This window comes from Vibrio sp. 10N.286.49.C3, assembly GCF_041469545.1.
In the GTDB taxonomy this organism is placed as follows: Bacteria; Pseudomonadota; Gammaproteobacteria; order Enterobacterales; family Vibrionaceae; genus Vibrio; species Vibrio tasmaniensis_A.
Map to the genome: position 1 here is coordinate 1 of NZ_JBFRKT010000016.1, position 57,671 is coordinate 57,671.

The 57,671-nt window shown below is 44.6% G+C and carries 39 protein-coding genes and 2 tRNA genes (1 of these 41 running past the window's edge); 15 read left to right on the forward strand and 26 right to left on the reverse strand.

Going from position 1 to position 57,671, the window contains the following annotated elements; translation table 11 throughout:
• Window positions 1-208: 208 nt before the first annotated feature.
• Both AB4180_RS08270 and AB4180_RS08275 read right to left on the reverse strand, forming a co-directional pair.
• Window positions 209-1,456: a RidA family protein gene (locus AB4180_RS08270; RefSeq protein WP_102249753.1), complete on the reverse strand. Its 1,248-nt coding sequence runs from the start codon at window positions 1,454-1,456 to the stop codon at window positions 209-211.
• A 649-nt stretch (window positions 1,457-2,105) separates the two neighbouring features.
• Window positions 2,106-2,990 (reverse strand): AraC family transcriptional regulator, encoded by an 885-nt coding sequence (locus AB4180_RS08275; RefSeq protein ID WP_102249754.1) that lies wholly within the window; start codon window positions 2,988-2,990, stop codon window positions 2,106-2,108.
• A 193-nt stretch (window positions 2,991-3,183) separates the two neighbouring features.
• On the opposite strand from AB4180_RS08275, the gene AB4180_RS08280 reads away from it, so the two are divergent.
• The 6 genes from AB4180_RS08280 (at window position 3,184) to AB4180_RS08305 (ending at window position 9,130) form a co-directional block, all read left to right on the forward strand.
• Complete coding sequence (locus AB4180_RS08280; RefSeq protein ID WP_012600471.1) at window positions 3,184-4,332, forward strand: iron-containing alcohol dehydrogenase; 1,149 nt, start codon at window positions 3,184-3,186, stop codon at window positions 4,330-4,332.
• A gap of 235 nt (window positions 4,333-4,567) precedes the next feature.
• Window positions 4,568-5,314: an amino acid ABC transporter ATP-binding protein gene (locus AB4180_RS08285; protein ID WP_102249755.1), complete on the forward strand. Its 747-nt coding sequence runs from the start codon at window positions 4,568-4,570 to the stop codon at window positions 5,312-5,314.
• A complete protein-coding gene (locus AB4180_RS08290) occupies window positions 5,314-6,111 on the forward strand; it encodes an amino acid ABC transporter permease (protein WP_009845515.1) in 798 nt (265 codons plus the stop codon). Before AB4180_RS08285 ends, AB4180_RS08290 begins: the two co-directional genes overlap by 1 nt.
• Before the next feature lie 12 nt (window positions 6,112-6,123).
• On the forward strand, window positions 6,124-6,933 hold the full coding sequence (locus AB4180_RS08295) for a transporter substrate-binding domain-containing protein (protein ID WP_012600468.1): 810 nt from the start codon (window positions 6,124-6,126) through the stop codon (window positions 6,931-6,933).
• Between the two features lie 133 nt (window positions 6,934-7,066).
• Window positions 7,067-7,993: an amino acid ABC transporter permease gene (locus AB4180_RS08300; protein ID WP_017102887.1), complete on the forward strand. Its 927-nt coding sequence runs from the start codon at window positions 7,067-7,069 to the stop codon at window positions 7,991-7,993.
• 192 nt (window positions 7,994-8,185) lie between these two features.
• Window positions 8,186-9,130 (forward strand): ADP-ribosylglycohydrolase family protein, encoded by a 945-nt coding sequence (locus AB4180_RS08305; RefSeq protein WP_102249756.1) that lies wholly within the window; start codon window positions 8,186-8,188, stop codon window positions 9,128-9,130.
• A 180-nt stretch (window positions 9,131-9,310) separates the two neighbouring features.
• Here the strand turns inward: AB4180_RS08305 and AB4180_RS08310 are convergent, their stop codons facing one another.
• A complete protein-coding gene (locus tag AB4180_RS08310; RefSeq protein ID WP_102249757.1) occupies window positions 9,311-11,317 on the reverse strand; it encodes a TonB-dependent siderophore receptor in 2,007 nt (668 codons plus the stop codon).
• A gap of 20 nt (window positions 11,318-11,337) precedes the next feature.
• Here AB4180_RS08310 and AB4180_RS08315 point away from each other — a divergent pair, with 20 nt between their 5' ends.
• The gene (locus AB4180_RS08315) at window positions 11,338-12,447 is read left to right on the forward strand and encodes an AraC family transcriptional regulator (protein ID WP_102249758.1); all 1,110 of its coding nucleotides are present in this window, start codon (window positions 11,338-11,340) and stop codon (window positions 12,445-12,447) included.
• A gap of 47 nt (window positions 12,448-12,494) precedes the next feature.
• Here AB4180_RS08315 and AB4180_RS08320 read toward each other — a convergent pair whose 3' ends face one another.
• The 5 genes from AB4180_RS08320 to AB4180_RS08340 all read right to left on the reverse strand — a co-directional run bounded on the left by AB4180_RS08320 (window position 12,495) and on the right by AB4180_RS08340 (window position 15,866).
• A complete protein-coding gene (locus AB4180_RS08320; RefSeq protein WP_102249759.1) occupies window positions 12,495-12,965 on the reverse strand; it encodes a GNAT family N-acetyltransferase in 471 nt (156 codons plus the stop codon).
• Between the two features lie 120 nt (window positions 12,966-13,085).
• A complete protein-coding gene (locus tag AB4180_RS08325; protein ID WP_102249760.1) occupies window positions 13,086-13,580 on the reverse strand; it encodes a GNAT family N-acetyltransferase in 495 nt (164 codons plus the stop codon).
• A gap of 47 nt (window positions 13,581-13,627) precedes the next feature.
• On the reverse strand, window positions 13,628-14,050 hold the full coding sequence (locus AB4180_RS08330) for an N-acetyltransferase (RefSeq protein ID WP_102249761.1): 423 nt from the start codon (window positions 14,048-14,050) through the stop codon (window positions 13,628-13,630).
• 134 nt (window positions 14,051-14,184) lie between these two features.
• Window positions 14,185-14,523, reverse strand: coding sequence for a zinc ribbon domain-containing protein YjdM (locus AB4180_RS08335; protein WP_004731484.1), 339 nt, complete (start codon window positions 14,521-14,523; stop codon window positions 14,185-14,187).
• A gap of 179 nt (window positions 14,524-14,702) precedes the next feature.
• The gene (locus AB4180_RS08340; RefSeq protein ID WP_009845522.1) at window positions 14,703-15,866 is read right to left on the reverse strand and encodes a threonine/serine exporter family protein; all 1,164 of its coding nucleotides are present in this window, start codon (window positions 15,864-15,866) and stop codon (window positions 14,703-14,705) included.
• A 524-nt stretch (window positions 15,867-16,390) separates the two neighbouring features.
• Between AB4180_RS08340 and AB4180_RS08345 the strand changes: the two genes are divergently transcribed.
• The 3 genes from AB4180_RS08345 to AB4180_RS08355 all read left to right on the forward strand — a co-directional run bounded on the left by AB4180_RS08345 (window position 16,391) and on the right by AB4180_RS08355 (window position 17,152).
• Window positions 16,391-16,465 (forward strand) — tRNA-Gly (locus AB4180_RS08345).
• A gap of 38 nt (window positions 16,466-16,503) precedes the next feature.
• Window positions 16,504-16,578: transfer RNA gene (locus AB4180_RS08350), tRNA-Gly, on the forward strand.
• Between the two features lie 340 nt (window positions 16,579-16,918).
• Window positions 16,919-17,152, forward strand: coding sequence for a hypothetical protein (locus AB4180_RS08355; protein ID WP_241909267.1), 234 nt, complete (start codon window positions 16,919-16,921; stop codon window positions 17,150-17,152).
• Window positions 17,153-17,260: 108 nt separating this feature from the next.
• Here AB4180_RS08355 and AB4180_RS08360 read toward each other — a convergent pair whose 3' ends face one another.
• From AB4180_RS08360 to AB4180_RS08380, 5 genes are all read right to left on the reverse strand, one after another.
• Window positions 17,261-17,836, reverse strand: a complete 576-nt coding sequence (locus AB4180_RS08360) for a cupredoxin family protein (protein ID WP_102249762.1) — start codon at window positions 17,834-17,836, stop codon at window positions 17,261-17,263.
• Between the two features lie 106 nt (window positions 17,837-17,942).
• Entirely contained in the window at window positions 17,943-21,086 is a 3,144-nt protein-coding gene (locus tag AB4180_RS08365; RefSeq protein WP_102249763.1) for an efflux RND transporter permease subunit, read from the reverse strand.
• Window positions 21,083-22,813: an efflux RND transporter periplasmic adaptor subunit gene (locus tag AB4180_RS08370; protein ID WP_102249764.1), complete on the reverse strand. Its 1,731-nt coding sequence runs from the start codon at window positions 22,811-22,813 to the stop codon at window positions 21,083-21,085. Before AB4180_RS08370 ends, AB4180_RS08365 begins: the two co-directional genes overlap by 4 nt.
• Window positions 22,814-22,824: 11 nt before the next feature.
• Complete coding sequence (locus tag AB4180_RS08375) at window positions 22,825-24,267, reverse strand: TolC family protein (RefSeq protein WP_102249765.1); 1,443 nt, start codon at window positions 24,265-24,267, stop codon at window positions 22,825-22,827.
• Between the two features lie 99 nt (window positions 24,268-24,366).
• Window positions 24,367-24,831 (reverse strand): hypothetical protein, encoded by a 465-nt coding sequence (locus AB4180_RS08380; RefSeq protein ID WP_102249766.1) that lies wholly within the window; start codon window positions 24,829-24,831, stop codon window positions 24,367-24,369.
• A gap of 233 nt (window positions 24,832-25,064) precedes the next feature.
• Between AB4180_RS08380 and AB4180_RS08385 the strand changes: the two genes are divergently transcribed.
• Complete coding sequence (locus tag AB4180_RS08385; protein ID WP_102249767.1) at window positions 25,065-35,321, forward strand: VCBS domain-containing protein; 10,257 nt, start codon at window positions 25,065-25,067, stop codon at window positions 35,319-35,321.
• A 96-nt stretch (window positions 35,322-35,417) separates the two neighbouring features.
• Here the strand turns inward: AB4180_RS08385 and AB4180_RS08390 are convergent, their stop codons facing one another.
• The 12 genes from AB4180_RS08390 to AB4180_RS08445 all read right to left on the reverse strand — a co-directional run bounded on the left by AB4180_RS08390 (window position 35,418) and on the right by AB4180_RS08445 (window position 52,611).
• The gene (locus AB4180_RS08390) at window positions 35,418-36,731 is read right to left on the reverse strand and encodes an HlyD family type I secretion periplasmic adaptor subunit (RefSeq protein ID WP_102249768.1); all 1,314 of its coding nucleotides are present in this window, start codon (window positions 36,729-36,731) and stop codon (window positions 35,418-35,420) included.
• Complete coding sequence (locus AB4180_RS08395) at window positions 36,724-38,958, reverse strand: ABC transporter transmembrane domain-containing protein (RefSeq protein WP_102249769.1); 2,235 nt, start codon at window positions 38,956-38,958, stop codon at window positions 36,724-36,726. The genes AB4180_RS08390 and AB4180_RS08395 overlap by 8 nt, the downstream gene beginning before the upstream one ends.
• Window positions 38,955-40,601, reverse strand: a complete 1,647-nt coding sequence (locus AB4180_RS08400) for an ABC transporter ATP-binding protein (RefSeq protein ID WP_102249770.1) — start codon at window positions 40,599-40,601, stop codon at window positions 38,955-38,957. The genes AB4180_RS08395 and AB4180_RS08400 overlap by 4 nt, the downstream gene beginning before the upstream one ends.
• 178 nt (window positions 40,602-40,779) lie before the next feature.
• The gene (locus tag AB4180_RS08405) at window positions 40,780-41,415 is read right to left on the reverse strand and encodes a CatB-related O-acetyltransferase (RefSeq protein WP_009845532.1); all 636 of its coding nucleotides are present in this window, start codon (window positions 41,413-41,415) and stop codon (window positions 40,780-40,782) included.
• 420 nt (window positions 41,416-41,835) lie between these two features.
• Complete coding sequence (locus AB4180_RS08410; protein ID WP_102249771.1) at window positions 41,836-42,948, reverse strand: NADH:flavin oxidoreductase; 1,113 nt, start codon at window positions 42,946-42,948, stop codon at window positions 41,836-41,838.
• 333 nt (window positions 42,949-43,281) lie between these two features.
• Window positions 43,282-43,971 carry a hypothetical protein gene (locus AB4180_RS08415; protein ID WP_102249772.1) on the reverse strand — a complete coding sequence of 230 codons (690 nt, stop codon included), beginning with the start codon at window positions 43,969-43,971 and terminating at the stop codon, window positions 43,282-43,284.
• A complete protein-coding gene (locus AB4180_RS08420) occupies window positions 43,971-45,146 on the reverse strand; it encodes an OmpP1/FadL family transporter (RefSeq protein ID WP_102249773.1) in 1,176 nt (391 codons plus the stop codon). Before AB4180_RS08420 ends, AB4180_RS08415 begins: the two co-directional genes overlap by 1 nt.
• A 93-nt stretch (window positions 45,147-45,239) precedes the next feature.
• Complete coding sequence (locus AB4180_RS08425) at window positions 45,240-46,052, reverse strand: crotonase/enoyl-CoA hydratase family protein (RefSeq protein ID WP_102249774.1); 813 nt, start codon at window positions 46,050-46,052, stop codon at window positions 45,240-45,242.
• A gap of 221 nt (window positions 46,053-46,273) precedes the next feature.
• The gene (gene fhuB / locus AB4180_RS08430; protein ID WP_102249775.1) at window positions 46,274-48,268 is read right to left on the reverse strand and encodes a Fe(3+)-hydroxamate ABC transporter permease FhuB; all 1,995 of its coding nucleotides are present in this window, start codon (window positions 48,266-48,268) and stop codon (window positions 46,274-46,276) included.
• A 2-nt stretch (window positions 48,269-48,270) separates the two neighbouring features.
• Window positions 48,271-49,221 (reverse strand): iron-siderophore ABC transporter substrate-binding protein, encoded by a 951-nt coding sequence (locus AB4180_RS08435; RefSeq protein WP_102249776.1) that lies wholly within the window; start codon window positions 49,219-49,221, stop codon window positions 48,271-48,273.
• Between the two features lie 90 nt (window positions 49,222-49,311).
• A complete protein-coding gene (locus tag AB4180_RS08440) occupies window positions 49,312-51,441 on the reverse strand; it encodes a TonB-dependent siderophore receptor (RefSeq protein WP_102249777.1) in 2,130 nt (709 codons plus the stop codon).
• 261 nt (window positions 51,442-51,702) lie between these two features.
• Window positions 51,703-52,611 (reverse strand): AraC family transcriptional regulator, encoded by a 909-nt coding sequence (locus AB4180_RS08445; protein WP_102249778.1) that lies wholly within the window; start codon window positions 52,609-52,611, stop codon window positions 51,703-51,705.
• Between the two features lie 219 nt (window positions 52,612-52,830).
• Between AB4180_RS08445 and AB4180_RS08450 the strand changes: the two genes are divergently transcribed.
• Both AB4180_RS08450 and AB4180_RS08455 read left to right on the forward strand, forming a co-directional pair.
• Window positions 52,831-53,589 (forward strand): siderophore ferric iron reductase, encoded by a 759-nt coding sequence (locus AB4180_RS08450; protein WP_102249779.1) that lies wholly within the window; start codon window positions 52,831-52,833, stop codon window positions 53,587-53,589.
• A 94-nt stretch (window positions 53,590-53,683) separates the two neighbouring features.
• Window positions 53,684-54,469: an ABC transporter ATP-binding protein gene (locus AB4180_RS08455; RefSeq protein WP_102249780.1), complete on the forward strand. Its 786-nt coding sequence runs from the start codon at window positions 53,684-53,686 to the stop codon at window positions 54,467-54,469.
• A gap of 161 nt (window positions 54,470-54,630) precedes the next feature.
• On the opposite strand, the gene AB4180_RS08460 is transcribed toward AB4180_RS08455, so the two are convergent.
• Window positions 54,631-55,824 carry a multidrug effflux MFS transporter gene (locus AB4180_RS08460; RefSeq protein WP_102249781.1) on the reverse strand — a complete coding sequence of 398 codons (1,194 nt, stop codon included), beginning with the start codon at window positions 55,822-55,824 and terminating at the stop codon, window positions 54,631-54,633.
• A 297-nt stretch (window positions 55,825-56,121) separates the two neighbouring features.
• Between AB4180_RS08460 and AB4180_RS08465 the strand changes: the two genes are divergently transcribed.
• A complete protein-coding gene (locus AB4180_RS08465) occupies window positions 56,122-57,207 on the forward strand; it encodes a PQQ-dependent sugar dehydrogenase (protein ID WP_102249782.1) in 1,086 nt (361 codons plus the stop codon).
• Window positions 57,208-57,661: 454 nt separating this feature from the next.
• Window positions 57,662-57,671 carry the 5' end (the start) of a cold-shock protein gene (locus tag AB4180_RS08470; RefSeq protein ID WP_004731543.1) on the forward strand. Its footprint extends 200 nt past the window's final position, so only the first 10 of its 210 coding nucleotides appear in the window; its start codon is at window positions 57,662-57,664; its stop codon lies off the right edge, out of view.

The window sequence follows — 57,671 nt, forward strand, 5'->3', positions numbered from 1 at the left end:
TAATTACGCAACAAAGCCTATCTACTCGACAAGCAGTAGTTCGAATCACCAGTATTGATCATTTCTTCGGGCTCAGGCTAGCTAAACGTTTGACTAACTATTTCTAACGGTATGAGAGTGTTCGGCACAAGCCGACAATTTCAAGAAGGAGCAGATCAGATCATCACCGACAATCTGACCGCTTAGTTTGAAGTGGGTTTAATTATGTTTAAGCAATAACATCTTGTGGTGGTGTACCTTCGCAGTTGGAAACGACTGCATCAATTTGAATTAGAGCATTCATAGGAATCTCTGAAACCCCAACCACCGTTCTTGCCGGTAATTCAGCATTAAAGAATGTTGTGTAGACCTCGTTCACTGTATCAATGTCTGAAACATTTTTAAGCTGAATATTAATTTTCACAGTATCGTCCATACAATGATCAACACTTTCAATGATCGCCTTAATATTTTGTAAACATTGTTCCGCTTGCTCTTTTACACCACCAGCAACCATTTCATTTGTTTTCGGGTCTAAAGGTAATTGGCCTGAAATATGATTGTAGTGAGAGAAAGCAACGGTGTGCGAATAAGCCATGAAAGGGGCATCGACAGTATTATTAGCTTCAATAACCAACAAGCGAGTGTCTTCTGGTAATTGCGGCGGTGTACCGTCGCCATGTGAAACGGATGTATCAATTTGAATTAAAGCGCCCATTGGTAGTTCAGCAGCATTAACAACCGTTCGCGCTGGTACATAACTTTGGAAGAACTTAGCGCAAACTTCATTTACCTTTTCTGCATCTTCAACATTTTTAAGGTAGATAGTGGTTTTAACCACATCATTCATGACATGACCGATACTCTCTAGAATCGTTTTAATGTTTGCTAAACATTGTGTCGTTTGCTCTGTGATACCACCTGAAACCAACTCACCTGTATTTACATCGATAGGCAATTGAGCTGAAAGGTTGTTGTAGTGAGAAAAAGCCGCTGTCTGCGTCGATACAGCACTTTGAGGCGCATTATCTGTATTTCTTGAGACTTTAACTAGTGCGCAAGGTGCTTGTGGTTTAGTACCTTCGCCGTTTGAAATAAGAGCATCCATTTGAACTAAAGCGTCACTGTTCGGTAGCGCAGCTACACCCACGACTGTACGTGTCGGCAGGCTGTTGTTGAAGAAGCTTGCGTAAACCTCATCAATAGCATCGATATCAGAAATATTCTTAACGAAAATATTGATCTTTACGACATCATCCATAACATGGTCAATGCTTTCAACAATAGATTTAATATTACTCAAGCATTGTGCTGCTTGGTCTTTAATATCTCCAATAACTATTTCACCTGTTTTAGGGTCAACAGGCAGTTGAGCAGAAAAGTTATTATAATGAGAAAAAGCGACCGTTTGTGTAGATACAGAATTAATTGGTGCATTTTCAGTATTTCTTGAAATTTTAATGATATCGCTACTCATCGGAATTATCCTTTTAATAATATAGGAATACGTATTTATATTTAACAATCGTATTGGAAAGAATGATTAAAGTAGCGCCATGTTAAGTGAATTATTTTAGGGTAAACGTGATATACATCAGACTCTCAGTTGACTATAAATCAGCAAGTTACAGGATAATTAGTCATCAAGCGACTAATTATCCGTCACATTAGGCTTTATCAACTGCTAAATTCTCTTTAATTTTAAGTCTATTCAATAATCCTGAATACTCTCTCAGGTAATTGAAAGGATAATTACCAAAATTTAGATGATATTTGATAGGTTGTTCACACTAAAACTCCGTTACTAGCTAGGTTAGTAACTTTATCCCTTATACCCGTGCATAAACTATTAGGCTATTTAATTAATTATTTTCGAGAGCTTATTTTATATAAGTACGTTAATAATATATTCGAGAATCAAATACCTACAATCTGACAATGCCTATGATTAGATACATTTACTCATATAATTCAACAAATATGAGACTCAGGGGGATGACATGAGAAGTATGGTGTTCAGCCAAGACATGGGACTTTCAGGAATCACGATGGCATCAACGAAGAGCAATCGACACCATAGCTTTTGGCACCATAGCTCTCAACACATAGTTTCGTTGAAAGAAGAGCTAAACCGCTCTTGGAGTGGTATTGAAGTGGCGCTTAAATTCGCGACTGAATTGGGATGGGCTCGAGTAGCCGACTCGGCGAGCAGCATCGCTGATGCGAAGGCCTTCTAGCTGAATCAGTTCTTTGGCTTTGTTGAGTCTTACCTTCTTCAAATATTGAAGAGGAGATTCAAAGGTGACATTACGGAATGCATTGTGGAAGGCAGACACGCTCATGTTGGCTTCGTCGGCAAGCGATTGAACAGTGATGGTTTGGTCGTACTCTTCATGCACTTTAGACAGCGCTTTAGCGACACGTGCGTAATGGCCGTCATGATGAGCTAAATCAAACAGCACACGCCCTTCTGAACCGGTTAGGGCGCGGTAGACAATTTCGCTGACCATGGCATCGCCCAATATATTGGCTTCAATGTCACAATGTAGAGTTTTGACCAATCGAGTAAAGCTCTCCAGCATTTGCTCTTCCATTGGCGTCGATTCTAAGCCGCTCGAATTCTGCTTGTGCTTGTTGCAGTAGCTCTCTAGAAAGCCTTGGTCTTCCAGCTTTTTGACTAAGCTGTGCAAGCGCTGAGAATCGATGCATATCGACAAACCAAGCAATGGTTCGCCATTTACAGGTAAGGCTTCACACTCCAATGGCATTGGCACGCCTACCACAAGATAATCACCAGCAGCGTAAGTAACGGGTCTATCGCCAATATAGATGTTCTTTTTGCCCTGCCCGAGCATGATAATACCCGACTGGTAAGTGAATGGCTGACGTTGATTCCCGCCACTGCTTCTATACAACCACACACCGCCAATTTCAGTTTCTCTGATCCCTTCGAGATCATCCCAACCTTTGTGTTCTACATAAGACTGTAACAACTGCGCGAGTGTTTTCATAAGTGGCGACTTCCCATTCCAAGTGCTAAGAGTAAGTAAGCTAAAGCAGAGAAAGAATATCAATTTTGTAGAAATAGGCAATTTATTTGGAGAATCAGCTCTTCATCACCCTAGATTACTGTACTAATATGCAAATATAGAAATTGAGCAATCAAATAAAATAACAAATTGAGCTTTACACAAGGAATCTCTAATGCAATTCACTTATGTTAACCCTACAGTTATCCACTTCGGCCAAGGCCAAATCAACGCTATCAGCCAAGCGGTTGATACTTCGAAGAAAGTACTAGTCATCTACGGTGGCGGTTCAATCAAAAGCAACGGTGTTTACGACCAAGTTGTCGCTTCTCTAAAGGATCACGCTTGGATTGAGTTCGCTGGTGTTGAAGCTAACCCAACCAAAGAGACGCTAGATAAAGCCGTCGCTCTTGTTAAAGAAGAAAACGTAGAGTTCATTATCGCTGTTGGCGGTGGTTCAGTAATCGACGGTTCTAAATACGTTGCTGCGGCAGCTAAATACGACGGCGACGGTTGGGATATCCTAGCGGGCAAACACCAAGTTACTGAAGCAACCCCTATTGGTGCTGTACTGACACTCCCTGCGACAGGTTCTGAATCTAACATGGGTGCTGTAATCACTCGTAAAGAGACTCAAGAGAAACTGGCGTTCATGAACCCTGCAGTACAACCTAAGTTCGCGGTGATGGACCCAGACGTAATGAAGTCTCTGCCAGAGCGCCAACTGATCAACGGTCTAGTTGATGCGTGGGTTCACGTATGTGAGCAATACATCACAATGCCAACAGACGCGATGGTTCAAGACGGTTACGCAGAAACACTGCTTAAGAACCTACTTGTACTGGGTAAGCAATACGACGAGCGTGACAACGACGCATGGCGTGCAAACCTAATGTGGACTGCAAACCAAGCGCTTAACGGCCTGATTGGTACTGGCGTTCCTCAAGATTGGGCAACACATATGATTGGCCACGAATTCACAGCACTATGGCACGTAGACCACGCACGTTCTCTTGCGATTGTTCAACCTTCACTACTTCGTAATCAAATCGAAGCGAAGCGTGGCAAGCTAGAGCAAATGGGTCGCAACGTATTTGGCCTAGAAGCGGGTGCTGATTTAGCCGAGCGCACTATTGCTGCAATCGAAGCCTTCTACCACAGCCTAGACGTTGCAACTATGTTCGACGGTTACGAAGCAACGAAAGCGGCAGCAATCGACAACGTTGTTGCTCAACTTGAATCACACGGTTACCTAGAGCTTGGCGAGAACAAAGCAATCACGCCTCAGAAAACACGCGAGATTCTAGAGTCTGCAATTCAATAGCAGTCAAAATTAGAGCAATGAAAACAAGGTTCTAAAGAAAATCACTATAATCTAAGAATTTATTCCGTGAAACTGAACCAAATTCTTTGCCCTTGCGTATATCCTCAAGCAGCGTCCAAATCAGGCGCTGCTTTTTAATTTGCCCTACAAGATGCTATTAAATTCTCATAAGTCCTTAATTTTATGTGCAATCATATTTCTATATTGTTAAGGTAAACCTGTCTCTTTATTAGGTATGAACAACGATTTGAACAATCTCAAGGAAATGGTTAAGTTTAAGTCACTTAACAAGTGGTATGGTGATTTTCATGCCCTAAAGGATGTCGATTTAAAGATTGAACAAGGGGAAATAGTGGTGATTTGCGGGCCATCAGGTTCGGGGAAATCAACTTTAATCCGTTGTATCAATCAGCTAGAACCGTTCGAAAGTGGCGAGCTTTCCGTACTAGAACAAGTACTACCGAGTAAGTTCAACACACCTGGCCAAGTCGGAATGGTGTTTCAGCACTTTCATTTATTCCCCCACCTTACTGTGCTTGAGAACCTAACTCTGTCTCCGATTCGTACGCTTAAAAAAAGCAAACAAGAAGCCGAGAAGATTGCAATGCACTATCTCGAACGCGTACACATTGCAGAACAAGCCAACAAATACCCTGTACAACTTTCTGGTGGCCAACAACAACGAGTGGCTATCGCACGTTCACTGTGCATGAAGCCTGAATTACTGCTTTTTGATGAACCAACTTCAGCGCTTGATCCGGAGATGATCAACGAAGTGCTCGACGTGATGGTTGAACTGGCGAGCGAAGGTATCACCATGGTGTGTGTGACCCACGAAATGGGCTTTGCGAAACAAGTGGCCGACCGCGTTATCTTCATGGATGAAGGACAAATTGTGGAATCGAATACGCCACAAGCGCTCTTTGAAAACCCTCAACATGAACGTACTCAAGCGTTCCTAAATCAGATCCTGACTTATTGATGTTGATTCGAATTATTAAACCCGCCCTATCTGCTTTGGTACAGATTGTTGTACTGGTGGCTGCTGTTGTTTGGATTCTCGACTCTGGCGCACAAACCATGGGATACAGCTGGCAATGGGAGCGTGTGCCGGACTATATTGCTTTCTATGAAGATGGTGAATGGTGGCCTGCAGAATTAGTTGAAGGGCTACTGGTTACCATCAATATCTCTCTGATTTCTTTGGTTGCTACGCTGATCATTGGTTTAACGACGGCGCTATTGAGGAACTCAAATTCTGTGGTTGGACGCACCTTAGCCACCAGCTATGTTGAGTTGATTCGTAACACGCCGTTATTAGTACAAATTTATTTGCTCTATTTTGTATTTGGCCCCGTGTTAGGGCTGGATCGCTTTAGCACTGCCGTTTTAGCCTTGGCACTTTTCCAAGGCGCTTACACCGCCGAGATATTTCGTGCCGGTTTAAATGGTATTGCGAGAGGACAATTTGAAGCAGCTCAATCCTTGGGCTTATCAAAGACCTATACTTACTGGGATGTGATTCTTCCTCAGGTGGTGCAACGTACCTTGCCACCTTTGACTAATGAAGTGATCTCTCTTATTAAAAACTCTTCAATTGTGAGTGTCATGGCTATTTTTGACCTGACGACTGAAGCCAGAAACATTGTTTCTGAAACCGCGATGCCATTCGAGATTTGGTTCTCTGTGGCGATCATTTATCTTGCTCTTACACTTTCACTTTCTGCCGTTGCTGCTTGGCTTGAGCATAAGCTCGGGGCTAACTGGCGAACACAATAAGGATTTATCAGCATGAAGCTATTTAAAACCGCGATTACAGCCCTACTTGCGCTTGCCGTAAGTTTGCCTGCACTTGCTTCTGAAACGCCTAACCTCGATAAAATCAACGAACGTGGCTCACTGCGCGTTGGGATGTCGACATTTGTTCCTTGGGCGATGCGTAACAAACAAGGCGATCTCGTTGGCTTTGAAATCGACGTGGCGAAACGCCTTGCCGAAGATTCTGGTTGGAAAGTCGAATTTGTACCTACGGCATGGGACGGTATTATCCCTTCTCTATTATCGAAAAAATTTGATGTAATCATCGGCGGTATGTCTATCACTGAAGCGCGAGCTAAAAGCGTATTGTTCACTGAACCTTACTCGCACTCTGGCGTTCAACTGGCGGCTAACAAAGAGCTAGCGGAAGGTTTTACTCAGATCTCTGATTTTGATTCTCGCCGCGTAAAAATTGCAGCACGTCGTGGAGCATTCACGGTTCAAGTCGCTCGTGAAACCTTCCCTAAAGCGAAAGTTCTACAGTTCGATGACGATGCTCAAGCATTCCAAGAAGTTTTAAACGGCAACGCGCACGCGGTTATCGCGTCTAGCCCGAAACCAGAACACGAAACGATCAAAAATGCAGACACGCTATTTATTCCATTTGAAGAGCGTCTATCAAAAGGTAACGAAGCATTTGCAGTTCGCCTAGGTGAAACTGACAAGGCAGAATTCTTCAACGAATGGATCAAAGCACGTACTGAAGACGGTTGGTTGAAAGAGCGTTACGAGTACTGGTTCTCTACTCTAGATTGGCAGGACCAGATTGCTCAAGGTCAGTAATCTGAACTTTTGCTAGTGAATCGAGGCAGTGCGTTGTCTGCACTGCCTCGATTCGGCAACTTGATTCGCTTTAATGATGATCTAAAACTCAACAAAACAGCCTACTAATTATTATTGTTTAAACAGGAATGACGTGAGTAGTACTAGCGCATTAACAACACCTAAGCCCAACGTTTATATGAAGCCTTGGTATCAACGCCTTAACCTTTTGGATGGCGTGTTACTCGCTGTCATTTGTGTGTTTGCAGGCTGGCTTTATTATCGTTCTGCTGTTGGTATCAACTACCAGTGGCGCTGGGAAGATGCGTTTACCCTAATTTTCATTCCACCTTCTCAAGGCAGTATTCCCTACTTCTTCCAAGGCTTGATCGCTACACTGCGCTTGAGTGTCTGGAGTATGGTGTTAGCACTCTCTTTTGGCACATTGTTAGGTGTAGCAAGACACTCAAAGATCGCTTTCTTCAAAACACCGGCACTGATTTTTATCCAGTTGGTTCGAAATATTCCGCCACTGGTGTTTGTCTTCATATTCTATTTCTTTGTTTCTAACCAACTGATTCCATTACTTGGTTTAGAAAGTATCTTACGTGAACACAATGGCGAGATTAACGCTGTTCAAGCCTTTCTGTTTGGTCCTGCTAACCTTTGGGAAAACTTAGCGTCTGGTGTTATCTGTATTGGTTTGCTCTCTTCGGCTTACATTGCGGAAGTGATTCGAGCGGGTTTAGAAGGTATTCCTAAAGGCCAATGGGAAGCGGCCGATTCGCTTGGCTTGTCTGCATTGTCTAAGTATCGATTTGTGGTTGGCCCACAAGTATTAACTGCCATCACCCCACCATTGGCAGGCCAAGCAATCTCCTTGGTTAAAGACACGTCGATTGTGTCTCTGATTTCGATCCAAGAGATGACGTTTGTTGGTACTGAGATGGCAAACTCATCGGGGTTGATCTTCGAGATCTGGCTGATTGTAGGCTTCGTATATTTTGCTTTATGCTTTGCGCTTTCGCGTCTGTTCAAAGTGATTGAACAACGTTCTAGTGCTTACCTTAACCATCAGTAACGTCATTAATTAATAGTACCGACTCGCCCGACCATTCCTTTCCCTTATCAAGTTCACCTGATTGGTTTAAGCTATTGACCAATCGGGATTTATCCCTTCATATTTCTTCTTAGAAACACAGCGAAATACTCGTCTAATCACTATACTTGAAGTATCGAACTACGTTGATTCTTCTCAAGGACATCACTCAGCATGGACAATCATAAAGAAAGAGCTTTTTACGCCGTTGTCGGCGCATTGGTTGGAGACGCCGCTTCCATGGGGTTGCACTGGCTGTATGACCAAGAGAGGATCATACACGTGGCTGGTTTCGAGCCAGAATTTCGCTCACCGAATCAGTTCGATTATCAAGACAAAGGCTACTTTGCGCACCAAGGAAAAACGTCCGGTGAGCACTCGCAATACGGTGCTCAGTTATTGGCGATGGTCGATAGTTTAGTCGACAACCAAAAATACGATGAAGCGAGCTATATTCAACATTTCCGCAAATGGTTTGATTTCGGTGGTAGTTGGCAAGGCTACATTGATAAAGCGACGCGCATGAGCTTGCTGAACATCCATCAATTAGAACTAGAGGGCGCCCCGATTACTGCCTGTGGCGCAGACGATACGCAGCTCCCCGCAGTTTCAAAGATCATTCCATTAGTAGCCTGTACTTATACCTCTCACACCTTACCAGCGATGGTAGAGAGCGCGGTACGAGTGACCAACAACAACGACAAAGCCGTGGAATGGGCGCAAGCCATCACCCTGTTGATTCAAGCAGCGATTCAAGGCAACTCACCATTACAGTCCGTAGAAATGGTGCGACAAACTTGCAGCAGATTTATACATGATCAAATCGATGAAGCATTGGCTGAACCTGAGCTTTCAATAACAGATGCCGCGAAGAAGTTTGGATTGCATTGTGAACTGAGTGCCGCATTTCCCTTGCTGATTCGCATCATTGCGGGTGCTCAGAGCTATAAACAAGGTATTCGAGACAATATCTTATGTGGCGGTGACAGCTGCGGGCGTGCGATTGTGATTGGCGCGGTATTAGCGGCGTGTTTCTACGATGAAGATGACGGAATTCCAACCGAATGGCTAAAACAAGTCGAACTCAATGGCGGTGTATTGTCTTTGCCTATTGAGTGATTCAAACAATAATAAATAAAACTAAAGCGCCTCTCGACTTCTTGCTCAAGAGCTCGAGAGGCGCTTTTCTTTTCACTAGAATGACTTAAACGGATAACTTCAATTTCGAGCAATACCCCTTCCGGATCCCTACGACCGTGAGTTTATCGCTCCAACCAAACCTATGAGTTTAAACCTTTCCTAGAACTGATACGCGGCAGAAAGCTTGTAGTTACGGCCAGGTTCATAGTCATCCAAGGTAAAGCCTCTTGCCGTACCTGAACGAGAAGCGTGTGAGGTGTATTGCTCATCAAACACGTTATCGATACCAAAGGTGACAGACAATCCATCAAGATTCGATGGCACCCACTGAGCAAACAGGTTATGAACGTCATAGCCTTCTTTGATCGGCTGACCATCGAATACGTTGTCTTCGTCTTTAACAAACATCGAATTCCAACCAAAGATAGTCTCAAGCGCTTCAGACTGATAATCGAGTGTCAGCGTAATGCTGTCACCCATATCAATACTTCGACCATTGCCACCTGCGACTGCACCGCCTGTATCTTTATTTTTAGTCTCTGAAAGCGCATAGGACAGCTTACTGTTAAACATCTCGTAGCCATAAGATAGGCTCGCCTCGAAGCCCTTTATCTCAACGTCACCTAGGTTATAAATCAAATAACTCTTACTTGCACGTTGATACTTTTCGGCAATATAGTCATCAATATTAGTTTGGAATACTGTCAGGTTGGCACCAATAAAGTGATTATCCAAGCGCTTATCGAAACGGACACCACCTTGCGTGTTCTGCCCTGTCTCAGCCTTCAGATCGTTAGCCAAATAAGCGACATCTTGGTAAGCAATAAAGCTCTCCATCAACTCCGGGCCTTTGAACAACGAACGTGTACTCGCGAACAGCGTCCAATCTTGAGTAACATCCCATTGAGTGGCCAACGACCAAGTTACATCGTCAAAATCTTCGCTACCAACTTCTGCTTTACGTTGGTAATCATCAAAACGAAGCCCTGCCGTGACCGAGAATGCTTGAGTAAAGTAGAACTGATCTTCAACAAAAAGGGCTGTAGAGATTGCTGACTCGTCCATAAACTTGCTGCTGCCGTAATAGCTGCTCGATGACTTGTCCATATAGTCAAAGCCATAAGTCGCGATGTTATCAAACGACATCAGGCGATAATCGGATTGGAACTTTGCGTTGAGACCAAAGTTTTGGTTTTTAGCCGTGTTTTTGGATAAGCGATTAGCAGGCCAACGTGGTGCCATAACACTTTCATCTCGCTGAATCTCAGTTTCCGTGTTGTATAGAGTCACGTTACCTTGATGACTTTCACCACGCAGCTCATAGCTGGCCGTGATGGTGTCACGGTTGTAATCGGTGGGAATGAGGATGTTTTTAGACAAACCCACGTTCGTACCACCCGACATATCAGGGCGTGGACTGTAATCACCGTTATCACGGTACATATCATAAGAGAGTTCAAAACGGTGTAAGTCACTTGGCTCAAAACCAATCTTACCTAGAATATTGTATACATCCCCTTCTGAGCCAAAGGTTTCAGTACCATCACCATCTTCAAAATTGTCACGGCTCATGTAATGACTGTAAAGCATGGCATCGACGTTATCTGACAACAAACCATACACAGTAAGTGAACCTTGCTGGCTTGCATTCGTGGCATACCCGCCATAAACACGAGCGCCAAAAGTCTCGTCGTAGCGAAGTAGATCTTTGGCATCTTTGGTTTCAAACAGCACTGAACCGCCTAACCCATTTTGCGTCACCGAGTTGTTACCTACTTGGATATCCGCTGATTTCAATATGTCAGGGTTAAGAGTCAAATTACCAATATGATGGAACATGTTGGCGTGCTGAGAAGCGCCATCTAATCGAATGTCTAAGTCAGTTTCGCTTAGGCCGCGAATCGTAATTCGCTGGTTGATCGAGTGCGTTCCCCCAACATCAACACCGGGGATTTCGCGCAGCAAATCTGACATATGGTCAGCTTGCTTCAGTGACATGTCATCTGCAATGATCGATTCAGTGTTGCTTGAGACTTTCGTTCCCCAAACCACAACTTCATCGAAGTGCGATGTACTTTCTTCGGCAATAACAGAGCTACTAAACGTGCTGGCAATTGCGATATAGAGGGCTGAAAGCTTAATTGTTGATCTGACTGGGCTTTCCATAGATTCAATCCCAGATGTAAATGATAATAATTATCAATCATGATAGAGTTGTAACCTATAAATGCACAGATGATTTGCTTATGCAAAAACGCACAGCTGTTATGAGGAACGGTCAAATGAGTGAAGTAACGTCTAAACGAGCTAAAATTGGCAAAGTCACTCTGACTAAAAAGTTGGAGCAAACAGAAAAGCAGATTATTGTCACACAAGGTCAAACTACACAGACATCACTGGCTGAGGGGAAATTTCTTTCTTATCAATATAATGAACTAATATTTATCCACGGCGGCCGCTGTATTGAGCTCGTCGATACTAAGATAATCTCTACCGCTCACGCTTCAGTTCTGATCACCATTCTTTTGGAAGGTAAGCTGTCATTTGGTTACGATGATCTCGAATTTGATCTCGATGCCACTCATCAACCTCAAGGTGTGGTGGTCAACCTCACTAAACCCGCCAATTTCCGTCGAGTGATGACAGCAAGCAATAAACTCAATAAGATTAACATCTTAGTCAAACCAAAATGGTTCAAATCTCGAGTAACCGAAGAGTGTAAATGCCGAAACTTCATCAATACACATAATGCCAACTTCCAATTAGAAGTGACGGAAGAAATCTGGAAGCTGACACAAGAATTGACGACTTGCTCTTCACCCAATAACTTCCATCAGAAGTTGCATATAGAATCCTTAACTCAACAGATCCTTGAGAATTCGATGCATCAACTACCACAAACTTGCTGTCTGGCTTACCAAACTAAACCAAAAATAATAAAACCAGCGACACGTGTAACTAACATTGAACATCAAAGTTATGACGAACGAATTGAGGCTGTAATCTGCTTTATTGAAATTCATCTCGACCAAGAGCTGAGCCTAAAAATGCTTGCTGAGCATTTTTCGATGAGTGTATCTAATATTCAAAGGCGTTTTAAGCAGTCATACAACATGACAATCAACGGTTACATCCGTTTGAGACGATTAGAGATCGCACGCCAGCATTTAGAACGAGGGTTGGTTTCAATCACCGAGGCCGCCTATGAAGCGGGTTATCAGCACCCTTCTAATTTCACCAATGCTTTTAAGAAAACCTTCGGTGTGCCGCCACAAGACATAGCGATTAAGACTTAGTTACATTGATATAAAACTATTTGTTCTATAACTTTAAAAGGCTATATCTAACATCTGCTATGTTGGCCAGGTGACCGCCACATATAAACAAACTGGTCATTCTGCGAAGTAATTTCAAATCCAAACCTCAGATACAAATCTCCAACTCGATTACCTTGTAAATAGCATAGTTCGACGGGTTTATTGAGGCTGTCAGCCTTAGTTAAGCAATCAGCCTTAGTTAAGAAGTCTTTCAGTACTTGGCTACCAATTCCCTTTCCATGATACTCAGGCAGCAAGAAGAATCGGCAAAAATAGAAGTGATCGCCCTTGTCTTGCAACAACACACAACCAATCGCTTTACCTTGATATTCAATGATTTCAGGCCGTTCTTCTGCCCACTCTTCGGCGTGTATATCTCGCTGAATCTGCTCATCCCAGCCAAAAACTGCTTTGATTGGCTCAAATTCAGCCGCCTTTTTTAGCTCGAACAGAAATTCATAATCTGATGACTGAGCGGGTCTTGTCGAATACTTCAAAATATCTCCAACAATAATCAATGAACTATAGCCAATAAATAAAAAACGACAGCGGCTTCATTTCCAAAAAGCTCGCTCACGACAAGCAAGTGAGAATTGGAAGGTGCCATGTTTCAGTGTTCATTTAGGGTTTAGTTGATAGCGTAGAACTTCGTGCTTATCTTGCTCTGAGTAAAAGGTATTTAAGAACTGCCCACCACACTTCTCAATTACTTTTTGCGAAGCAATATTGCCCCTCTCACACGTAATAATAGCGCTTTCGGACAATACGTGCCGTTGAACCCAAGACAACATATGACTTGCGATACCCCGCCCTCTTGCTTGTGACAGGGTCTCATAACCGATATGTCCTATGACATCGTGAATGTACGGACTGGTACCATGACGAACTCTTATCACTCCAATAATACGTCCAGACTCTAAACAAAAATAAGTAGAAGCCGGCATCCAACCTTCTGGCAAGTCATCTCCTTTTGAATAAGCAATTCGCCTTTTCAAATACGCATCACTGCCATCGGAAATGCCCGTATAAATATCTAGCCCATCCTCAGCGCATGCATTCACATAGTGATGAAAGACACTTGAGTGCGAAATATCAGCTTTGACCATGTCCATATAGTTGCGATTCCTAGTTACTGCTCTTTCGGGTTTAGCTATCAGACCTAAGCTAAGTACATAGTGTATTCTTGATGTCCTGTATGTTCATCAACTTGTTCACTCACAATAGAAAAGCCTTGGGACAAGTAGAACTGAATCGTCGCTTGGTTTTCTTTATATACATTTAAAGACAAGTTCGGATATTCAAGCTTCGCGTGTTGGATAAGTTGCTTACCAATACCACTGCCTTGATGTTCTGAACTGACAAAGATCGCCGCTAAGATCCCTTCATAAAGCGAATAAAAGCCACGAACCTCACCGTCTACTTGATACACGTAAGTTGTTGATGCTGGTATGTATATGTCGCGCATATTACCTACCTGCGACTCCCAGAACTCAGGAGCCACAAAATCATGCGCCTTGACCGAGGCGGTTAACCAAATATCTAAAACGGTTTCCATATCGGTTGGACGGTATTCTCTGATCATCTTAATTCTCTGAAATTATTGCGGTTTAATATGCGAATCAGTATGCCGAGAAGCCACGTAAACTTATTGAAGATTTACGACAATGTCTCAGTCAGAATTATTGAACGGCAATGATAGATCAGTACCATTGGCCGCTACTGCTTCTTAACGTACTTCGCTGTAACGAGCATTTCACCACCACCATCAAGCTTGCAATCTAACTGGTGATCTTTGCCTTCATTGATTCTTCTGATTACCGCTTTAGTGCCGATTTTCAGTACAGAAGAACTGCCTTTAATTTTTAGATCTTTAATGAAGGTAACTTTATCACCACTCTCCAATACAACGCCATTCACGTCCTTTACACGCGCAGCTTCTCTTTCTAAACGCTCTTCTTCAGGGTTCCATTCGTAGGCACACTCAGGGCAGATTAGGTTGTTTTGGTCTGGGTAGACATATTCAGATTGGCATTGCGGACAAGGAGGTAAAGACATACGTTAATACTTCATTTAAATAAAATTTGCGTCCATTTTAATGACTCTTGTTAGGCTTAGCGAGCACAAATCGAACCAATTTTCAGTAGCGTAATTTAACTTAGAAAAGAGCAGTACCTAAAACGAACAAACACAACCGTTAAGCTGTGTTTGTTTAAGGGCTTGGGAGGCGGAACGGATTAACGTTCGACTTTTGGTGAGTAAATCGAGTAAGCGGTGATTTGCCCTGCCACAATTGCAGAGAACATGAACAACGCCGACAAACCGATACTCGGGATAGGCAAAATCGATTGTTCAAACACCGACTGGCTAGCACTCACTAATACTCGGCTACCCGGAACCAAGATGATGATCCCTTGCACGATATAAATAGAGCCCGTGAGTTCCATCTTCTTGGCAATCCAAGTCCCGTACAAAGTAATAAGAACCGTCGTAACCCAAGTACCGACAACCCAGCCACTATCAAAACCAAGATAGAATGGCCCCCACATACCCAGAACTGCCACTGGCAAGCCAAGTAAGATGTCTTTAGGACGCGCATTGAACATCACACCAATCGACACCGAGATCAACACCAAACCAGATATGTGCATCCATGTCGGAACCGCATTCGTATAGTCAATGGAGACCGCTTGTCCCCATATCGCTTCACCAATGTTGAGCCCCATAATAATCCCGACAAACAGCTTTATCAGGGTTAATGCGCTCTGCCCTAACAAACTGGTACCAGAGACGAGATCATTAAACGCCAAACATTCTAGTGCGTTGGCTATGGATAACCCGGGGACAAACAAGACAATCGAAGCGATACATAACGCCCACACCGGGATCGGCAACCCTGTGCTTGCCAAAAATGCCACGAAGATACCCGTTAATAGTGCCGAGATGAATTCAACCGCAATAGCGCGACGTGAATGAAGAACTTGCTGACATACCCAAACCATCAAACCCAGTAATGCAGAAAAGCCAACCGCTTCTAACGTACTGCCAATTAGCATCAGATACGCTGGCGGAATACCCATATTGGCCAGTGCCGTCACAAGTTTAGAGTAACCGACAGGCTCTGGCACAGGCTCACTGCTCGGTTGGTTAATACGAATGATGGTATTGGCCAACAAACTCAAGTTAATCGAAGCAGGCTTTAGACGCTTAAGAATAACGGCGTTGTTATCGTCTGGAAATTGATAATTAATCGCGGTTGGCGTTGCTTGGATCATCACATCAACACCATGCTTTTTTGCATAGAATTGGGTGTATTTCTCTAGCTTGTAAGGAGCACAACCACTGCGATGAAGAGTGTCACCAATTTCAACAATTTTGTTAATTCGGAACTGAGAAGGCATGGGAATTTTAGGGGAGACAAAATGTGCGGCAAATGTACCAAACGATAGACGTAATGACGAGAGTTTTGCATGAATTATCAACTAAATTCGTTACTTTTTCCTTCGAACGCTTAGAGGAGCCTATAACTCCACCCGCTTCGGATTCGCTTGATGAATACTTTGGCAGACTGGCAAGTTAAAACAATGCATCCAGATTGTTATTATTGGGCATCAAAATACGAATGGAAATCAGTTTATGTTAACGGTCAAATTGCCTGTATTTATGTTGATTTTATGATGAGAAAACACCACTAAAATAGGTTTATAAATCCAACTGAATGGGTCTTAGAAAGAGTGGAGGGTTCTTTGTTGTTTCTCGCCCTACGTTTAACGAGAGTTTAGTCACATTTTATTCACTCTAAAAGCGCCGAACATGATGGAAAAACTAGCGGAGTGGTGGTTATGCGAGCACTTAGAATAAAAATGAAAGAAAAAGGTTTCGTTTTCAGTTAGATGTGGCATTATCAAACTCGTTAAGACGATGTGCGTACATCGTATAATGGCTATTACCTCAGCCTTCCAAGCTGATGATGCGGGTTCGATTCCCGCTGTACGCTCCAGTCTTCTTGATGCTTCAGTCTTACTCTTAAGACAGTGTGCGTGCATCGTATAATGGCTATTACCTCAGCCTTCCAAGCTGATGATGCGGGTTCGATTCCCGCTGCACGCTCCAATTCCTCTTTATGTTTCGTTACGTGTTTTCTTCCAGCGATACCCTATTCAAAAAACTTCTCCGCTCGTTAAATCTATAAGCATTAATCCATATAGCTTAAACCCATTTTGTTAAGTCTAACCAACCAACGCTAATTGAGCCGCTAGCGCTATTAACTCCTTAAATCGCTTCGAATTTCTTAAACCTTTCCCATCACATATTGCAGTCTAGCTTTTAACGATTTTCAAAATTGTTCCAATTTAATAATCTTGGTCAATATCTGCAAAAATCATTGTGTTAATGTGCGCGCATTAGCAACAACCAAAAATAATTAAAAATGTTTAAAAGCAATTAGTTAACAATTAACATCGAAGCAATCAATGTCGCACTGTCAAAAGTCGAAAATGCGAACAAAATTCAGCTTAATACGTTGAAAGGTTATGTGAGCAGCGAACCAGAACAGGCCGTGCTTGCGTTTCGTTCTTTGAATGAAGTGGAATCGATCGACGACAAGCTTAAGAAGATCATGTCAGAGCTACCACACCTCAGTGGCGAAGCTCACCACCTACTAGAAACATCGATCCTATTACAGTAGTGGCCAAGAAAGATAAGTCTCAACTAGCGTGATGAACTAAGACTTATCTTTTAGCTTTCTGTTTTTAGTACTTTTCTAGCAGCTATTTCTAGCTCTATTAGATAATGCCTAAAGCGTTATCGACTTCGCCATGCCCGCTTCCGCATGTCCTGGAATATTGCAGGCAAATTCGACTTGATTATCACCATGGAAATGCCAAAGCATCTGTTTCGCTTTGCCCGGCTTAACTGTAACTGTGCTGCCCGAGTCATGAGCGTGATTACCCATATTTTTCATCATTTCACGGTGCTCTAGCTGCTCTGAGGCTGAACCCATCGAGAATTCGTGGTCAATCTTGCCCGTGTTCATCACAACAAACTGCACCACGTCGTTCGGCTCAATATCGACCTTATTTTTGAATGTGATTTTCATATCATCACTTAGTAAGACATGAACCACTTTATCCGGTTTTGCGCCTTGAGCTGGCATCCCAACTTCTGACATACCTTCCATGTCCATCATTCCATCCATATTCATAATCTTCGAATGGTCCATCTTTCCACCCTTCATCATGCTGTGATTCATTTTTGAATGATCCATCTCTCCATTTTTCATCATTGAGTGATCCATATTTGAGTGATCCATTTCAGCAAAAGCCGTTGCAGTAGTTAACGTCAGTGCAATCGCAATAAGTGTCTTTTTCATGATCGTTCCTTAGATTAATTCAGTTATTTATTTGTTAGTTTCACATGTTCATGTGGTACGCCCTTACCCACTCTGTATTGGTCAGTAAGGGCTAATAATCAATACGTTATTTGTTTGTCTCGTTTTGGCTATGCGTAATCTCACGTTGTTTCCAGAGCTTAAAGATTGCAGGCAACACCAGTAGGGTAAGCAACAGTGCCGACGCCATTCCGCCTATCATCGGCGCTGCAATTCGCTGCATCACTTCAGAACCCGTTCCCTCGCCATACATAATTGGAATGAGGCCAATAATCACCGTAAGTACCGTCATCATCACAGGGCGAACACGCAGTCCTGCGCCCTCACGAATCGCATCCGTTAAGTCTTCACTCTGAAGTGCTTGCTGGTTCTGCTCCGCATCCAATTTTTTGTAGTGCCATGCTTGGTTTAGGTAGACCAACATGATCACACCTATCTCAACAGCTACCCCGGCAAGGGCGATAAAGCCCACACCCACCGCAATGGAGAAGTTGTAATTGAGGACATGCATCAGCCATAGGCCACCAACCATTGCGAGTGGCAATGTCAGCATGATCATCATCACCTCACCGACGCGGCGGAAGCTGAGGTAGAGCAACAACATGATGATGGCGATGGTGATTGGCACAACGACACTCAAACGATCCTTCGCACGTTCCATGTATTCGTATTGACCAGACCACGCCAGTGAATAACCCGCAGGTAAGACGATTTGATCGGTAACGACTTTCTGTGCCTCTGCCACATAAGAACCAAGGTCGCGACCTTCGATGTCAACGAACACCCAACCATTAGGACGCGCGTTCTCCGTCTTAATCATTGGTGGCCCATCTTCATAGCGAATGTCTGCAACATCAGACAAAGCAATTCGCGCTCCATTTGGTGTCACTAACGGCAGGTTCTGCAACTTAACGACAGAATCACGATAGCTTTGTGGGTAACGGACATTGATTGGATAACGCTCTAGCCCCTCAACGGTTTCACCCACGTTCATGCCACCAACCGCAGTCGAGATAACCTGTTGCACTTCTTTAATGCTCAAGCCATATCGCGCAGCCGAGCGACGTTTAATGTCTATCGTCACATAGCGACCGCCCGCAACACGCTCGGCGTAGACAGAGGCCGTGCCACTGACACCATTCAAGATAGGTTCAAGTTGCGAACCAATATCTTCAATCACGCTCAGATCTGGGCCAGCGATTTTGATACCAATTGGCGTTTTGATACCGGTCGCTAACATGTCGATACGAGTTTTGATTGGCATAACCCACGCATTGGTTAAACCTGGGAACTGAATCAGATCATCAAACTCTTTACGCAGAGACTCAGTAGTGACACCGTCACGCCACTCATCTCGCGGTTTAAGCTGAATCACGGTTTCAATCATGGTTAACGGTGCAGGATCGGTTGCCGTCTCTGCTCGACCAATTTTGCCCCACGTGGTTTCGACTTCTGGAATGGTTTTAATGAGCTTGTTGGTTTGTTGCAACAACTCACGAGCCTTACCTATTGAGATGCCCGGATACGTGGTTGGCATGTACATCAAATCCCCTTCGTCCAAAGGAGGGATGAACTCACTACCAAGCTTACTGGTTGGGTAATAAGCAGACGCCATTAAGCCAAGTGCGATAACAATCATCACCTTGGGGTATTTTAGGCTGAGGTTCAGAAGCGGTTTGTACATCGCCACTAGGCTGCGGTTGACTGGGTTTTTGTGTTCAGGCAACACGTTACCGCGAATGAAGTAACCCATTAACACAGGCACCAGCGTGATTGCCAAACCGGCTGCTGCAGCCATCGCATACGTCTTGGTAAACGCAAGTGGCGAGAACATCTTGCCTTCTTGCCCTTCTAGCGCGAACACAGGCACGAAGCTCAAGGTAATGATAATCAGAGAGAAGAACAGCGGCGCGCCAACTTCTTCTGCTGCCTTACCAATCACTTGCCAACGGTTTTTGTCAGTGAGCGGAGTCCGTTCAATGTGTTTATGAACGTTCTCAATCATCACTATGGCACCATCCACCATGGCGCCAATCGCAATCGCGATCCCGCCAAGAGACATAATGTTGGCGTTAATACCCTGCCAATGCATAACGATGAATGCGCCTAAGATACCGACAGGCAGACTTAGCGCGATAACCAGTGATGATCGGATATGGAACAAGAACAGCGCACACACGACGGCGACCACGATGAACTCTTCAGCCAGCTTCTTCCAAAGGTTTTCAACGGCTGAATCAATCAAAGTAGAACGGTCATAAGTTGCGACAATCTCGACACCATCAGGCAAGCCAGCTTGCAGTTCAGCGAGCTTGGATTTCACCGAGTCGATCACTTCACTGGCATTTTCACCAAAGCGCATCACAATAACGCCGCCAACCGCTTCACCCTCACCATTGAGTTCAGAGATACCGCGACGCATTTGCGGGCCAAGATTAATGTCAGCAATGTCACCTAATAGCAACGGAGTACCTTTGTCGGTCACTTTTAGCGGCAGAGATTGAATGTCTTCAATGCTTGTCAGGTAACCGGTGGTACGAACCATATGTTCGGCTTCCGCAATCTCAACAACAGACGCTCCTGTTTCTTGATTACCATCTTGGATTGCCTTGTTGACTTGCTGAAGCGTTAGGTCGTAAGCACGTAACTTGGCAGGATCAATCTGTACTTGGTACTGCTTCACCATGCCACCAACGGTCGCCACTTCAGACACGCCTTCTACAGTTTGCAATTCATACTTCAAGAACCAATCTTGCAAACTACGAAGTTCCGCTAAGTCGTGCTGACCTGTTTTATCTTGCAACACGTAGCTGTAAACCCAGCCCACACCGGTTGCATCGGGTCCTAGTGTTGGCTTGGCACTCGATGGCAAGTTAGGTGCAACTTGACTTAAGTACTCCAACACTCGTGAACGCGCCCAGTACATATCGGTATCGTCATTGAAGATGATATAGACATAGGAATCACCAAAGAACGAGTAGCCACGAACTGTTTCAGCACCCGGTACAGCTAACATGGCGGTGGTCAATGGATAGGTCACCTGATCCTCGACCACCTGTGGGGCTTGACCCGGATAACTGGTTTTGATGATTACCTGAACATCTGACAAATCAGGAATGGCATCGACAGGTGTATTTTTAACGCTGTATAAACCGCCAAATACGATGGCTACAGTAGCAACCAGCACTAAGAAGCGGTTGCTAATAGACCAGCGAATGGTTGCATTGATCATAGTTCGCCCTCACCCGCTTCTAAAGATTTGAGCACATAATCAGAACCTTGTTTCGCCACTAGAAACCGAATGTTTTGACCCTCGGCAAACTCAGATAAATCAAGGTCATCACTGGCTTGGAAATTCATTTCACCTGCTTTCCAATTCCACTCAGGGACAGGCTGATGTTTTACGGTGATCATGCCAAAATCTGCCATCAACATTGTAATGTCACCCGTTACCCAAACTTCGCCAGCGATCTTGTGTTTGTTGACCTTGTAATCCACAACCTCGTACTGCCCTGACTCTGTCTTTCTCATCTCAAAGTCAATTGCCTTACCACGTTGCACGTCACTCATGTCCAAGCCTTCCGCAAAGGTGAAGTTCATCACCATGCCAGGCCAATCCCATTCTGGAACAGGCTGATGGTTAATCGTGACCATGCGACTGCCTTGCATAACATCGGAGATTTCACCGTTTGCCCATACAGTTTCAGCTTCTTCTTCAACACCATTGATGCGTGACAGATCAGCTGATTGGCTCGATTCAGAATCCAACATGAAGTGCGCAGAAGTGACAATGTTTTCACCTTGCTCTAGCCCTTGAAGCACCTCTATTTTTTCGCCAGCTTCACGACCAACCTCTATACGAGCAGAGCGATACTTACCAGAACCTTCTGACATTACCACTCGAGTCATACCACCGGAGTGAATCACCGAAGATCTTGGGATAGTGAGAACGGCTTCATCACTGATGGGTTTCAGTGCAATATTGGCAAACATATTTGGCTTAAGCTCGCCATTTGGATTGGAGAACTTCAAACGAACGCGCAAGGTTCGAGTTTTTGGATCAAGGATTGGGTAAACGTAATCGACATTACCCAACCACTCTTTGCCGGGAATGGCATCTAGCGTCATCACTGCATTGCTGCCTGACGAGATCCAGTGCGCTTGGCGCTCAAACACCTCTGCATCAACCCATACTTCGCCCAATGGGCCAGCACTGATCACCGCTTGTGCAGGAGAAAGATAACCACCTTCTCGGATATTCAAACTTGCGATGACACCATCGGCTGGCGCTTTAACTTCAATGGTTTGCGAGGCTTTGCCTTTGCGCGTAATAGCGCGGATTTGAGTCTTATCAACACCCAAGGTAATTAAGCGTTCAGTCGAACCCTTGATCAAACCTTTACGACCCGTTTTATAAGCACTGATCAACTCTTCTTGTGCTTTAACAAGCTCTGGAGAATAGAGTGTAAAAAGCACATCACCTTTGTTTACCTTCTCACCCACTGCGTTGATGTAGAGCTTCTCAACCCAACCAGAAACACGCACGTTGGTTTGCCACAATGTACTTTCATCGAACGCCACATAACCCACGGTTTCAATCCGAGGAGACAGCGCTTCGAACTTAACTTTCGCTGTTTTGACACCCAGATTATTTTCTACCGACGAATCAATGAACACGGTACCGGGCTTATCTTTTGCTCCGCCGTTCACATCGTCGGCATACACCGGGATAAGATCCATCCCCATTGGCGATTGACCTGGCTTATCACGCTGATAATTTGGATCCATCGGAGCCACCCAATACAGAGGTTCATCCTTGGTTTGTTTACTTACTTCGGCGTCTGTACTCGTTGCCATTGCTGACATGTCGTGTGCTGGATTAATTAGAAAATGGTTCACACCAAAACCCAATGCACCACCGACCAATAAAGCGATTGTTGCTACTTTTACTGTATTCATTGTCTATTCCCTTATTGATTGGCTGTGTGTTTAGTTGCGCTTGAGCTGAGTTGTGGTTGGTTTACTTGGTATTCAAAGCCACTGACTAACGCCGCCAGTTTGCTGTTAACGATGTTGAGATCGGTGATCAAACGTTGTTTCTCTAACTTAAGCGCCAGCTCATCGGTCGTTGCTGAAATAACATCGTTAAACTGGGCGGTATTGTTTTGATAGCCCCTCTCAACCGCGCTGATTCGGGCTGCGGTTTGAGGAAGCAAGGACGTTTGATAGCGATCTAATCGCTGGATCAGATTTGATCTGTCCACCAGCAATGCATTCACTTGCGCGTTCATTTGGGAAAGTAAGGTGTCTTTTTGAGATTTAGCCGCACCAACTTGATACTGAGCAGCCGATAAGTTTTTATCTTGTCGGCTCCCTGTAAACAGCGGGATGTCGACAGTCAGATAAGCACTTACCAGATCAGAAGCTGGTTCACCCGCCATGTTATTGGCTTGACGGTGTGCATACATCACTTCCACCCCAAACTGCGGGGTATAAGCTTGCTCGGCTAATTCAACCTGAGTTTGATTGGAGGAAATACTGACATCGGAGATCTTAACCAAAGGATGGTCAGTCAGTAGCTGGTAGTGCTTGGTTGAATCGATATTGGTCGCTAATTTGCTTTCCAACAACGACCAATCGATTTGGTTAGTTGCATTCAGTGTGCCCTGAGAATCAAGAACCTGAGAGCCTAGCCAATCAGAACCCAACCATTCAGAAAGCTGAGAGATTAGACGACGCTGAACCTGCTGGTTTGCCTGAAGTTTCTCATCAAGCTTGCTCACTTGGAGCTGAGCATTAAGCAGATCTTGCGCTTCACTTTTACCAATCGAGTAATTGGTTTGTACATAGTTTTCAAGTTCAACCAACAAACGACGATTTTGACGAATCACCGACTCAGCCTTTTGCTGATAACCTAACTCAAGCCAAAGCTGCGTCATGCTATTCGCAACCGTCAATTCTCTTGCTTGCACCTGCAAAGCTAAAGCATCTGCCTGTTGGCCTGCCTTTTTCTGTTGGAGGTTAAGCGTATCGCCACGCTCAAACTGCTGCATCAGCCCTATCGATATATTAGTCATCGGGTCTTCGTCGAATTGAAAGCTATCGACAGGCAAACCGCCAAATCCAACTTTCAATTTTGGGTCCATTAAGGTCGAGCTGGCAATGCCCGTTTCTCGCATCGCTTGAGACTGAGCAAAGTACTGCTTGCGATTTCCATCTTCGCTTAACGCAATCTCAATCAGTGTATTGAGTTGCTGCGTCGAGCTTGCTTGGTCATGTGCTGAAATGCGTTGAGCATTTGAAGCTGACGCCGTGGTAGCCGCGAGCGTAGCACTTGAAAACAAGGCCATAGGCAAGGCAGCAGCAACCACTAAGCTCGTGTTCATGACAAACACAGAGGTTGTTGGTTTCATATTCACAATGAATGTCCATATCTAGCGCTAATTAGCGCATAAAAAAGAATGGCTTATCAGATTTATCTAACTGATATAGCTGTATTTTTAGATATAGATTTATGCGGAAGGTGGGCGTAGCAAAGATTGTGCGCGTGCGACTTTCTGGCCAATCGTGACCGATTGAAAACGAGCTAATGAAAAGGAAAGTTGATCAACGGCTTGAACAGCCTGGATTGGATAGGGACTTGCAGAACACATTGAGGCACAGCAATCGGCACTCGAACAATGGTTACCCATCATCGGACTGCCGTCTTCGCTCATTGAAGACATATCGAATTGAGCCATCAAAGCATAGGCACTCATGTTAGAGTCTTCAGCGTGTACTTCTTCACTCATCACATGACACCCTGCCATTGAATCATTAACCGAAGTATCGCTGTGGTAACAAGCCGACTTGCTCGACCCCATTTCCATCATCATTACTTCAGTCATCAAGGCTGAGGAGCTTGAGGCATAGCTAGTCATCAACATCGCAATGATGCTGAAAACAATAATCCAAGTTTTTCGGAATGTGTTTGTCATAGCTTACCTTTGAATTTACAACGCAACTATAAACGTTCCCATTAGGGTAAGGTCAATGCCATTGTGCCGATATTTACCTGACCGTTGAAAAAGTATTCATCCTCTCTTTCATCAAAATGAGATAATTCTTCGACTTTGCAGTTTTTTCTTTAAAAATTATCCAATTAGCTAGCGAAACCTCTATCTGTGTATTTTACTTAAGACAGTGCAACCACGATTCACGGATGATAAAAATGGCTAACAAAAAAAACGTCGAAGCAAACAAGAAAAATACAGAAATCAAAAATAAGAAAAGTAACAAGCTAGAACAAAAGAAACCAACACAAAAAAAGAAGCGCAGACTGCATTCACATCTAAAAGTGAATATCCCACTTTTTCAGTCACTCATGATGATTTTGCCATCATTGGCTAAACACGCTGCTGCAGAAAGTATAGACAATTCCAGCGACGCAGCAGATCAAGTAACCGCAAATAACGTGACCGAAAAAGATGTCACCGATGACCATAACAAGGCGGACTCATCAGCGGTTGCTCTCCAAGAAGCTCAGACGAGTGACAGCGACGTAAACTCCACCTTAAGTGCCAGTCATGCCGCCCATGGTTCGAGCTCTCACTTGGTTCCTTCTCATCATTTATCGACGCTTTCTCACCCGCAAGTTCATTACATTCCTTCGGTATCGATGCCGACTATCTCCTCAGGAAGTAACGGTCAGCCGATTCATTCGAATGCGCCTACGACGCCCGCTTTACCCGTCACCTTTATGCCAGAAGTCATAAAAGGTACGTACGGAGAGCTTCATGTTGATGCAAATGGTCAATACACATTCGTATTGAATCCAAATTCTCCTCAATACATCCTGTTAAATCAGCACCAACCAGGTACTGACCATTTTGCGTTACACCTATCTAATGGCTCGAGCATCATTGTTCAGATACCGGTAACAGGTAAGCAAGACACGCCAAGTATTTCTGGAGACTTAACAGGTGTCGTAACAGAAGATCACAATATTGATTCACAAGGCTTGTTACATGCGAACGGCAAAATCGATGTCATAGACCCTGACCAAAATGAAAGTTCGGTTACACCGGAAGTTATCTCAGGTAAATATGGTTCATTAACTATCGATGCTGATGGACATTGGCAGTATCAAGTTGATAACTCGCTCTCTAATGTTCAAGCTTTAACCGCAGCCACTTCATTGCACGAAAGCTTCACTATTCACACCAAAGATGGCACACCGCAAACGATCGATATGACGATTGGCGGAAACGACGACAATGCCGTAATTACGGGTGTGGATGCTGGCACGTTAACTGAAGATTTAACGACACAAGTTCAAGGGCAGCTTTCGGTAACGGACTCTGATCTTGGAGAGGACCACTTTCAAGCCTCACAAGTGGCTAGTAATTTCGGTACGCTAAGCATCACAAAAGACGGTGCATGGACATACAACTTAGATAACAATAACCCTGTAGTTCAAGGGCTTGGCCAAGGTTCGACTGCGACAGACATCGTCACTGTTCACTCTGCCGATGGCACAGCACATCAAGTTACGGTTACAATTAATGGCACCAACGACCATGCAGTAATCACGAGTAGCACAGCAAATTCACCAAGTTCGTTTTTCGCTATCGGGAAAAGTAATGGCTCAAACCAAGTTACTGAAGATAAAGACCTAACGGTTTCGGGCCAACTCAACATCACCGATATCGACTCAAAAGAGGCGCATTTTTCTAATTCCGACCTCAAGGGGACACTGGGTACTTTACACCTTAAAGACAATGGCGATTGGAGCTACGACTTAGATAATAAAAATCCACAAGTTCAGGCTCTTGGTCAAGGATCTACGACAACAGACATCATAACCATCCACTCCGCCGACGGCACTCCTCATCAAATTGCAATTACCGTTAACGGCACCAATGATAAAGCCGTGATAAGCGGAACCAGTGCCGGCGCGGTAACCGAAGAGTCCCAACTTCAGACCTCGGGCACACTTGCGGTAACGGATGTGGATACTGGCGAGGCACACTTCTCCAACACCGATATCGTAGGCTCGTTTGGTACGCTTCATCTGACTAATACTGGTTCTTGGACGTACGACTTAGATAACACTAACCCAACCGTTCAAGCGTTAGGCGCGAATAAAACAGCTACCGATACCATTACTGTTCACTCTGCAGACGGCACACCACATCAAATTACCATTACGGTTAATGGCACTAACGACAAGGCCATCATTGGTGGGACAAACTCTGGTGCGGTGACGGAAGAATCTCAACTTCAAACCTCTGGTACGTTGACTGTCACTGACGTAGATACCGGCGAAGCACACTTCTCCAACACCGATATCGTAGGTTCATTTGGTACGCTTCATTTGACCGATACTGGTTCTTGGACGTACGAGCTTGACAATACAAACCCTAACGTTCAAGCGCTGGGAAAAGGAGCAACCGCTACCGATACCATTACTGTTCATTCTGCTGACGGCACACCACATCAAATTACTATTACGGTTAATGGTACTAACGACAAGGCCATCATTGGCGGGACAAACTCTGGTGCAGTGACTGAAGAATCTCAACTTCAGACGTCAGGTACACTGACTGTCACTGACGTAGATACTGGTGAAGCACACTTCTCCAACACTGATATTGCAGGCACATTAGGCACTTTACATTTAACTGATAACGGCACTTGGACTTACGATTTAGATAATACGAATCCACAAGTTCAAGCGCTAGGCAAAGGAGCAACCGCTACCGATACCATCACTGTTCATTCTGCTGATGGCACGCCACATCAAGTGACTATCACAGTAAATGGCACCAATGATACGGCTGTAATTGGCGGTACAAGTGCTGGCGCAGTAACAGAAGAGACACAACTACAAACTACTGGCACATTAACCATTACTGATACCGATAGCGGTGAAGCACACTTTGCCAATACTGATATCCAAGGCTCCTTAGGTACATTACATCTAACAGATAATGGCGCTTGGACCTACGACTTAGATAACACTAACCCAGCAGTTCAAGCGTTAGGTAATGGCGCAACCGCTACTGATACCATTACCGTTCATTCAGCCGATGGCACACCTCATCAAGTCACCATTACAGTAAACGGCACTAATGATAATGCTGTGGTAGGTGGAGTAGATACTGCAAGTGTCACTGAGAAAGCGGCTGGAGATAATATGTCACCAGATCATGCTCAATCGGGTATGGCGACACTTCGAGTTAGTACACTAAACGCTAATGGACATTTATCTGTGATTGATCCTGACTCTGGTCAGTCTGGCTTTGCTGATAATAATGTGGGGTATAACTATCACGGTACATATGGTGACTTAATTTTAAATCCAAATGGCGATTGGAATTACTATGCCGATGCTGGAAGTCTCACTCACATTGGTGGAAGGCCCACGACCAGAGGCTCCGCTATCGATAAGTTAGGTGAGGGTGAAACACTCACAGACACTATCACCGTTCACACAAAAGATGGAACACCACATAATATAGTCATCACTATCAATGGTAGTAACGACAGGCCTTATTGCTCTTCAGAAGTACAACTCAACGCAGGTACTGAAGATACGAGACAAACCATTACAGCTGCACAACTGTTACAAAATTCAATAGATGTCGATAAAAATGACTCTGGACTGCTTACAGTAGCAAACCTTCATCCAGATCACGGCTCGATTTTAGATAACCAAAATGGTACATACACTTTCACACCAGAAAAAGACTATAACGGTAAAGTTCATTTCACCTATGATGTCAAAGATGCACATGGCGGTGTCACTCATACTGGAGCTACCAGCAGTTTAAGTGCAGTTGCTGATAAAGCGGTTATAAGCGGTAGTGATACCGGAACGATTATTGAAGATCATAATGTGGGTCACAGTTCATTACAGCCTGTCGTTGCATCGGGTTTGCTGAGTGTGACAGATCCTGATGCAGGGCAAGACCATTTTCAGGTCAATCTGTTATTAGGAGAACAGGCGATTCACGATCCCTTTGGTGGTTTTTTACGCATTACACCAAGTGGCGCTTGGGGATATGAAGTAGCCAATAGTCGCTTGCAATCATTAGCTGAAGGTGAAGTAGAAAAAGTTGTATATCGTGTTTACTCTGCAGACCACACTGCCCACGATATAACAATAACGGTGACAGGCACCAACGATCAACCGAGCATTACTGCGACGACACTTGCACATGGCACTGAAGATACGCATTACCAAATGCAAGCCAGTCAGTTTGGATTCAGTGATATCGACACAGGCGATACGTTACATTCCATCGCAATCACAGATCTACCATCAGCAACACAAGGTAAGTTTGTACTTGATGGACACGATGTTACAGCGGGGCAACACATCCCTACAGCTGACATCAGTAAACTTCAGTTCGTTCCTGCGCAAGATTTTAATGGCGATGTTCAGTTTAAATATACTGTTAACGATGGGCATGTTGACTCACAAGAGGCTACTAACACTCTTCATATTGATGCGATTGGAGATAAAGCCGTTATATCAGGTGTGGATACTGGCGATGTTTATGAAAACAGAAACCCTGATATGTCGCCAGACTTTGCCCAGTCAGGTATGGCGCATTTAACTAATAGTATGATTCATGTTGAGGGGCAACTAACAATCATCGATCCAGATACCGGCGAGAATAGTTTTGATTCTAAAGGTATTGGTTATACCTATCATGGAAAATATGGCCATTTGATTCTTAATACAGATGGTAAATGGTTTTATGGTGTTGCGACCGGCACTGCTGATGTAAATGGTGGATTAACAACAAATGTAGGATCGACGATTGATCAACTTGGTGCAAATGAGACACTCACTGATACGATAACGATACAAAGTAAAGACGGTACTACTCATGATATTGTTATCACCATTCATGGCGACAACGACCGTCCATACTGCTCTTCAGAAGTGCAGCTCAACAGCGGTAAAGAAGACCTCGCGCAAACCATCACGGCCACCGAACTCTTAGCAAACACTATAGACGTGGATAGCAACGACCTAGGCAAACTCACCGTTGCGAATCTTCACGCTGATCATGGTTCTATTCAAGATAATCAAGACGGAACATACACTTTTACCCCAACCAAAGACTATAACGGCCAAGTTCATTTTAGCTATGACGTCACAGATGCGCATGGCGGAACGACTCATACGGGGGCGTCTACCACACTCACGGCTACCCCAGACGGCGCCATCATTTCAGAAGTGACAACTGACCACGTCACTGAAGATGGTTCACACAGCAGCCACAATGCAGGGGTTACAACTGAGCTCGCGAATGGAAGACTACAAGTTGTGGATCCAGATAGCGGGGAGAATAAATTCCAATACAGCCAGTTTGGTGAAACAGCAGTTCACGATCCGTTTGGTGGCATGTTACGTATTGATAGCATGGGCAATTGGGGGTACAGCGTTAATAATGCCAATTTGCAACACCTTGCTCAAGGACAAACTGAAACCGTTGTCTACCGTGTTCATAGTTATGATGGAACGGCATACGAGTTGCACATAGACGTTGTAGGCACCAATGATGCGCCAACCGTTACCCAAGTTGCGCTAAGTAACGGCACTGAAGACACGCATTATCAAATGCAAGCGAGTCAGTTTGGATTTACGGATGTTGATAGTGGCGATACGCTACATTCAGTTGCAATCACAGATCTACCAACAGCAACACAAGGTAAATTTGTGCTTGATGGACACGATGTTACAGCGGGGCAACACATCCCTACAGCTGACATCAGTAAACTTCAGTTCGTTCCTGCGCAAGATTTTAATGGCGATGTTCAGTTTAAATATACTGTTAACGATGGGCATGATGACTCACAAGAGGCTACTAACACTCTTCATATTGATACGGTTGGTGACACAGCAGTAATCACTGGAACGACAACTGGCGATGTCGATGAAGGGCATGGTACCTATCATGATCGGTCACCAAACTACGCACAGCTTGGGATGGCTAAATTAACCAATGACCCTTTATATACTGATGGCAAGTTAGAGATTATTGACCCTGACACTGGCGAAGCACAATTTGATACAAAAGGCATAGGCTACTCCTACCATGGCACTTATGGTCAATTAATACTAAATGCCGATGGTAATTGGCATTATAAGGTTACCGTTGGTAGTAACCAACAAAACGTAGCCACAAAGATCGATCAATTAGGCGATGGGCAAGAATTAACAGATACGATTACCATTTATTCTAAAGATGGTACTGCGCAAGACATAGTCATTACCATTCATGGTGATAATGATAGACCTTATATCAGTTCTGAAGTAACACTTTCCACAGGCACAGAAGATACAGCTCTTATTTTCACCAAAGCTGATTTATTAGCCAATACTGTCGACGTGGATGCCAATGACGCAGGTAAGCTTTCCATTGAGAATCTGTTAGTCGAACACGGCTCTGTAGTCGATAACAAAGACGGCACCTACACTTTTACTCCAACCAAAGACTACAACGGCCAAGTGCACTTCACTTATGACGTGACAGATGCTCATGGTGGAACGACTCATACAGGCGCAAACACGTCTCTTGCTGCTGTTAATGATGTCGCCACATTTGCCGGTGACTCCAGCAGCATAAAAGAAGATACAAACATTCACCACAACGCGCATATCACGGGGTCAGCAACTATTCCAGATGCCCTTTCTTGTCATGGGCACCTGATTGTATCTGACGCTGATGGTCATGGCGAAGCTGCATTAGATCTTAAGGGGCAACCGAAAATATCTCTGGATGGAACCTACGGTCATTTCGACATCACTAGTACTGGGACATGGGTTTATAAAGCAGACAACAAGAGTACGCAGATTCAAGACTTAGACAATGGACAAACACTCACAGATAGCATTGAAGTCACATCAAAAGATGGTACCAAGCATTCAATAACCGTCACGATTAATGGGACCACCGATGATCCTGTTCTACACAGCCTCAGTGATTCTGGTGTTCAACATAGTGGTCCAGTTGAAGGGAATCTACTTACTGGCTCTGGGACGGATCAAGGATTGAGCGGTGCAGCAACAGACACCGATTCCAACGCACATCTGGTGTTGCAAGATATTCAAATAAAAGACCCGGTGTCAGGTTATGTCGCGGTAAGGCCGGGGCAACCACATACTATGGCCGGTATCGGTACACTCGCGATCGAAGCGAATGGTCATTATACCTTCACCCCGGAAGCTGGCTTTACAGGTAAAGTGCCAAGTATGGTTTATCGCGTCGGCGATGATGGCGGTAACCCAATAGGAGACTCTTCTCAAAATTCTCTCTCTATTGAAGTCACCCCTCCCCTGCAACATGCGCCAACGGTTACAGCGCAAACCGTTTCTACAAATGAAGACATCACCAGAACCTTTACAACCAGTGAATTTGGTTACAGTGATCAAGATGGTGACGCCCTGCAGTTCGTGACTATTAGCAGCATACCGAGTCATGGATTATTACTCTTAAACGGTAATGCCGTAACCGCCAACCAGCAAATCAGCAAGGCTGACTTAGACGCAGGCCATTTAACTTTCACGCCGATCAATAATGAAAACGGCGCCAACTATGCGCAATTTACATTTACTGCGAATGATGGCCATAAAAATTCGGCAAACGCAACGATGGTAGTGGATGTCAATGCAGTCAATGATGCACCTATCGTTGGATCGAGTTTTATTAGTTCTTTAGAAGATAAGCCTCATGCGTTCACCACCGCAGACTTTAAATATTCTGATATTGATGGAGATGCGTTAAACCACATCACAATTACCAATGTCGCCCATGGCGTGTTATCGCTGAATGGCACCACAGTGAATGTTGGTGATGACGTCAGCGCCTCCGACGTTTCATCACTCATCTTCACCCCAACTCACAACTACTTTAGTTCTGGTGTCAGCGGATTAGGGGCGGTGCAATTTACCGCAAACGATGGTCATCTTGATTCAAAAGAAGGGTCAATACTCATTAATATAGCGAGTGTCGCTGACCCTGCAACATTCAGTGGAGACTCCACAGGAGTGGCAAAAGAAGACATAACACTTCAAGCTTCAGGTACGTTGACGGCGAGTGACCCTGATGGAACAGCAGGGTTTACCGCGGTACAGGGTGGAGTTGGAATAGCCGGAAGCAAAGGCTATGGGCACGCTCATATCGATGTAAATGGTCACTGGACTTACGACCTTGACAACAACCATCCTATAGTTCAACAGCTTGGCGAAGGTCAGACAGACACTGAAACCATCACGGTTCAATCTGCAGATGGCACGCACCATGATATCGTGGTTACCATTACCGGAACCAATGACGCACCGATTCTCGGCGTTAACCAGACATCATCAACAGCAGGTACATTAACAGAGACAGATGTAGACGTTAATGACACTCATATGTTCTCTGTCGTCAGCTCAACAGGGCAATTCGGTTCATTGTCGGTCGATCCAAATACTGGTGACTACGTCTACACACCAAATACGTCTATCACAGGGATGAGTTATAACTCTGCCACCAACTCCTATCATGGTGTCGATGTATTCGAAGTAAAAGTCAGTGACGGCCATACTGAAGATTCGAAATTCATCACCTTTGATGCCTCGGGACATGTCACCATGTCACCAACGGGTGGCCTAGTCATATCAACCACAGTACCTCAACAACCTACGGTTACAACGACACTACCAACCGTGCTAATGATCACCAACGTAGCGCCAACAAACTCGGTGACATTGAATTTGGCATCAACGAGTGACTCGGGTTCGTCGAACACTGACAACCTTACCAACGACACTACGCCAACGATTACCGGACACACTGATATTCCATTCTCGAAAGTCACTATTTACGATGGTTCCACACCCGTTGGACACGCGGTGTCTGATGCCTCTGGCCAATATAGTGTTGCCGTAAGCAGCTTATCGGAAGGCGATCATAATCTATCCGCCAAAGCGTTGGCTCCTTCGTCAGTGCTACCGGCTACCTCTTCGCTTCTTTCCGTCCATATAGATACACAAGTACACGTCGGTATTCAAACAGACCCGATTACCGCCGACAATGTGATTAATGCTCAAGAATCCAGTAGCTCCATTGACATCACCGGATCCGTTTCTGGCGATTTTAATGCAGGTGACATTGTGACTTTAGATGTAAATGGGACACAGCATACTGGCGTGGTCGATGCAAAAGGACACTATTCAATTGCCGTACCTGGCAGTGAACTCATTGCCGATGCTGACCAAAAAATAGAGGCATCAGTAGCGATAACAGATACCGCAGGTAATAGCGCTCATGCCACTGCAGATGTTACTTACCAAGTCGATACACAGGTTAGCGTTCCTACGATTACCTTTGAAAACGCAGGGGCAGACAACTTATACAGCAAAGCTGAAATCGCCCGAGGACAAGCAAACACGATCACTGCAACCGTTACGCCTCCTGGTGATGCCAAAATCGGAGAGCATCTTGTCGTTAACGGACAAGATCATGTATTAGATGCTCATACTCTGCAGCATGGAATACAAATTGAAGTTCATCCCGGTTCTAATGTACAAGCAACAATGACTGACGAACACGGTAATACCGCAGGTAGCCAAGGTTTCGCTGCAAGCGCTATTCCTGAACCTATCATTGTCAGACCACCATCGGGAAGCCACCAAGTATCTGGCACGCTTGGGGTTCCACCACTATTACCATCGTTAACTCCGGTACCAACAGCACAAAGCGGTTGGCGAATCCATTTACCTAACGGACAGTACGTCACTAGTCATCATGGCCAATACGGGACATTAACTATTGATCCTCAGACCGGTCATTTACATTATCAAGAGCAAGCCCAAGTTCACACGGGCCCTCATGGCAGCGCTTCTGGTATAGGTCAACATGAAGATAAATTTGAAGTGGCATTGCAAGGGACAAATCAAGATGAAGTTGTCGCCCATGTGAATATCCAGATACTCAGTCATGGGCCAGGAAATAGTGGAAAGCTGACAGTTGGAACTGAAGTGGTTGATATGACAATCACTCCTGTCGTCCATACATCACACCCTGCTCCACCACCACCGCCTCCTGTTCAACATGACGAGCCAGACATGGCTTCGCAAGCCGACTTTACGGTCACACTAAGCGATGATAGTAATCTGGATTTAACCCAGCAGACCCATCAAGAACCCGAACAGAAAACCAGCCACCATGGTGCAGCAGCTTATCTGGATGCATTGGGCATTAAACCCGATGCGACATCGACAACGGTTCACGATCAACCTGCGGATATGGATATCGTACTTGCACAAGTCGACCAACAAGATGCAACAACACATGACCAAGCGCACTTGGATATGTCAGACGCGTTGGAACACCATGACGCGAACATCAACCATAACCAAGATGATGAGCACCATCATCACAACGACGTAGACGGGCTACCGGACATTGATCCAAATAGTTAACCGATAACGAGACTAAACAGAAGGGAGCACATAATGTGCTCCCTTTTTATTATTTGCTGTTGTTATTCGTTTACTCTCAGCGACTCTATATAACGATTACCTTTCACCAAATGCGACACTCACATTGGTGTAGATCGGTTTCCATAAATACTGGAATACAGATTTCTCACCAGTAGTAATATCTACCTCGCCCGTCATACCTGGCAAGATAGAGAAGCTCTCCGGATTATCACGGAAATAAGGAACATCCACCGAGACGACGACTTCATAATAGATCTCGCCACGCTCGCTTTGACTTGTGGTCGGTGAAATACTCTCAACCGCCCCTTTTAGCGCCCCAAAGCGGCTGTAATCAAACGCATCAATCTTGATACGAGTCGGCTGCCCTACACTCACAAAACCAATATCTCTTGGCGACAAACGAGCTTTAAAGTCTGCTTTCCCACCAACAGGAACAATTTCAACCACTGTCCCACCCGGCTGAATAACACCACCGTTTTGCGTGCTTGGCAGGCTTTGCACCAAACCTTGTAGAGGCGACACTAACATGGTGTTGGTCAATTTCGCTTGGCCTGAACGTACTCTGGCGTTCAGGGCTGACAAGTCAGATACGGCTTTAGAACGATCATCGCTCACTTTAGCTTTCGCTTCCGCCAGAAGCTGTATGATTTTTTGGTCATTACTGTCAGCTTGTCTAATCAATACCGACTTCTTACCACGAGCTTCTTCGATTTTCTGTTCGATACTAGCCAATTTTTGTCGCATTTCAAGCACACGTAAACGTGAAATGTTACCCGCTTTGTAACCCTTCTCCAGTATGCTCAACTCTTGCTTAGTCGCATTTAACTCTTTCTCATAACTCGGCAAGGCCTTTTCTACGCTACGAAGCTGCTCTGCAATTTGCTCGCTCTCTTTCTCAAGCACCACACGCTTTTGGAAGTAGAGGGCTTTTTGCGCGTTCAGCTGCGCTTTTTGTTGGCTGACGATCTCTGGGTAATCGACCTCAAACTCAGCAAGGTTAGGCTCACGCTGCTCAAGCAGCGCATTCATACGTTCCACACTGGCTAGAAGCGTCACTTGTTGGGACTTTAGCTCTTCAAGGGCGGTACGCTGGAAAGTGGCATCAAACTCAACAAGCGGCTGGCCTTTCTCAACCAACTGCCCTTCTTTAACGAGAATTTGCTTTAACTTACCGCCAATCGCACTTTGTAATACTTGCTTCTCGCCTTCTGGAATCACAGCACCTTTGGCTTTGGCGATTTCATCAACTTGAGTGACTACAGACCAAGTGGCAAAAGCAATAACACATAAGGCAACCGACCATGTGGCCAGCGCCAATGAACGAGCCGTATTTTGTGATTCAACAAGTTCACCGTAGCGCTTGCCCTTCTCGATAGATTGTTTAGTCATTAGCGACTCCTTGCTTAGACTTTGATTGTTCTTGTTGGGCTGCATTTTGTTGAGCAGACGCCTCTTGAGTTGACGGCTGTAGCTCTTGAGATAACGGTTGCTCAGATAACTGCGGTTCTTGAGAAGCCTGAGGCTCTGAAGGCTGTTCCGGCTCTAATGGGCCTGCATAAACCACTGCACCTTCATTTAATACCACCACTTTATCGGCAAGCTTGATTAAATCCGGATCGTGGGACGTGTAGATCACCGTTGCTTTTCCTTTTTTCGACTGCACAAACTCACCAAATATACGTTTAGCATTTGGGTGAGCATCAGGCACAGGGTTATCCATTAAGAACATTGGGTAGTCATAAACCAGCGCTTTCGCGTCAATGAGGATCTGCGCGACGCTGCCAGACAACATGTCAAAAAGGCTGTCCGGCTGAATACTGCTGATGGAAGTATCGAGCCCACCTGATAATGTCTCGAACCAACGCTTTCCGCCCACCATTTCAATTGCAGATATCATTTTCTTATCTTCGACTTTGTGACCGTCGTTTAGCCACTCTCGAATACTCAGCGTAAGCAAATCAGGATATGCGGCTCGAATGAAACACCAGTGGCGATAAAGCTGCGGATCATATTGAACGAGGTTAACGCCTTCAAGCTCGACCATACCGTTTTGGATAGGCTGCAAGCCAGACAGCACTTCAATTAATGTTGATTTACCGCTCCCAGAAGGGCCGGTAATCGCGACAATTTCACCGGCTTCAATATCAAAACTCACACCATTCAAGGCCGGGCGACTCTGTTTGGGATAGCGCAGCGTCACTTGGTCTAATTTCAAGTTAGGCGCTACCACGGGTAACGGGTGATGCTGGTAACTGAATTCACGCTCAGACGGCTGAGACAAAATACGGTTCACTTGCAGCTTGGATTGATTAAAGCTATTAAAACGCATCGCACTGTTTGCCAACACCTGAGCAGGACCCGTCACCTTAGATATCAACATCATTGAAGCAATCAAACCACCAGGGGTCATCACTTGTTCAAAAATAAGTCCTATACCTAACCCCATCACGGCGAGTGTCGATCCCACACCAATAAAATAGTAAATCGAGGTGTACCGGCTCTGGAGAACCGATTGATTAAAGGTCACTGTTGAAGCAAGAAGATTGGCTTTTTTGAAACGTTGAATCCAGTGCTCTGAGAACCCAGCACTGCGAATAAAGGCAAGCTTGGATGACAGCTCATTAGTCATGTTTTGACGATTCGTACCTGCCACTGTCGATTGCATAGAGCGCTTGCTGCTAGAGCGTATCGAGCGTTTTGCTAGCAAGTAATAAAGGATTAAAGAGACGACTGGAACCAGTACCAACCACCCGCCTAAAACACCTATCGCAAGTACAAAAATAAGAATGAATGGTAGGTCAAATAACGCATTTCCTAATGGCCCCGATAGCACACCTGAAATACGCTCTGACAACATCACTTGGTTTTGCTGACTAGAAGAAGCTGTTTGCTGATTTTGAGCATAGCTATTACGAAGCAGACGCTGCACGAGGGATTGAGAAATCTCACGACTTACTCGGTTGGAAACTGAAGCAAACACTCGGCTACGTAATGTTCTCAACCAACCCATCATCACAAACAACAACGCCGCGCCAATGGCGATACCTTGCAACTCATGCCCTGCATCACCACCAATCACATGGTCATAAATCGACATCGTGATGAAGGGAACAGCAAGCGCAAATAAGTTAGTGATAAAGCTGACTAGCAGCAATTTAGGAATAATGGGGCGAAACGCATGTAGTCGTTCGCCAACCCAATCAGGAGAAGCCTTCTCTAGTGGTGGACCTTCGATAACAATACAAAACTGAGGGACATCGGTAATGTCGTCATTGGCATTAAAGGCAACAAATTGCTTGGATTCTAAATGACCAGAGACCAGCTCATGTTCACCAAGTACCAGTAAGACCAATTTATGTTCACCAACTTCATCTAGGTTGGCAACCAAGCGATAAGGCAGTGCAAGCCTGTCGAACAAGGCAAACATATCGTCGATTGATTCAATGCCATTTTCATCGACCCATTGATGTGCGAACAACTGGATATTAGCATTAACTTCCAATTGCTTAAGAACGGAAAGGCTCTCGGTTTCTAAATGATTCATCACCTCTTGTCGACCGCTGGTATCTGCACGGTTGTTCGTACCTGAAGGGTTACCAATATCTAAACGATTCATACGACGGCCTCCTGATTGCTCTCGCTGTCGACCGTAATAGCTCGACTTTCCACTGTAATGATTCGATTGGCAAATTCGCGAAGTTTAGAATGGTAGCTCACCATCAGTATCGTCCGTCCTGCCGCCACTTCTTCTTCCAACACCTTCGCTAGGTTTCCAAGGGCATCTAAATCAAGCGAGGAATCTGGCCTTTCTAACATGATAATGGGCTTATCACTTGCCAGTTGAGTCGCGATATTGAGCATTTTCACGTTACCCATACTCAGCAGAGACGCACTCGTATGGCCAATTTGTGTCTCTAGTCCATCGGGTAATCGAGTGATTTCCTTGATTAAACCCAAACGCTTTGCATAGTCACTGGCGCTTTGTGTTTTCTCAGGGTCAAAGCCACACAAGTTGTCGAGAATAGTACCCGACACCAACTGCCCTTTAACGCCACAGTAGGCCGCAATATTGGTTACGGATGCGATTGAAACTGCAGATCCATTAATGAAGCACTCCCCCGCTTTTAGATCATCAATACCTGCAATCGACGACAATAAATGACTGTTGGTGTGGCGATCCTCACTCTCTAACAATACCAATTCACCTTTATTCAATGTGACATCCGCATGAGCGAGTTCACCGTATCTTTCAACGGTCGCTTGCTTGATTTCCAACACCTCAAAGTCAGATAAGTGGTTCTCAGCTTGCTCAGAATCTGAAGATTCCGATAGTGACAAGTCACTCAATTTTTCTATTGCCTGATTGGCACTGTGTATTGAATTAAGCTTGATTCGAACTCCCACTAAAGCACTTAAAGGTGCAACCGCTCTGCCCGATAAGATAGAACATGCCGCCAATCCACCTGTGGTTAACTGGCCATCCAACACCCATAAGCTGCCCGTGATCACCAGTAAAACTGACGTAGCTAGTGCAGCAAGCTGAATACATTCTTGGGCGAAGGCGTTCTGTTCTTCTTCTCTCGCTTTAGACTGAGAGCGAACATTATTGAGGGATTTAAACTGATTAAAGATTCGAGACTCAACGGCCTGGCGTTTGATTCCCTGAATGGTTTGGCTTAGCAAAATCAAAAACGCTTTTCGCTCCTGCTCATCTTGGGAAGCCTCTTCACTTAAGCTTTTAACACGAATAGAAGATAACCAAACGATTCCAAGAGTAATCAGCCAAACTGCCAAAGGTATCGCCACCAGCTCACCGCCGATGTAAGCCACCAAGCCCAAGAAGATCAAGGCAAAAGGCAAATCAATAAAGCCTGCAATCACACCACCGGAATACCAATCTTTGACTTTTGATACTGAGCCCAGCCCCTCTTCCACGCCGCCAACACCAATGTGGCGAAGATGTCCTGATGAAGCCGTTGTTACTCTTTCAACCAAGGTTTGATAGGTCGCTTTCTCGGTATTGCTGGCCGCGGCTGACAAAAGCCAAGTACGCACAAACCGGATCAATGCTTCCATGGCAACAGCCAACGCTGCACCCGCCAACAACAAAGTGGCAGTACCGTAACTTTGGTTAGGTAAAATACGATCGTAAATTTGTAAAACCGTTAACGGAACGGCGAGAGAGAGAAGATTTATGAGTAAAGAAGGCAGTAGGACTTTCCCCACCACCCCTTTGTTTTTCATTGAACTTGCGGGCATACACAATCCTTATCCATGCTTATGAAATAAGATTGGTACACCATGTTGAGTATTGCAAGGTAACGGACTGATTTAACGTGTTTTTCAATATAAATATGACACAGATCTTTCTACACAAATCTGTGGCTATACCCGTACCTTAAAAACGCACCTTACAAATGCTCGTTACAAGCGCTCCTTACAAACAATTGTCGTAATCCGTTATCGCCTGCTTTAACTTTGAAAAGTCTGAGTTACATAAATGCTTCCTCAACGCTTCAAACTTCTCTTCTGGCCACTCGTATATTTTGAATGAAATGAGTTCGTCAATAACGGACTCATCAAAGCGGTATTTGACGACTTTAGCTGGAGAACCACCGACAATGCTGTAGGGAGCGACGTCTTTTGTCACAACACTGTTCGCTGCAACCACAGCGCCTTCGCCAATCGTCACACCGGGCATCACCATCGCTCGCATGCCTAACCACACCCCATCTTCAATGTGAGTATCGCCTTTGCCAATGTAGGCGTCTTCAATCACATCCATAAATGGATACAAACAGAACCAATCGACTCGGTGGGTATGGTTACCGCCCATCAGAATTACGACTTCAGCCCCGATACAAACATAGTCACCGATGTACAGTTCATCGATTTCCCAGCGAGGCTCCCACTGGCGGCTGACTTCGTCGCCGTGTAAATAGCGAACTACCGATTGTTCAAAACCGTTGTCCCAGCAATCGCTGTAATAACTGTGTTGACCTTTTACGTGAATATTGGGGTTGGTTACGACTTCATGCAGCAACTCGAATTTGGACCAATGCTTCTTTTGCATTTTTACCTCTGAATGATCTATTTAGTTTTATTCGTTAACTATCAAAATGTTCGACGATGCAAATCCAAGGTGCACAAACTAACGCCCTAAAAAAACAGGGTTCACTGGGATGAATAGTGAGTATCACGCTTAAATCATAGCAATGTCGCTAAAACTAAAGAGTCGTCAGTGGATTCGAGGTTGCTTAAGAAGAGGAAGTAATTTCACAGTTTGCTCAATTTGTTATCGATAACTTGGTTGGATAATTTACAGGCGCAGTGTATCTGTTTAATCGCGCCAATTTGACAGGAAGATGTGATTAATAAGGTTTCAAATTTCGTTTCGTGGAATACGGAATAAACAAGAGCCTGCGCGATTACACAGGCTCAAACTTAGACTCGGCTATAAACTTCGGTTCTCGCTTGAAGCTAGGTTCAGCGACTACATGCGAGCAAGCTGTACTTTTCTGTCTTTATTCACCACGCAGAAGTTGCCGCGCTTAGTGCGACACTTAGAGCATCGTTCGCATTCAACAGGGCTTCTATCCCCTTCCTTCCAACGCTTAACTAAATGCGGTTCAGAAAGCAGCGGTCTTGAAAGAGCGAAGTATTCAATACCTGTGTTGTTTGCAATCGCTTCGATAGCATCAAAATCTGTCAGGCCGCCAACTGTGATCACAGGGATATTAACGTCTTGGCTGATCGCGTGACCATATTCGTGGAAGTAGCCTTCAGCTTGAATGGTAAAACCATCGTGCGACTCGCCAATCATAGTGTCAGCTTTGCCATGAATATTACCTGACACGACAATGCCATCCACGCCCACTTGTTCAAGCTTTTTACACACAATACGCGTTTCGTCGAAGGTCACGCCACCTTCAAAAAACTCCGAAGCTGTAAGCTTAACTAAAATAGGGAAATCATCACCCACCAACTTACGCGTCGCGGTATAGATCTCTAACAAGAATCTCATGCGGTTTTCTAAGCTACCGCCGTATTCATCTTCACGTTGGTTGTAATATGGGCTTAAGAACTGGTTAATCAGATAGGTGTGAGCGGCATGAATTTCAACGCCATCAAAACCTGACTTCTGTGCTCTTAATGACGCTTGAGCAAAGGCATCAACAATGTAGTCGATCTCGCATTTGGTCATCGCTTTGCCTAGAGTTTGAGTTCCTTTTTCTGGAACCTCACTTGGTGCGTAGATGACTCGCTCGCCAAGATCATGAGTGGTTTTGGTGCCACCATAAGCCAGTTGCATCACGATTTTAGAGTCGTTGTCATGAACAAGTTGAGTCAGCTTTTTGTACTCTTCAATGAATGAGTCGTTGTACATACCCATCATGCCCGCATTCGGTTTTTCTTCTTCAACGATGTTCGCGTAACCCGTCACGATCAGGCCGACTTCACCTTGAGCCAACTCTTCATAGATAGCGTACAGTTTATCTGTCATATGCCCATCTTCGGTGGCCATATTTTCCCACGTTGCACTTCTCATGAAGCGGTTCTTCAATGTCATGCTGCCGATGCGTGTTTCTGTAAACAAAGTGCTCAAGTCTTATCCTCATTAAATTTTTATGATGTTTGACCATTATAAAAGACAAAAGAGAACCACTTCTTTTTCACAAAGTGACTCTCTTTTGTCCATTACTGAATGGGCGTTGATTTATGCGGATAGTACAGAGAATAAGACGAGGAAAACTTAATCTAGATTAAGAGAGCAGTACTCTCACATGAGAAAGAGATAGAAAGCAGTAGAAGGAGATAAAAAAGATTGGGAAATAGAATAAAAGAAAGTCGCTCAGTTTTAATAAGCGACTTTGTTCAATTTAATCTGGACTGAGTGAATGGTTCTTACGAGAGGCGTCCACCTGCGAATTGCTAACAGCTATTTGAACTCATAGGTGTAAGATGCGCCAACACTGTTGTTCTCTCCAAAATCATCCTCAGCAAAAATTGTGAAGAAATTGAATGATTGAGCATCACTCAATTTATAACTCGCACCAACGCCAATCCAATAGCCAGAGTAATCATCAGAACCCATTGAACCACCACCAAAGCCCATGATAGACCATTCATCGGTTATCGTTTTTAAGCCAAACGCTCCGATATAACCACCATGTGTCGAGCTCGGCATCAATACATAATCAGAACCCACATTCTCATCATCGAATACGGCTACTTCACCATCGTTGTAGCTGTAACCAGCCATTGGGAAGATTTGCCAACCGAACGGCTCAATATCGAAATAGCTCAGTGGTATAAATGTGCCAATACTGTAGTTGTTCTTATAAGCATCGTTATCATATTCAGAACGGCTAAAGTTGAAGTTCACGATACCCATAGGCAACAGCCATGAACCGCCTAATCGCCACTCTTCGCCGTCCGCATTGACACGAGCGTTGATCATTCGCGCTTCATCTAAACCAATAGAACCTGAGAACTGCAAATCTTCGTTATAAGCAACGCCCGCTTTGGTCACGATTTTAGTCGGATCATCAGGGTGCTTCTCTTCAGCAAAAGCACCTGTCGAACCAAGCATTGCCGCAGCAACAAGTAATAGATTACGTAATGTCATTAGAAGGTCGCACTAACGCCAACAAAGTGGATACGACCATCGAAAGAACCGTTTAGCAAATTGATATCGCTACCAGCAAGATTACGGTCCATATCAACAGAACCTAAATCTGCGTATTCGTAGAACACGTCGATCAAGATATCATCCCAGTAAGTAGAAGCGCCTACCGAGTAGCGGTACTGCTCACCTACAGGCAGGTCAACCCATTGCATTGATGGATCATCTTGTGGTGAGGTCTCATAAGAGAAGCCGGCTTTTAAACGCCAGTCTGAGTTAAGTTGGTAATCCGCACCAACCGCAAACTTCCAAACATCATCCCAATCACGTTTAATCGGAATTCCACCTCTATCAGTTGCTCCGAAATCTAATACCGTTTCGTCCCACGCACTCCAACGGTGGAATTGAATACTAGCAAGCAGGTCAAGTTGAGAGTTCAATGCATAGCTTGCGCTTAGATCAACGATCTCAGGCAGCGCGAGGTCTGTCGACAGCGAGTTAAACACACTACCATTTAAGTTGTTGTTAAATTCATGTTCCAATTTAGAGCGGTAACTGGCACCCAGCTTTAGTTTATCTGTCGGCGTGTACATTACACCTAGGTTATAACCGTAGGCCCAATCAGTGTCTTGTTTGACGGTCAACGCAGATGTTGACTGTTGTAATGCAGCCCAACTCAATTGAATACCCGCGCCAACAGCCCATTGGTCATTCAGCTTATAACTCAGTGATGGGTTAACCTGCATTGCGGTCAGAGTAATTTCTTCTAGAAGGGCTGCACCTGCCCAATCGCTACCGTAATCAAGGCTTGAGCCACCGACAGCGCCAAGTGCGATACCAAGGTGCAGTTGGTCTGTTACTTGATGAGCATGAAAGGCACCAAATGAGGGAAGAACTGAGTGCCCTTTTCCATCATCGCTAGAGTCTTGGTTGTCTTGATATTTCATCTCAAGATCGAACGCCATGGTATTGATGGTCGTTTTGCTTTCGCCCATATGAGACATGGTTGCTGGGTTGGTCCACATCGCAGCAGCTGAACGAGAGTAAACACCGTCACCTGCACCAGTTGTACCGGCATTAGCAATAACAGCTTCTTGTAAAAATAGACCACTTGCGAAAGCATTTAAACTTGTAAAAATTGCGGTGGCAGCTAGCGAGTAAGTAAAAGTTTTGTTCATCAGATTGCTCATTTAGCCTTAGACATTAAATTGATCTAAGGTTACCGCAAAGCCCTATAAACAATGGGAATACCCGTTATTACTTTACAAGCGCTATTTGAACTTTCTAGCGACGTATGGACGCGGCTTGTCTCGATGAATTTCACGTTGAGCAGCAATTGCTCTGTTCTTACCTAACCCTACCTTTATTTGATACCAAGTCTCGTAAAATAAGGCGAACCCAGGACTGGACCACCAAGTCTTGTTGTAGAGTTTCTTATTAGCTGCGACAACATCTGGCGACCGATTCGCGCACTCAAGTGCCAACGCATAAGCTTCAGCGTAAGGATCTTCGGCGATTTTAGTCACCAAGCCATATTCCTTAGCGGTTTGGCTGTCGAGCACTTTGGCCGTCATTGCCATTTCTAAGGTGTGATCTTTACGCATCAGCTCGCGAAATGCGATGGCGCCTCCCATGTCAGGAATCAACCCCCACTTCGCTTCCAATATCGAGAAGTTCGCATCTGGGCTAGCGATTCTAAAATCACCACCACTGGCTAATTGAAGCCCACCTCCCCAACAACGCCCGTGAATCGCAAAAATGACAGGGCAAGGGATCTCTCGCCAACCAATAGAAAAATACTGAGCCGCATTTGGCAACGTCGGCAACCATTTGAACAAAAGCTTCATCGCCCCAACTTTACTGTTCAATAACGATTTAACATCGAGCCCTGAACAAAAATCCGTACCATTACCTTTCACTATCACAGCGCGAACCTCGTTATTCTTTTTGAGTTCTCGGATCATATTATTGACGCCTTCAAACATCGCCATATCAATAGCGTTGAGCTTATCGGGTCGATTCAGCACAACGGTGGCAATTTGCTTTTCATCAATGGAACAAGTGATACGATCGAGGTTTGGCATGGTGGCTACCTTATAAGTGGTCAGACCTTTAGGTTATACATTTTATTAACATATGCCAAACTTGCACATTAAGAAGCGAGACCTGTGTTGCTTAACACCTTCCCCTTACACAAACGACATCAATAAAAAAGCAGTGATGGATCGTTCCATTCACTGCTTTTCATTCGTAGCTTTGATTGCCAGTAGCTTTGATAATCAAGGGCTCTCTGTTTTGACAGAACCTATGTTCTTCGAGGTTTCAGTAACAAGAAGATGAAGTAGCTGCCACCAATAATTGAAACTAACGTCCCTGCTGCAAGCTGCGCTGGGAACACCACCACTTGCCCTAACCAGTCTGAAAATAGCATGAGTGCAGCACCAATCAAAAACGACAAGATGATCTGCACTCGCACCAAGCGAGCCCCCATCATTGCAGCGATATGCGGAGCTAACAAACCGACAAATGCGACTGGCCCCATGGTGGTTGTCACGACCGAGCATAAGATCGCAACAATACACAACAGTGCCACGTAGGCGAGATTAATATTCAACCCTCTGGCACTCGCGAACTGTCGGCCAGTCGCAATTAAGGTCACCCAACGACTCAATAGCAAAGCAGCCCCGATAGAAGCCGTTATCACCATGGTCATAATCATTGCCGACTCAGGTTCAACACGATAGGTAGAGCCTGCCAACCAAGCTAATAAAGTGTATTTCCCCTCACCCACTCGCGTTAAAGAGAATTGCACCAAAGCTTCCAAAACTGCGGTTAATGAAATACCTGTGAGAATCAAGATCGAAGGTGCAAACTGATGCTTCTTGCCAAGGAATAGCAATAAACACAGTGCAATCGCACTACCCAAAAATGCAATCCAAGGGCTCAATGAGTGAATCGAATAACCCATGAATAAGCTACTGAAAATCAACGCCAGAACCGCACCGGCTGACACACCAAGAATGTCTGGGCTTGCGAGCGGGTTGTAGACCAATCTTTGTAAAATCACACCCGCCACCGCCAAACCGCCACCAGCGAATATCGCGGTTAACATTCTAGGCCAGCGAATCGACCATTCAAAAGCGTCTGGGATAACAAAATAGCCCATATCAGAAGAAGGCTGTGAGAGCGTACTCAACGCCAACAACCCGAAAAGCACTGTGCCCAACAAGAAGTAAGCCAAAGGTGAAATAAACTTTGGGCCTTTAGGCATCGAGAAAAACAGCTGATCTTGAGCCGATAATTGCTTTCTCGCAATTATGATCAACGCTGGAGCGCCAATCACCGCGGTTGCCGTCCCTGTTGGAATCATATCCAAAGACCATTGCGCCAAGAAGATAGCCAAACTGTCGGTCACACAAAGCAACAGCGCACCCAACACGCAGCTTGCGATGAGTTCAGATTTCGCCTTTAAAAAGCCCAAATGTCTCGCGATGTTTGGAGCTATCAAACCAATAAAGCTGATCACACCCACCGAGGTAATCGATACGGAAACCAACCAAACGCCAATCGCCATCAGTACAAAGAAGGTAGTGCCGATATTAAGGCCACGCGCTGCTGCCCCTTCAGTCCCGATCGAAAGCAAAGTCAGGACTCTTGGCGCCAATAAGAAGATGGCAAAGATCGGAAGTAGCTTAGGCATCAGCCAAATTACTTGTTCCCAACCGTTCTGCCCTAGATCACCCGCTCCCCATACAAACAAGTTCTGTGCGTACTGGTCGTTAAGCAGGATAATTGCTGTCGCAAATGCCCCTAGCAACAAGTTGACCGCCATGCCCGCCAAAACAATTGGCAAGCCGCTCATGTTTTTGATTCCGACAATCGAAACAATCAGCCCCATCGCGAGCAGTGCACCGATCAGAGCGAACCAAACTGAATACTGAGCGACCAACATCGGCGCAACCACATTCAGAATAACCAAACCAAGCCACGCCCCTGACGACGTACCTAAAATAAGCGGCGACATCATTCGGTTCTGCGTCAGTTGTTGAAACAGGCTACCTATGGTGCCGAGTGTTCCACCAACCAGAATCGCCATGACCAAGCGAGGCAAGTTGACATAGATTAACGCCATCAACTCGAATGAATCATCAACCATTGAGCTGAATGTCACGCTGTCACTGATCAGTGAAACTTGCTGGAGCAGCTCACCGATAGGGCCAAATTCAGATTGCCCTAACCATAAATGAACAAGGGAAGCGAAAAACAGCACTGCCCCCATCACCAAACCACTGGATTTCATTACTACTCCGCTAACGTCAACAGCGATTGCGCCATAGCTTCTGCGTTATACAAAATCGACATGGCACCGCCGTAACTCCAACTTGCCGCTACTGGGCTAAATTGACCATTACGAACAAAAGGCATGCTCTTCCAAACCGGAGAACGGTCTAGTTTGTCTTGATATGGGAAAGGTTCAAAGTAAAGTGCAATGCCCTTCTTTACGTTCTTAAGCTCTGTCATTCGTTTTTGACTGATGCCCCACTGACTCGCAGGAAGATCCATCGCATTTTCAAAACCTAACTGTTCAAGCGCATATTGTGGAATAGAGTTATCGCCGTAAATGAACACCGATGTGGTGCTCGCAAAACGGAAAGAGGTCACTTTCGGTTTGTCGCCCGGATACGCTTTATCCAGTTCAGCCTTAAGGACAGCGATACGCTCATCCATTGCGGCCAGCTTTTGGTTCGCTTGTTCTTCTTTACCAAGCAACTGTCCGATCTTCTTGAAGTTCTCGATAGCAACCGCTGCATTGCTGTGTTGTTCACTGTACGTTTGGTAGTAAAGCACGGGCGCAATTTCAGAGAGTCGCTCCTGAAGATCTTTCTGAGGCGAAGCGATGAGAATCACATCAGGATTTAGCTTCTTCAAAGCAGAAATATTGGGCTCAGTTCGAGTACCAATGTCCGCCACGCCTTCTGGGATCGCAGGTTGAACAACCCAATCGGTATAACCTGCAATATCAGGCACCGCTACTGGTGTGATACCGAGTTCAATCACTTGTTCAGCAATGTCCCAGTTTAACGCAGCCACTCTAACGGGCTGAGCTTCAAGGGTTTTTACGCCCTCACTGTCTTCAACTTGGTAATCGGCCATCGCATTAAACGATAAAGCGCCCGCTAATACAGATACCGCCAACTTTGTATGTAAGCTCTTTATTTTAGAAACATGGGAAGCTATTCGTTGTAAATTCATATTGTTGCCTACTCAATCTAAATTCTATATTTATTCAAACGACAAAAGCAGCCCAGTAAAGGCTGCTTTAAATTGATAACCCTAACTTAGTTAGAATTCGTAATTAACATTAAATTCTACAGTTTGCTCTTGACCGTACCAGCAATAGCTCTCATTCCAACAAGTGTAATACTCTTCATTGAATATGTTATTTGCAACGACATTAGCTGTTGCGTTCTTAAGCGAGCTGTTAACCTCTCCTAAGTCATAACCTAGAGACAAATCAACTAAAGTATATGATGGTACTTGGCCTTTATTTTTGTCTGACGTATCGTTTAGAACAGTTTCTCCCACATAACGCACGCCACCGCCGACTCTAAGGCCACTCATTGCACCACTACGTACAAAGTAGTTAGCCCAAACATTTGCAGTATGATCTGGTACAAATACTGGTGTTTGTCCGATATTTGATGCGTTTCTATCTTCAGTAATTTCCATATCGATGTATGTGTAGTTCGCTAACACATCCAAGTTATCAGTGACTTGTGCTCGTCCTTCTAACTCAATACCTTGTGAGCGAATCTCACCAACTGAAGTCCATGGTGAAGCGCCATCAGGACGAACGCCCACATTTTTTTTGTTCACTTGGAACAACGCCATCGAGCCTGAAATCATATTCTCATATGAGTCATACTTAAGACCAAACTCGACTTGTTCACCGGTTTCAGGATCTAAGTTATTACCGTTAGTATCTAACTTTACACTCGGTTCAAAACTGGTAGCAAAGTTTGCAAATGGAGATAAACCATTATCAAATTTGTACAAAGCACCTAAGCGGTATGAGAAGTTTGTATCATCAGTATCCGTTTTGCTTGGTGCACCACCCAATACTGATACTTTTGTCGTTGTTTCGACTTTGTCAAAACGACCACCAGCAATGAACACCCAATTATCAATCAACATCTGATCTTGGAAATAGAATCCAAGCTGACTCACTTCAATGTCGTTATTTTGATAATACGTTTTTGTAAAATCATTCGGATTCAGCTTATTGTTATTTGGATTGTAAAGGTTGATGCTATCAACACCTGCGAAAGCGTCGTAGGCTACATCACCCTCTGTGTTTCGATAATCCACACCAAAAAGTAAATAGTGATCCAATGAGCCAGTCGACACTAAGCCCGATAGTTGGTTATCAACACTAATACCCGTAGAACTTTCATCGGTGCTATATGCCGAACGAGCTAATGAGCCAGTTGAAGCATCAAAATTGCCACTGCTAGTACTTTCTTGATAAAAGTCAGTTTTCATATAACGGAAATTCTGAAGAAATGCCCAATTTGAGTTGAAATCATGGTTAAACTTATAACCAGTAATCAAGAAATCACGTTTGATGGTGTTGTAATTAACATCCCCGGCAAATGTCGAAGGTGATACTTTTCCTGATTCAATCGCCGCTAATGGGAGTGTCACGTTCTGACCTAATGCAGGGTCATTCTGATAATAAAGATTGAAGTTAATAAAGGTTTTATCAGACACATACCAATCGATTGATGGCGCAATCACATAGCGCTCTTCCTCAACACCGTCTACTTGCGTATCTTTCTTACGACCCAGAGCAACCAAGCGATAAGCAACGTTGTCACTCAAAGCACCCGTTGTATCAATTGAAGCTTCAACTAAGTTATCTAAACCCGTTGCTAAGCCAATTTTCGTAGACTCTTCGAACTTAGGCGCTTTTGCAATGATATTAACCATGCCTCCTGGTGGCATTGATCCGTAAAGAACCGATGTTGGACCTTTAAATATTTCCAAACGCTCCATCGCAATAGGATCAATCTGAGGTTGTACGTTCCATCCAGGAAGGATTGGCAACATCATTCCGTCATAATAGTTATTCGTAGAGTCAAAACCGCGAATTTTAACCCAATCACTAAGAACCACTGCACCACCTTTATTCTCGGTTGATACACCTGGTGCATAACGAAGAGCTTGCATTACAGACTTAACACCACGTTGTTCCATCTGTTCGCTTTCGATAACGTTAAGTGTTTGCGGCGTTTCTTCTGGTGCTAAAACGGTTTTCGTTGCTGTATTACGGTAGGCTTTACCCATAACAGTAATAGTTTCTACATTCGAATCTGCCGAAGTAGCGGTATCTTCCGCGAATGCTTGCGCTGAAAACGCAGTCAGCAACGCGACTGCCAATGATGAATACTTAAAACGAGTGTGAGTGGTCATGATTCCCTCGGTACCAATGCTTAATTGTAAATAGTAATAAATCTCATTTGCATTGTATGTATCTAGAGGTAGGATAATTAACAATTTGGTGCAAGTTCAAAAAGAACTTGGCCTATTTTGAGTAAAACTAGGTCAATTGCTGATTAAACACACAATTGATCTAGTAACATTTGACCTAGTAGCGTTTGACCTTGTAGCCTTTGACCTTGTAACACAAAGGCTTTTGAGAAGGGGGGAGAAAGTCGGAGAGCTGAAATATGACTACGATTTAATAATAGGAACCCAGTACTCCATTTCCGCATCAGAAGCATGAGCTTGATAACCAAATGGGTACATCTCAAGTTCATAACCATCAACGCCACGATAACCTGAATTTGGAAGCCAATTAAGCACAAACCAACTTAGAGTATGGGGTAGATGCTCTATAGGACCACGGTGCTTCACTACAGCATAGGTTTGCTTCGGAATCGTCAGCACCTCTAACTTATCAGAGATAATACTAGGCAGTTGCGGGATGGAGATCTCGTCATGAAGCTCAACGCCCGCCCAATAGTAAATATTGGTTCCGTCAAAGCAAGACTGAGTCAGGTCAACAACGCCAATAAACTGGAGCATGTTAGCGTCAGGGATTTCAACCTCACCTTCTAAACGTGACCATAGTTGAGGGACTTTGTGTGCGAAGTCTTGCGTGAGTGAAAACAAGCCACTGATTTCTGATGTCATTCCTTTCACTAAGAAAGACTCTCTTTCATCAATGCGCACTTCCACAAAGCTTAACGCCCTATTTTCTGAATTACTCGCCGTTTCAGATACTTGTATCGGCTTTTTTAGCCCTACTCTTTTGCCTGCTTTTCTATACTGACTTGGGCTTACCCCAAACATTTGCTTAAACGAACGGCTAAAGCTTATTTCTGAATTGAATCCGAGACCAAGCGCAATATCGATAACACGATCTTTTCCATCAAGCAGCTCTTCGGCAGCCTGACTTAACTTTAGCTCTCTCACATAGTTCGCCACGGTAAGCCCGGTTTCGGCTTGAAACACTCTTTGCAGCTGCCAACGAGACCAACAGCTTTGCGTCGCTAAATCTTCTAGCGATAACGCAGAGCTAAGATTCTCATGGATATAAGCCAGAACGCGGCTGATACGGTCAAATGCAGGTGTGTTCATATTCAAGCTTTCATCTTCTCTATTTTTGACTAGGGCGTGTTGGGTTCAACAATACTTTTATCACTTAAAGTGGCTTTTATCACTGAAAAAAGGACAGCCCACCCAAACTTTATAAATCTCAAAAACGTAAAAAGCACCGAGTAGATGCTCCATTTTGTATGGTTATCCTCGACTATGTTCGTTATGATAACGCAACTGATTCTCATTTATTGATTTAAGATGCTTCCCCAACTGCACAATATTATCACTCGTCGGAAAGCCCCGTCTCTACATCAAAAAATCTTCGCTTACTCAAAACAAGTGAGCCCTTATTTAAGCGGAAGCTTTGGTGCACATAATAACAAGAGCATTGCGGTAACAAATGAGAATAGCCATAAAGAGCTCAAACGAGTTTACGATGGTCTTTCGCAAAGCCACCCAGAAGCAGGCAAAGCGTATTGGTTAACGCGAACCTGGGATCTCGTGTGTTGGCAGCCTATCTATGTGACTTTCATTTCTATCTATGGGCTTCATTCATTGCCCGACATCAAGAATATCGGTCAATTTAGATACAAAGAGTTCATTACTGGCTACCGCTTCTTTAATGGTGATCATCAACATGGTTCACCAGAAGAGCTGATTCCCGATGCTGGTGAAGCCATTCTTGCACTGACTGAGTTTTATCGAAGCCAGATCAGTGAATGGACACGTATTCGCCCAGGATTTACCAATCATTTATTGGCCGATCTATTGTTAGGCAGTTTGATAAAACTTCAGCAACACGAACCAAGCCTGACCAACGATTACATTATTGCGCAAGCTAAGCTTTGGTTAGAAGCATGCCAGTTGTCTGAGAATCATTTAGACAGCCTTAAAGTAGACTCTAGTTCGGGGATGTTAAAACTGATCAGAATCAGCTGCTGCCTGGTTTATAAGTGTGATTCAAGGAAGTACTGCGACGATTGCCCTAGGCATCAAAACAACAAAAAAATCGCTTAGTCACGCCATTTATTACAGCTAATACACCTATTAAAGCTCAATACGACGAGCCTTCTCCATTGAGCTTCGCTACTGACCTAATTACAGGACTGACATGTTTCAGCTTTCAAACATCAAAGTTATTCGTGATGAACGAACCATTCTCTCAATCGAAGACCTCACGATTCCGACCAATGAACTGACAGTCGTTCTTGGCCATAATGGTTCGGGTAAATCTACACTCGTTAATTTGCTCTCTGGGCAGATGTCGCCGGATCACGGCAGCGTGGAACTAGACGGCACTTCCCTCTCTTCATTCAAAAGCAAAGATTTAGCGAAAAAAATTGCTTATTTACCGCAAAAGCTCCCCGCTTCTGCTGGCTTAACCGTAGAAGAGTTGGTTCGTTTAGGACGTTTTCCATGGAGAGGCGCGCTAGGCCGTTGGAATTCAGAAGATAAGTCGATTATCCAACAGGCGATGGAAAGAACCGGTGTCACTGAATTCTCGCAAGCCTTGGCGGATGATTTATCTGGAGGAGAGCGTCAACGCGCGTGGGTATCGATGTTGTTGGCTCAGCAATCACCAGTACTAATCCTTGATGAGCCGACTTCGGCACTGGATGTGCATCATCAGTTTCAGCTCATGGGTTTACTGTCTGAACTCAACAAAACGGAAAATGTTGGAGTGATCGTCATTTTGCACGATTTGAATCTCGCACTGCGTTACGCGACACACATCGTTGCACTGAAGAAAGGTCAGATTGCTTTTGAAGGCAGTGCGGAGAAGTTATTAGATGAACAAGCGCTATCAGCTTTGTATGAGTCTTCGATTCGACTGATCAATCATCCAGTTCCAGCTAAGACAGCAGCAAGCGAGAAGGTTGCCGTTGTTTGTGAATAGCTCGGGCATTTCAGCTTAAGTCCAAGCTCTAAGCTCTAAGCTCTAAGCTCTAAGCTCTAAGCTCTAAGCTCTAAGCTCTAAGCATAAAGAAGGCCATTGAAATCATAAACTTCAATGGCCTTTTCGTTTTTCACTCGCTAGCTAAATAATTAACTAATTAACTAGCTCAGCTGCGACTCTCTCGCTTCTTGACTACTGAAACCACGCAAAATATTAATCAGAGTAATAATAGTGAACAACATGATGACAAGCGATAAATGCCACGCTTCTCCTAGCCCTAATTGAACTAGCCCCATACTCACCATTGAAGACACCACCATCTGCCCGCCGCCAGACATCGCAGCAGCCGCGCCAGCGTTCTTCTTATAAGGCAACATCACCAACGCCTGAGCACAAGGCAATGCAATACCATTGCCAAGAATCATCAAGAACTGGCCAAGCATGAGATACAAAGGCTCAAGTGGGCAAAAGAAAAGCCACAACGCCGCAGAGATATGCAATACAGGGGTACATAACAGAGTTTTCTTGTTGCCCAACATGGGGCGAATACGGTTACATAAACTTGTTCCACCCAGCATGCCTAAAGCAGGAATCACCGCCCACATCGCGTATTCATCAGACGTCATGCCAATCTGATTTTGCATAATAAATGGCATCACTGATACGGTAGTGATCATCAAACTAAAGTTAAGCCAGCCAATACTCGCAAAACTCATAAAATAGCGAGAAGTTAGCAACTCTTTGTATTGAGAAACCATTTTCTTTGGCGAAGGAATAGCGGAGATCTGAGTGACGGTTTCCTTAAACTTGAACGCCAAAACCACCCAAGCTAATGAGACATAGCCAAGTAGCGAGATGAACACCATGCTCCAGCCAAAATGGAAGTTAATAAAGCCGCCGATTACGGGCGCAATCAAAGGTGTAATAGACGCGACCATCGCAATGTAGGACATAGCTAAAGGTAAATCTGCCCCACTGAATCTATCCCGCGTGGAAGCACGAGCAAGTACAGCGCAACAACCCGTTCCTAAGCCTTGCAGAAAACGCCCCATCACCATGCTAGTAAATGAATGGCTAAAGAAGATGATCATTAATAGTCCCAGCATGGCGATTAATAATCCGCTCAGCAGTACTTTCTTGCGCCCTAGAGCATCGGAAATTGGACCATAGATAAACTGAGAAGGTCCAAAACCTAACAAATAGACACTCACCAGAAGCTGAGCTTGCTCTAGCGAAACATCAAAGTCTTTCGCGATCCATGGTAATGATGGAAATACCAGCCCCATACTGAGTTGGCCGATGCTGATGACCAAACACGCAAGTAGGATCGATTTAAAGTCAAATCGACGACTCATGATGTAAAGTATCCAATATAACAGCTGTTTTGAGATCGGGTGGTTTGAGAATAGATAGCTTGGGTATCAACCTGACAACATACAGACAGAGAAAACAGCGAAGATGTTGCAAGGGTAGTATTCATTATGCTCCGAAGGAATCGAATAGAGAATGGCAGGCTAAACATACGTGAGCTTGCTTACTCATACAACACTGGTTGAACTAAATAAATGAATAGTCACTTTTCAGCAACCCAACCTTTGCACCTGTCGACCACAAGCTAAACTAATACCACGTCATGAAAACAAAGGACTCCCATGAACAATCATCATCGTATTATTTCCTATGCTTTGGCACTCATCGCATCGAGTCCAATATCCTCTGCTTTTGCATGGCAAGTAGAGAAGATCACCGACGGACTCGTGATCCCTTGGGGGTTGGCTTATATCAACGATAACTCCATGCTAGTAACAGAAAAAGCTGGCGTCATTAAACAGGTTGATTTAAAGACGGGTGAGCAAAGCACACTGTTCAGGCTGCCCAATGTTTGGGCGAAAGGCCAAGGTGGTCTGTTGGATATCGCGCTCTCCCCTTTTGAAAACGAAAAGTTCTACGTCACTTACAGTAAAGACGTCGATGGTGAAGGCTTAACGACACTGGCTTCTGCTAATTACAGCAATAATGAAGTTACCAATTGGACAGACGTGTTTGTATCTAAATCCAGAACGGACACTGGGCGTCACTTTGGCAGCCGTATCACCTTTGATGATAGCCACCTGTATTTTTCAATCGGCGACCGTGGTGATCGAGACAACGGCCAAGACACCATGACTCACGCCGGATCAATATTACGATTGAATGCTGATGGAAGCACACCAAGCGATAACCCGTTCTCGGATAACAGCAAGGTACTCAATGAGATTTGGAGCTATGGCCATCGTAATCCACAAGGCTTGTATTACGACTTCCCAACCCAGAAGCTGTGGTCGATTGAACACGGCCCGCGAGGTGGTGACGAAATCAACCTAATTAAAGCAGGTGCCAACTATGGATGGCCAGTCACCTCACACGGTAAAGAGTACTGGGGGCCAATTAGCGTAGGCGAGTCTGAAACTAAGGATGGCATTGAAGCGCCTAAAAAAGTCTACGTTCCTTCAATCGCTCCGGGGAGCTTGATTGTTTACCAAGGTGACAAATACCCAGAGTTGAAAGGGAAGCTGCTGGCCGGCGCGCTTAAACTTACCCACATCAATATTGTGACAGTCAATGGACAAGGTGAGGCAATTAAAGAGGAACGTGTTTTAGAAGATTTAAGCGAGAGGATAAGAGACATTGAAACTTCACCAAGCGGCGACATCTTTTTCAGTACCGATAATGGCAACCTGTATCGCTTGAAAAAGTAGTCAAAAGCTCGTTCCAATAGACACATGATGCTTACCGTGAGATTTATAAATATAAGCCGTTAAAATTGGGGCCAGGCACCAATTAGCGGCTTAATAATTTGGAAAATAAATGTGCCAAAACAGTGCAATTACTCCAAATTCGTCATCAATTTCGACCACCTTTTTCACAAAAACTACAACAAATCACCATACAACTGTAACTCCATGATATTTAAGGAATGCAAAGTTTGACTACCCCCAAGTTTCTGCAACCTTTCACTATGGATTCGATTGACTATCCCCTAATTTGATTTAGACTTCATCTCGGCTAGAAAGAAAGTTCTTTGTATATAAACATTTCGTTGGATTACTAGTAACCCCGTTGTGTTGTACGCAATAGCAATAAACTTTTCCGCGCTATCAGTGCCACAATTGGCTCAAAATAAAAATTTAATTTTAATTTTAGGATATCATCATGTCTAACA

What these genes read in the sequence shown, in the direction of transcription:
- AB4180_RS08340 (WP_009845522.1), bottom strand. Translation starts at nt 15,866, where the DNA reads ATGCCTTCTCAGTTCCGAATTAACAAAATTGTTGAAATTGGTGACACT.
- AB4180_RS08440 (WP_102249777.1), bottom strand. Translation starts at nt 51,441, where the DNA reads ATGACCACTCACACTCGTTTTAAGTATTCATCATTGGCAGTCGCGTTG.
- AB4180_RS08405 (WP_009845532.1), bottom strand. Translation starts at nt 41,415, where the DNA reads ATGCAAAAGAAGCATTGGTCCAAATTCGAGTTGCTGCATGAAGTCGTA.
- AB4180_RS08395 (WP_102249769.1), bottom strand. Translation starts at nt 38,958, where the DNA reads ATGAATCGTTTAGATATTGGTAACCCTTCAGGTACGAACAACCGTGCA.
- AB4180_RS08285 (WP_102249755.1), top strand. Translation starts at nt 4,568, where the DNA reads ATGAACAACGATTTGAACAATCTCAAGGAAATGGTTAAGTTTAAGTCA.
- AB4180_RS08370 (WP_102249764.1), bottom strand. Translation starts at nt 22,813, where the DNA reads ATGAATACAGTAAAAGTAGCAACAATCGCTTTATTGGTCGGTGGTGCA.
- AB4180_RS08330 (WP_102249761.1), bottom strand. Translation starts at nt 14,050, where the DNA reads ATGATCAGAGAATACCGTCCAACCGATATGGAAACCGTTTTAGATATT.
- AB4180_RS08365 (WP_102249763.1), bottom strand. Translation starts at nt 21,086, where the DNA reads ATGATCAATGCAACCATTCGCTGGTCTATTAGCAACCGCTTCTTAGTG.
- AB4180_RS08270 (WP_102249753.1), bottom strand. Translation starts at nt 1,456, where the DNA reads ATGAGTAGCGATATCATTAAAATTTCAAGAAATACTGAAAATGCACCA.
- AB4180_RS08450 (WP_102249779.1), top strand. Translation starts at nt 52,831, where the DNA reads ATGCTTCCCCAACTGCACAATATTATCACTCGTCGGAAAGCCCCGTCT.
- AB4180_RS08465 (WP_102249782.1), top strand. Translation starts at nt 56,122, where the DNA reads ATGAACAATCATCATCGTATTATTTCCTATGCTTTGGCACTCATCGCA.
- AB4180_RS08420 (WP_102249773.1), bottom strand. Translation starts at nt 45,146, where the DNA reads ATGAACAAAACTTTTACTTACTCGCTAGCTGCCACCGCAATTTTTACA.
- AB4180_RS08380 (WP_102249766.1), bottom strand. Translation starts at nt 24,831, where the DNA reads ATGACAAACACATTCCGAAAAACTTGGATTATTGTTTTCAGCATCATT.
- AB4180_RS08275 (WP_102249754.1), bottom strand. Translation starts at nt 2,990, where the DNA reads ATGAAAACACTCGCGCAGTTGTTACAGTCTTATGTAGAACACAAAGGT.
- AB4180_RS08310 (WP_102249757.1), bottom strand. Translation starts at nt 11,317, where the DNA reads ATGGAAAGCCCAGTCAGATCAACAATTAAGCTTTCAGCCCTCTATATC.
- AB4180_RS08335 (WP_004731484.1), bottom strand. Translation starts at nt 14,523, where the DNA reads ATGTCTTTACCTCCTTGTCCGCAATGCCAATCTGAATATGTCTACCCA.
- AB4180_RS08295 (WP_012600468.1), top strand. Translation starts at nt 6,124, where the DNA reads ATGAAGCTATTTAAAACCGCGATTACAGCCCTACTTGCGCTTGCCGTA.
- AB4180_RS08455 (WP_102249780.1), top strand. Translation starts at nt 53,684, where the DNA reads ATGTTTCAGCTTTCAAACATCAAAGTTATTCGTGATGAACGAACCATT.
- AB4180_RS08445 (WP_102249778.1), bottom strand. Translation starts at nt 52,611, where the DNA reads ATGAACACACCTGCATTTGACCGTATCAGCCGCGTTCTGGCTTATATC.
- fhuB (WP_102249775.1), bottom strand. Translation starts at nt 48,268, where the DNA reads ATGAAATCCAGTGGTTTGGTGATGGGGGCAGTGCTGTTTTTCGCTTCC.
- AB4180_RS08290 (WP_009845515.1), top strand. Translation starts at nt 5,314, where the DNA reads ATGTTGATTCGAATTATTAAACCCGCCCTATCTGCTTTGGTACAGATT.
- AB4180_RS08315 (WP_102249758.1), top strand. Translation starts at nt 11,338, where the DNA reads ATGATAATAATTATCAATCATGATAGAGTTGTAACCTATAAATGCACA.
- AB4180_RS08415 (WP_102249772.1), bottom strand. Translation starts at nt 43,971, where the DNA reads ATGACATTACGTAATCTATTACTTGTTGCTGCGGCAATGCTTGGTTCG.
- AB4180_RS08400 (WP_102249770.1), bottom strand. Translation starts at nt 40,601, where the DNA reads ATGCCCGCAAGTTCAATGAAAAACAAAGGGGTGGTGGGGAAAGTCCTA.
- AB4180_RS08460 (WP_102249781.1), bottom strand. Translation starts at nt 55,824, where the DNA reads ATGAGTCGTCGATTTGACTTTAAATCGATCCTACTTGCGTGTTTGGTC.
- AB4180_RS08425 (WP_102249774.1), bottom strand. Translation starts at nt 46,052, where the DNA reads ATGCCAAACCTCGATCGTATCACTTGTTCCATTGATGAAAAGCAAATT.
- AB4180_RS08385 (WP_102249767.1), top strand. Translation starts at nt 25,065, where the DNA reads ATGGCTAACAAAAAAAACGTCGAAGCAAACAAGAAAAATACAGAAATC.
- AB4180_RS08435 (WP_102249776.1), bottom strand. Translation starts at nt 49,221, where the DNA reads ATGAATTTACAACGAATAGCTTCCCATGTTTCTAAAATAAAGAGCTTA.
- AB4180_RS08305 (WP_102249756.1), top strand. Translation starts at nt 8,186, where the DNA reads ATGGACAATCATAAAGAAAGAGCTTTTTACGCCGTTGTCGGCGCATTG.
- AB4180_RS08390 (WP_102249768.1), bottom strand. Translation starts at nt 36,731, where the DNA reads ATGACTAAACAATCTATCGAGAAGGGCAAGCGCTACGGTGAACTTGTT.
- AB4180_RS08325 (WP_102249760.1), bottom strand. Translation starts at nt 13,580, where the DNA reads ATGGACATGGTCAAAGCTGATATTTCGCACTCAAGTGTCTTTCATCAC.
- AB4180_RS08360 (WP_102249762.1), bottom strand. Translation starts at nt 17,836, where the DNA reads ATGAAAAAGACACTTATTGCGATTGCACTGACGTTAACTACTGCAACG.
- AB4180_RS08375 (WP_102249765.1), bottom strand. Translation starts at nt 24,267, where the DNA reads ATGAAACCAACAACCTCTGTGTTTGTCATGAACACGAGCTTAGTGGTT.
- AB4180_RS08280 (WP_012600471.1), top strand. Translation starts at nt 3,184, where the DNA reads ATGCAATTCACTTATGTTAACCCTACAGTTATCCACTTCGGCCAAGGC.